The 53,654-nt window shown below is 56.6% G+C and carries 43 protein-coding genes and 1 tRNA gene; 25 read left to right on the top strand and 19 right to left on the bottom strand.

What is annotated here, in order from left to right; translation table 11 throughout:
- The first annotated feature begins 29 nt into the window (after positions 1 to 29).
- Entirely contained in the window at positions 30 to 2,099 is a 2,070-nt protein-coding gene (locus FHS27_RS22450; protein WP_184307217.1) for a flagellin N-terminal helical domain-containing protein, read from the top strand.
- Positions 2,100 to 2,230: 131 nt separating this feature from the next.
- Positions 2,231 to 3,448, top strand: a complete 1,218-nt coding sequence (gene argJ / locus FHS27_RS22455) for a bifunctional glutamate N-acetyltransferase/amino-acid acetyltransferase ArgJ (protein WP_184307219.1) — start codon at positions 2,231 to 2,233, stop codon at positions 3,446 to 3,448.
- A 192-nt stretch (positions 3,449 to 3,640) separates the two neighbouring features.
- On the opposite strand, the gene tig is transcribed toward argJ, so the two are convergent.
- Positions 3,641 to 5,155 (bottom strand): trigger factor, encoded by a 1,515-nt coding sequence (tig, locus tag FHS27_RS22460; RefSeq protein WP_184307221.1) that lies wholly within the window; start codon positions 5,153 to 5,155, stop codon positions 3,641 to 3,643.
- 334 nt (positions 5,156 to 5,489) lie between these two features.
- On the opposite strand from tig, the gene FHS27_RS22465 reads away from it, so the two are divergent.
- Positions 5,490 to 5,562, top strand: a tRNA-Gly gene (locus tag FHS27_RS22465).
- Positions 5,563 to 5,947: 385 nt separating this feature from the next.
- On the opposite strand, the gene FHS27_RS22470 is transcribed toward FHS27_RS22465, so the two are convergent.
- The gene (locus tag FHS27_RS22470; RefSeq protein ID WP_184307223.1) at positions 5,948 to 6,529 is read right to left on the bottom strand and encodes an anthranilate synthase component II; all 582 of its coding nucleotides are present in this window, start codon (positions 6,527 to 6,529) and stop codon (positions 5,948 to 5,950) included.
- A gap of 284 nt (positions 6,530 to 6,813) precedes the next feature.
- Here FHS27_RS22470 and FHS27_RS22475 point away from each other — a divergent pair, with 284 nt between their 5' ends.
- The 7 genes from FHS27_RS22475 (at position 6,814) to FHS27_RS22505 (ending at position 11,162) form a co-directional block, all read left to right on the top strand.
- Complete coding sequence (locus FHS27_RS22475; protein WP_315854661.1) at positions 6,814 to 7,353, top strand: DUF2617 family protein; 540 nt, start codon at positions 6,814 to 6,816, stop codon at positions 7,351 to 7,353.
- A 6-nt stretch (positions 7,354 to 7,359) separates the two neighbouring features.
- A complete protein-coding gene (locus tag FHS27_RS22480; RefSeq protein ID WP_184307225.1) occupies positions 7,360 to 8,157 on the top strand; it encodes a HisA/HisF-related TIM barrel protein in 798 nt (265 codons plus the stop codon).
- 233 nt (positions 8,158 to 8,390) lie between these two features.
- Positions 8,391 to 8,720: a prepilin-type N-terminal cleavage/methylation domain-containing protein gene (locus FHS27_RS22485; RefSeq protein WP_184307227.1), complete on the top strand. Its 330-nt coding sequence runs from the start codon at positions 8,391 to 8,393 to the stop codon at positions 8,718 to 8,720.
- Between the two features lie 255 nt (positions 8,721 to 8,975).
- Complete coding sequence (locus FHS27_RS22490; protein ID WP_184307229.1) at positions 8,976 to 9,509, top strand: pilus assembly FimT family protein; 534 nt, start codon at positions 8,976 to 8,978, stop codon at positions 9,507 to 9,509.
- Positions 9,506 to 9,988, top strand: a complete 483-nt coding sequence (locus FHS27_RS22495; protein WP_315854662.1) for a hypothetical protein — start codon at positions 9,506 to 9,508, stop codon at positions 9,986 to 9,988. The genes FHS27_RS22490 and FHS27_RS22495 overlap by 4 nt, the downstream gene beginning before the upstream one ends.
- A complete protein-coding gene (locus FHS27_RS22500; RefSeq protein ID WP_246420602.1) occupies positions 9,985 to 10,674 on the top strand; it encodes a hypothetical protein in 690 nt (229 codons plus the stop codon). The genes FHS27_RS22495 and FHS27_RS22500 overlap by 4 nt, the downstream gene beginning before the upstream one ends.
- The gene (locus FHS27_RS22505; RefSeq protein ID WP_184307231.1) at positions 10,671 to 11,162 is read left to right on the top strand and encodes a hypothetical protein; all 492 of its coding nucleotides are present in this window, start codon (positions 10,671 to 10,673) and stop codon (positions 11,160 to 11,162) included. Before FHS27_RS22500 ends, FHS27_RS22505 begins: the two co-directional genes overlap by 4 nt.
- An 18-nt stretch (positions 11,163 to 11,180) precedes the next feature.
- On the opposite strand, the gene FHS27_RS22510 is transcribed toward FHS27_RS22505, so the two are convergent.
- Positions 11,181 to 11,876 carry an FHA domain-containing protein gene (locus FHS27_RS22510; protein WP_184307233.1) on the bottom strand — a complete coding sequence of 232 codons (696 nt, stop codon included), beginning with the start codon at positions 11,874 to 11,876 and terminating at the stop codon, positions 11,181 to 11,183.
- Positions 11,877 to 12,221: 345 nt separating this feature from the next.
- Between FHS27_RS22510 and FHS27_RS22515 the strand changes: the two genes are divergently transcribed.
- Positions 12,222 to 12,509 (top strand): hypothetical protein, encoded by a 288-nt coding sequence (locus FHS27_RS22515; protein WP_184307235.1) that lies wholly within the window; start codon positions 12,222 to 12,224, stop codon positions 12,507 to 12,509.
- 125 nt (positions 12,510 to 12,634) lie between these two features.
- On the opposite strand, the gene mgtE is transcribed toward FHS27_RS22515, so the two are convergent.
- Positions 12,635 to 14,038, bottom strand: a complete 1,404-nt coding sequence (mgtE, locus tag FHS27_RS22520) for a magnesium transporter (RefSeq protein WP_184307237.1) — start codon at positions 14,036 to 14,038, stop codon at positions 12,635 to 12,637.
- A 417-nt stretch (positions 14,039 to 14,455) separates the two neighbouring features.
- On the opposite strand from mgtE, the gene FHS27_RS22525 reads away from it, so the two are divergent.
- Entirely contained in the window at positions 14,456 to 14,731 is a 276-nt protein-coding gene (locus FHS27_RS22525; RefSeq protein WP_184307239.1) for an acylphosphatase, read from the top strand.
- Positions 14,732 to 14,887: 156 nt separating this feature from the next.
- Here the strand turns inward: FHS27_RS22525 and FHS27_RS22530 are convergent, their stop codons facing one another.
- The 4 genes from FHS27_RS22530 to FHS27_RS22545 form a co-directional block, all read right to left on the bottom strand.
- Positions 14,888 to 18,646 (bottom strand): glycoside hydrolase family 2 TIM barrel-domain containing protein, encoded by a 3,759-nt coding sequence (locus FHS27_RS22530; protein WP_184307241.1) that lies wholly within the window; start codon positions 18,644 to 18,646, stop codon positions 14,888 to 14,890.
- Positions 18,647 to 18,921: 275 nt separating this feature from the next.
- Positions 18,922 to 20,778, bottom strand: a complete 1,857-nt coding sequence (locus FHS27_RS22535) for an alkaline phosphatase D family protein (RefSeq protein ID WP_184307243.1) — start codon at positions 20,776 to 20,778, stop codon at positions 18,922 to 18,924.
- 236 nt (positions 20,779 to 21,014) lie between these two features.
- Positions 21,015 to 22,769, bottom strand: coding sequence for a LamG domain-containing protein (locus FHS27_RS22540; protein WP_184307245.1), 1,755 nt, complete (start codon positions 22,767 to 22,769; stop codon positions 21,015 to 21,017).
- A gap of 24 nt (positions 22,770 to 22,793) precedes the next feature.
- Positions 22,794 to 23,339: a sigma-70 family RNA polymerase sigma factor gene (locus FHS27_RS22545; RefSeq protein WP_184307247.1), complete on the bottom strand. Its 546-nt coding sequence runs from the start codon at positions 23,337 to 23,339 to the stop codon at positions 22,794 to 22,796.
- Between the two features lie 102 nt (positions 23,340 to 23,441).
- Between FHS27_RS22545 and FHS27_RS22550 the strand changes: the two genes are divergently transcribed.
- Positions 23,442 to 23,600, top strand: a complete 159-nt coding sequence (locus FHS27_RS22550) for a hypothetical protein (RefSeq protein ID WP_184307249.1) — start codon at positions 23,442 to 23,444, stop codon at positions 23,598 to 23,600.
- A gap of 66 nt (positions 23,601 to 23,666) precedes the next feature.
- On the opposite strand, the gene FHS27_RS22555 is transcribed toward FHS27_RS22550, so the two are convergent.
- The 4 genes from FHS27_RS22555 to FHS27_RS22570 form a co-directional block, all read right to left on the bottom strand.
- Positions 23,667 to 24,920 carry a DUF1559 domain-containing protein gene (locus FHS27_RS22555; RefSeq protein WP_184307251.1) on the bottom strand — a complete coding sequence of 418 codons (1,254 nt, stop codon included), beginning with the start codon at positions 24,918 to 24,920 and terminating at the stop codon, positions 23,667 to 23,669.
- Positions 24,921 to 25,089: 169 nt separating this feature from the next.
- On the bottom strand, positions 25,090 to 25,293 hold the full coding sequence (locus FHS27_RS22560; RefSeq protein ID WP_184307253.1) for a hypothetical protein: 204 nt from the start codon (positions 25,291 to 25,293) through the stop codon (positions 25,090 to 25,092).
- Positions 25,294 to 25,606: 313 nt separating this feature from the next.
- Complete coding sequence (locus FHS27_RS22565) at positions 25,607 to 25,786, bottom strand: hypothetical protein (RefSeq protein WP_184307255.1); 180 nt, start codon at positions 25,784 to 25,786, stop codon at positions 25,607 to 25,609.
- A 187-nt stretch (positions 25,787 to 25,973) separates the two neighbouring features.
- Complete coding sequence (locus tag FHS27_RS22570; RefSeq protein ID WP_184307257.1) at positions 25,974 to 27,224, bottom strand: DUF1559 domain-containing protein; 1,251 nt, start codon at positions 27,222 to 27,224, stop codon at positions 25,974 to 25,976.
- Positions 27,225 to 28,035: 811 nt separating this feature from the next.
- Here FHS27_RS22570 and FHS27_RS22575 point away from each other — a divergent pair.
- Together FHS27_RS22575 and FHS27_RS22580 are read left to right on the top strand one after the other, a co-directional pair.
- Positions 28,036 to 30,930, top strand: coding sequence for a DUF1553 domain-containing protein (locus FHS27_RS22575; RefSeq protein WP_184307259.1), 2,895 nt, complete (start codon positions 28,036 to 28,038; stop codon positions 30,928 to 30,930).
- 60 nt (positions 30,931 to 30,990) lie between these two features.
- The gene (locus tag FHS27_RS22580; protein WP_184307261.1) at positions 30,991 to 32,451 is read left to right on the top strand and encodes a DUF1501 domain-containing protein; all 1,461 of its coding nucleotides are present in this window, start codon (positions 30,991 to 30,993) and stop codon (positions 32,449 to 32,451) included.
- A gap of 206 nt (positions 32,452 to 32,657) precedes the next feature.
- On the opposite strand, the gene FHS27_RS22585 is transcribed toward FHS27_RS22580, so the two are convergent.
- Positions 32,658 to 33,350 carry a carbonic anhydrase gene (locus FHS27_RS22585; protein WP_184307263.1) on the bottom strand — a complete coding sequence of 231 codons (693 nt, stop codon included), beginning with the start codon at positions 33,348 to 33,350 and terminating at the stop codon, positions 32,658 to 32,660.
- Between the two features lie 412 nt (positions 33,351 to 33,762).
- Positions 33,763 to 34,242 (bottom strand): hypothetical protein, encoded by a 480-nt coding sequence (locus FHS27_RS22590; protein ID WP_184307265.1) that lies wholly within the window; start codon positions 34,240 to 34,242, stop codon positions 33,763 to 33,765.
- Between the two features lie 1,084 nt (positions 34,243 to 35,326).
- Here FHS27_RS22590 and FHS27_RS22595 point away from each other — a divergent pair.
- Positions 35,327 to 36,754, top strand: a complete 1,428-nt coding sequence (locus FHS27_RS22595) for a PAS domain S-box protein (RefSeq protein ID WP_184307267.1) — start codon at positions 35,327 to 35,329, stop codon at positions 36,752 to 36,754.
- A gap of 821 nt (positions 36,755 to 37,575) precedes the next feature.
- Here FHS27_RS22595 and FHS27_RS22600 read toward each other — a convergent pair.
- The 3 genes from FHS27_RS22600 to FHS27_RS22610 form a co-directional block, all read right to left on the bottom strand.
- Positions 37,576 to 38,430, bottom strand: a complete 855-nt coding sequence (locus FHS27_RS22600) for a hypothetical protein (protein ID WP_184307270.1) — start codon at positions 38,428 to 38,430, stop codon at positions 37,576 to 37,578.
- Positions 38,431 to 38,710: 280 nt separating this feature from the next.
- A complete protein-coding gene (locus FHS27_RS22605) occupies positions 38,711 to 40,414 on the bottom strand; it encodes a FecR domain-containing protein (protein WP_184307272.1) in 1,704 nt (567 codons plus the stop codon).
- Between the two features lies 1 nt (position 40,415).
- On the bottom strand, positions 40,416 to 41,021 hold the full coding sequence (locus FHS27_RS22610) for a sigma-70 family RNA polymerase sigma factor (protein ID WP_184307274.1): 606 nt from the start codon (positions 41,019 to 41,021) through the stop codon (positions 40,416 to 40,418).
- Positions 41,022 to 41,236: 215 nt separating this feature from the next.
- Here FHS27_RS22610 and FHS27_RS22615 point away from each other — a divergent pair, with 215 nt between their 5' ends.
- A complete protein-coding gene (locus FHS27_RS22615; RefSeq protein WP_184307276.1) occupies positions 41,237 to 42,544 on the top strand; it encodes a DUF1559 domain-containing protein in 1,308 nt (435 codons plus the stop codon).
- A 166-nt stretch (positions 42,545 to 42,710) separates the two neighbouring features.
- Positions 42,711 to 42,902: a hypothetical protein gene (locus FHS27_RS22620; protein WP_184307278.1), complete on the top strand. Its 192-nt coding sequence runs from the start codon at positions 42,711 to 42,713 to the stop codon at positions 42,900 to 42,902.
- 218 nt (positions 42,903 to 43,120) lie between these two features.
- On the opposite strand, the gene carB is transcribed toward FHS27_RS22620, so the two are convergent.
- Positions 43,121 to 46,372, bottom strand: coding sequence for a carbamoyl-phosphate synthase large subunit (gene carB, locus FHS27_RS22625; RefSeq protein WP_184307280.1), 3,252 nt, complete (start codon positions 46,370 to 46,372; stop codon positions 43,121 to 43,123).
- Between the two features lie 396 nt (positions 46,373 to 46,768).
- Here carB and FHS27_RS22630 point away from each other — a divergent pair, with 396 nt between their 5' ends.
- From FHS27_RS22630 to FHS27_RS22660, 7 genes are all read left to right on the top strand, one after another.
- On the top strand, positions 46,769 to 47,062 hold the full coding sequence (locus FHS27_RS22630; RefSeq protein ID WP_184307282.1) for a hypothetical protein: 294 nt from the start codon (positions 46,769 to 46,771) through the stop codon (positions 47,060 to 47,062).
- 334 nt (positions 47,063 to 47,396) lie between these two features.
- Complete coding sequence (locus FHS27_RS22635; protein WP_184307284.1) at positions 47,397 to 48,791, top strand: c-type cytochrome; 1,395 nt, start codon at positions 47,397 to 47,399, stop codon at positions 48,789 to 48,791.
- A gap of 127 nt (positions 48,792 to 48,918) precedes the next feature.
- A complete protein-coding gene (locus tag FHS27_RS22640) occupies positions 48,919 to 49,089 on the top strand; it encodes a hypothetical protein (protein ID WP_184307286.1) in 171 nt (56 codons plus the stop codon).
- A 2-nt stretch (positions 49,090 to 49,091) separates the two neighbouring features.
- A complete protein-coding gene (locus FHS27_RS22645) occupies positions 49,092 to 50,171 on the top strand; it encodes a COX15/CtaA family protein (protein WP_184307288.1) in 1,080 nt (359 codons plus the stop codon).
- Positions 50,172 to 50,263: 92 nt separating this feature from the next.
- Positions 50,264 to 51,325, top strand: a complete 1,062-nt coding sequence (locus FHS27_RS22650) for a protoheme IX farnesyltransferase (RefSeq protein WP_184307290.1) — start codon at positions 50,264 to 50,266, stop codon at positions 51,323 to 51,325.
- Entirely contained in the window at positions 51,325 to 52,323 is a 999-nt protein-coding gene (locus FHS27_RS22655) for an ABC transporter ATP-binding protein (RefSeq protein ID WP_184307292.1), read from the top strand. The genes FHS27_RS22650 and FHS27_RS22655 overlap by 1 nt, the downstream gene beginning before the upstream one ends.
- A gap of 413 nt (positions 52,324 to 52,736) precedes the next feature.
- On the top strand, positions 52,737 to 53,267 hold the full coding sequence (locus FHS27_RS22660) for a hypothetical protein (protein WP_009098165.1): 531 nt from the start codon (positions 52,737 to 52,739) through the stop codon (positions 53,265 to 53,267).
- Between the two features lie 21 nt (positions 53,268 to 53,288).
- Here the strand turns inward: FHS27_RS22660 and FHS27_RS22665 are convergent.
- A partial coding sequence (locus tag FHS27_RS22665; RefSeq protein WP_246420604.1) for a hypothetical protein occupies positions 53,289 to 53,654 on the bottom strand: 366 nt, incomplete at its 5' end.

Raw genomic sequence — 53,654 nt, forward strand, 5'->3', positions numbered from 1 at the left:
ACCACACGCCCCAGTGGTCGTCGTTCAACATGACACGCATCAACACCAATGTTTCGTCTCTCGTCGCGCAAAACCGCCTTCAGAGCAGTAACGTCGACCTGCAGAAATCGCTCACGCGGTTGTCGACTGGCCTACGTATCAACTCCGGCAGCGATGATCCCGCCGGTCTGCTCGCGAGTGTAAGCCTGCGTAGTGAGATCACCGGCCTAACCAAAGCGATTAGCAATACGAATCGCACGAGCCAGATTATCAGCACTGCGGACAGCGCGCTCGGTCGGGTCAACAATTTGCTCAATGACATCCGCGGTCTCGTCAACGAAGCGGGAAGTACCGGCGGGTTGAGCGATGAGGAAGTCGCCGCGAACCAGTTACAGATCGATTCGTCACTCGAAGCGATTAATCGGATTGCGCAAACGACGACGTTCCAAGGTCGAAAACTGCTCGACGGTTCTCAAGATTTTGTCACCGACATCAGCGCCGTCGACAGCGTGACAGATGTTTCGATCAGTCAGGCAAAGCTCGGTCGTGCGGAGAAGCTCGATGTCAGCGTGGACATCGAATCGGCGGCCGAACAGGCGAGCGTGACGATCGATGATGCGGCGTTTTCAGAGGCTACGTCGGTGGGGCCAACAAACGCCACAAGCGTTTCAACAAAAAACCAACAGATTATCGAGTTTGCCGATGGCAACCGCATTCAGGTGTATGGGGATTTTACCTCCATCGAGGTCGTCGATGATACGGGCCTGAATGGCCCCACCACGGCGAGTTTATCGGGTGGCAAGCTGACCATTCGATACGATAGCGAAGAATCGCTTTTCTCTCGGGATGCGACTTCAGTCTATCTAGCGCTCGATGCGATCCCAGGACTAGTGCCGTTTGGCTATTCCGTAGACGCGCCGTTCTATGATGGCGCGTTGCCAGCATCGCCAATTGCAGAAACATCCGCGGGCAATACCGAGGTCGACTTCGGAGTCAAGGTTACGCGGGCGGACGGGAAAGGACTGACGATTAATTACAGCGTTGGTACGGACGCGGATGTTTTGGCGACTTATGATGCAGAGGCGGAAACTCTTAACGTCGCGTTGGGGACGGACGTTGCCAACAACACGCTTCCCAATATTGCCGCAAAAATTGCTGCGCACGATGGGCTTTCCGCGTCTGTGGTGGACAGTGAGGGGGAGGACACCACGTGGTATGACGATTTGACGATTGATACTTCTGATTTGCCTGCAGAAGCAAGCGTCGCGGAAAGCGTGGATGCACCTGCCGCCCTGAAAGACGATTTGGTTTTTCAGCTCAATGGAGCCACCGGTTCCGAAACGTTTAACTTTGGTGCCGGTACAACGCCTGAGCAGATTGCAGCGGCGGTGAATTTGGTAAGTGATGCGACGGGAGTAGTCGCCAGTACCGAAGGCGGACTCCAATTCACGAGTTCCGATTATGGCAGTGACGCACTCATCAACATCGAGGTAATCGATGAGGGGGATGACGGCAGTTTTGCGTCGAACCTTTCGGCGACCCGTGTGACGGGCAAAGATATTCAAGCGAGGGTGAACGGGGTTCAAGCGAACGGCAGAGGGAATGAATTCTCGATCAGTACGTCCAGCGTGAGTTTGAGCCTTGCGGTGGATGCGGGCAGTACGACCGATTTTGAGTTTTCGATCTCGGGAGGCGGGGCGTCGTTTCAACTCGGGCCGGGCGTTAACAGCCAACAGCAAGCACGGTTGGGGATCGGCAGTGTCTCCACCGGGAAACTCGGAGGCGTTTCTGGACGACTGTACGAACTCGGTAGTGGCCAAGCGAAAAGTCTGAGTGCGGATATTTCTGGAGCGGCCAAGATCATTGACGAGGTGATCGGAAAGGTTTCGGACGCACGCGGACGGTTAGGATCGTTTCAATCAACAACGCTGGCGAGCAATTTGGTTTCGCTCAATGAAACGAAGGCCAATTTGCAGGAGGCGGAAAGCTCGGTTCGTGACGCCGATTTTGCACAGGAATCCGCGAACCTGACACGTGCCCAGATCCTCGTTCAGTCGGGCACGAATGTTTTGTCGCTCGCCAATCAAAATCCGCAGAACGTTCTGTCACTTTTGCGATAACCAGTTTCGGAAATTGAATCGTAGCCAACCGTGTTTGATGGCAGGCTGTCGCGGAATTAGAAATTGGTATCATTTCCGCGGTGTCCCATGCCGGGGCATTCATCCGATTGTGACCTTTGCTGGAATCCAAAATGAGCCAACCCGAACAGACGCCCGCCGAATCTTCCCATGAATTGCCCGGCGGGTTTCGGTACGCCGGCGCCACCGGCGGGATCAAGGCGAGTGGCAAACCGGATGTGTCGTTGATCGTCAGTGATCAACCTTGTGTGGCGGCGGCGGTGACGACGACGAATCAAGTTTTCGCCGCGCCGGTGCAAGTTTGTCGCGATCGTTCACCGCGGTCGACCTGCCGAGCGGTGATCACTAACAGTGGCAATGCGAACGCATGCACGGGCCAGGAAGGATACGACGACGCGGTTACCATGTGCGAACGCGTGGCGGCGATGGTCGGCTGCGATGCCGAAGACGTTCTCGTGATGAGCACGGGCGTGATCGGGCATCGGTTGCCGATGGCCAAGGTGGAAAAGGGGATCTCGCTCGCCGGCGAGGCGTTGGGCGATAGCGAACGGCATTTTCTCGCCGCAGCGGATGCGATCTGTACCACGGATCAATTTCGAAAAAACGCCTCCGCGAGTTTTCAGGCGGGCGGCAAAACCTACCGCATCGCCGCGATGTGCAAGGGTGCGGGAATGATCGCGCCGAATATGGCGACGATGCTGGGGGTAATCGTTACTGATTTTCCACTGACCGAACAATCGGCTCAAACTTCGTTACGGCGAATCGTCGAACGGACGTTCAACCGCGTGAGCGTTGACGGGCATACGAGCACGAACGATACCGTCGTCTTACTGAGCAGCGGCCAGGCGTCTGACGTCGGGTCGGATGCGGACAACGCGACATTTATTGAAACGGCAACGGACGTCAGTTTGAAATTAGCGAAGTTGTTGGTCGCGGATGGTGAAGGCGCGGTTCGCTTCTTCGAAGTCGCCGTTGACGGTGCGGCCAGTGATGTCGACGCGTTCGAGATTGCCAAATGTGTCGCGGCGAGTCCGCTAGTGAAAACCGCAATCCAAGGCGGTGACCCGAACTGGGGACGGATCGTTTCGGCGGCCGGGTATGCGGGGCCAAAGATCGAAGTCGAAAAGACGGCTCTTTCCATCGAGGGAAGCAGCGTTTTCCGCGACGGACGACCGCTCCCATTCGACGCCGCCGAGCTCAGCGGCCTGATGAAAGCGGCTTCGGAAGTGAAGTTGCAGCTCGTCGTCGGATCGGGTTCCGGATCGGCGAAGTACTGGTCGAGCGATTTGACCGAAGATTACGTCCGGTTCAATTCGTTGTACACGACCTAAGCGTTTTCGATTGGCGAGAGCGTTTGAGCTTTCGTTGCTACCGTTGCCAGACGGTGGACCATGTTCTGGCGAACGTCGTTTTGCCTTTTGAGAAAGCGGTCTGGTGTGGGGAGCGATGGGGGCAATTGTTCTACAAAAAAACGCGGCGAGGGTTGCTCGCCGCGTTTCGTGGTTTTTTGAGAGGGACGACGATCAGTCGTTGTCTTTCTCTTTTTCCATTTCGGCTTCGGCGCCCTTCGGAGTGTTGTCGTCGTACTTGGCTTCTGGGATCGCGTCGAGATCGCGAACCGGGAAGACTTCGTGGTAGACGGCGAATTCTTCGTCGGCGTTCTCGGCTTCCTTGGTCACAGCTTCTTCGGTGACTTCGGCTGCGCCGGAGATCATTTCGATGACTTTGCGTTCGACGATTTGGTTGCGGAGGGCATCCATTTGTCCCGATTTTTCGTAACGGGCACGAATCTTACGCGGTGACGAATCGCTTTGCTCGGCGATCAGTTCGATTTCTGCTTCGAACTCTTCTGGCAAGGCGTCGATGTTTTCGTTCTCAGCGATTTGCTCGAGAATGAAGTGCTCACGCAGCGATGCTTCGGTGCCAGCCTGCATGTTTTGGCGGTTGGCGTTGACGAAGCGACGGATCATGTCTTCGTCGAAACCGCTGCGACGGAACTCGAGAACCTTGCGGTCGAGTTCTCGTTTCATTTGGCGACGAACGAGAGTCGGTGGCAATTCGAATTCCGAGGACTCGAGGAGTTTCGCAATGATTTCATTTCGCATTGCTTGCTCGGTGCGGAAATTCGCTTGACGTTCGAGCGAGGTGCGAACGAAGTCGCGCAGTTCGGACTCCGATTCGAATTCGCCGAGTTCGTCGAGGAATTCTGCGGTGAGTTGCGGAAGTTCGAGTTTGAGGACTTCGATGATGTTGAATTCAGCATCGACTTCTTTGCCCTTCATATCTTCGTCGGCGTGTCCGTCGCTCAGTTTGACTTTGCCGGTGATGACATCGCCTTCTTTCGCACCGGTGATCATTTCGCCGAACGATTCGCAGATACCGTCGGAGAGGCTCAAGCGGCCTGCGACGGTGACGCGTTCTTCATCCATTTCGGACAGTTTCTTGTCGCCGTCTTTGAACACGGCCGAGACGAGAACTTTGTCGCCGAGTTCGGCAGGCTCGTCGCTGGCTTCGAGCGAAGCGTAGCGTGCCAGGACTCGTTTGAGCGCTTGGTCGACTTCTTCGTCGGTGACTTCTTCGACCGGTTTCTTAAGGGCGAGGCCTTTCCATTCCGGTGTTTCGAATTCAGGACGGACTTCGATCTTGAACTGGAATTTGAACGGGCCTTCTTCAGGCAGTTCGATCGACTCGTATTCGAAGTCAGGTTCACCGATGGCGGAAAATTCGGCTTGCTCGGTGACTTGGCTGAGGCTGTCCATCAGCAACGAGCCTTTGACTCGTTCTTCGATTTTGTCCCGGAATTGCTTCTCGACCAATTTTCGAGGAGCTCGGCCGGCACGGAACCCTGGTACTTGGGCTTCGGGGACGAGTTCGTCGTAGGCGTCTTTGAGGTAACGCTCAACTTCGCCGCGCGGGATGGAAACGACCACTTCACGCAAACAAGCGTGCGGTTTTTCCACGGTGACTTCCAGTTGCAATGGAGCCTTGTCGGGCGACTCGTCGGTCGCGATGGTGTCAGTGTCGACGGACGTGGACATCCTGTATTCTTACTTATGCCAGAGGAGGGCGTCCCAAAATCGGAGGGGCCGCCGCGGGACGGGGAATCTTTTTGGGGGCGTTCGGAGGACGTCTTTCACGACGTTGGCACCGAAGCAATCCGGCAAGTGTAATGCCCGATCAGCCGAGAAGGCAAGCCGACAGGTGAAAACTTCCTCGTCCGATCGAGGTCCAAAATGGGGCCGTCAAAAAATTTACCGCAGTTGAAAAAAAAGACGCCACACGGTCTTGTCACCTCGGGAAGCGAACTTATACTCTAGCCCACACACGACGGGAGCGAGTCACACAGGTGAACGACGCACCCGGTTGTTCTACGCGGCTGTAGCTCAGTTGGCAGAGCATCACGTTGCCAACGTGATTGTCGTCGGTTCGAATCCGATCAGCCGCTCTTCGATCCCTTCAGGGTCGAATGAAAAAAAGCCACCAATCAATTTTGATCGGTGGCTTTTTTTGTGCGCGGTGGTCACTTGAGCAAATCTCGCTCGCGGCGCGGTGAAATGTCTTGTTCGCTCTGCGGCCCTTCTTGCAATCGGCGAAGTGACCCGAGTGACCCGCAGTGAGGCGGTTTTATTTTCGGGTAGCTATCGTCGTCAGGCCGTGGTTCACATTCGAGCGAATGTCGCTGCGGATCCGAAAATCACGTCGATTACAGAAGTGTTAGTAGCGCCACCGAGTGAGGATCCGCGACGCGGCGATGGATCGCGAGGGCTCCTGGCTGCGTATCTCTTATCGGCCGCTTGTCATTTCGACATGTCGTATCGAAACGGCCGGTTTCACGACCATTTCAGGAAACGCGTCAGCAATTCGATTCCCGGTTCGGTCAAGAAACTCTCGGGGTGAAACTGCCATCCCTCCATGGGAAACTCGCGATGGCGGACGCCCATGATTTGGCGTTCGCCGCCGGTGTCGGTCCAGGCACTGACGATGAGTTCGTCGGGCAGCGTTGGCGGATCGATGACGAGCGAGTGATATCGCGTGGCGGTGAAGGGATTGATCAGTCCCGCAAAAAGCCCTTGATCGTCGTGAACAATGCCGTCGGTCTTGCCGTGCATCAGTTGCGGGGCGCGGACGATCGAGGCCCCATAGGCTTGCCCAATGGACTGGTGCCCGAGGCAGACGCCGAGGATCGGAATTTTTCCGGCAAAATGTCGAACGCACTCGACACTCACGCCCGCTTCGTTGGGCGTGCATGGTCCCGGCGAGACCAGCAACCGTTCGGGGCCGAGTTCTTCGATCTCTTCAATCGAGAGGTCATCGTTGCGAATGACCCGGACGTCGACGCTGTGGTCAATCTCGCCGAGGCGTTGCACCAGGTTGTAGGTGAATGAGTCGTAGTTATCGATGACCAGCATCATGGTGGTTTTCCGGCGAACGGGATTTCAATTGTCAAGATGAATTCGGCGAAGAATAGCGGAAAGGATATTCTTCCCGAGTCAAGACGTAAACGCTCTTTAGACTTCAGTTGCACTCAGCCTATAATTGGGACGAGCAGCGTGTTCGATTCGTTTGCTGTAAAACGAATCTTCTGTTATCTCCGTATATGTTAACTCACCCGCCGGATTCGGTTCGGTGGGATGGTACGATTGTGCCAGCCGATTTTCGGACAAAACGTTTTCCTCTGCATCATGGACTCTTCGACGTGATTTCGGTTCGCCCCAAAGTCGCTGAACTCGCCTTTCGTTTGTTCAGTCGACCGATCCATCCCGAGTTGATCGTCGTGCATCAGTCGCGCAGGATCCAACGCGGTCATTACGACGCTAAAGTTGACATCACCAATTGTGGCCATGTGGTCACGTTCAACGGTGCCAAGTCAACGCTGTGCGAAGTCGCCACGAGCTCGGGGCAACCGTTGCCGACCCGCCGCTGTTTAATCCAGCAGGCACTCAAGGGCAGCCGCACCGAAGAGGCGACGTGTCAGAGCGGATTGGAATATCGCACCCACTTCCAACTCGAAACGGTTGGTGCGGAGATGTTTTGGATGGTTGGGCAACAATTGGGCAAAGGTCAAACGGAGGGGCTGCTGCATCGTTTCGGTTCGAGCGGCCGGATGGCGCTTGGTGCGATCAGTTACGTGAATATTGAAACACGCCAACATTCGTTGTTGATCCAAGCGATTCACACTTTTCCCGACGATTACGCGATCGTCAAAGTTGAGTCGTTGTTTAGTCTGCCCGAGTAAACGTGATTGATTGATCGTAACGATTGGTCTCGATATGCCGGACAACTGGTCGGTGTGATCGATCTCAAAGCCGGCGTCGCCGTTCACGCGATTGCCGGGGACCGCGAACGATATCAACCGGTGAGCCCGCTCTTTGATGCGGAGCAAACCGAACGAGCCGCATCGGTTCCGCGGCGAGTTGCTGATGGCGATCCTGCCGCACTGGTGCGATGGTACCAACGGTTTGGCGTTGGGCGTTTCTACATCGCTGACCTAGATTCTTTGACCGGCGGCGATATTCAGCGAGACATGATCGCGTCGCTTCTGTCGCTCGATGGTTCGGCAAATCGGTGGATGATCGACGTCGGTTTGCGTGACGCGAAGATCGACCAACAGTTGGACTGGCTCGATTCGTCAATCGAGCCGAGTCCGCACGTTGACTGGATCATTGCCAGTGAGTCGGCGAGCTCGGTGGAAATAATCGAGTACGCAGCGTCGCGGTGTGACGCCTCGTCACTGATTGTCGGTGTGGACTTTCGCGACGGGCGATTCGTAGGCCCGGATAACGATGTCGGGCGTTGGATGAGCACCGCCGAACGCTGCGGGTTGAATCGCGCGTTGGTGCTCGATGTTTCTGTTGTTGGGACCGGACGCGTTTCCGGTGCGGTGGATTTGTGCCGCGACATGTCCGGCCGATTTGACGGTTGGCAATGGATTTCGGGCGGAGGATGTCGCCAGCCTGATGATGTAGGTGAGTTGCTTGATGCGGGGTGTGATGCGTGCCTGATCGCATCGGCTCTGTTGCCCCGCGCCGCGAATCGATGATTGCAAGTTTTTGTTGCCCAGGGGCGTTGATGATGCCGGTAGCGAGGCGAAAAAAGTTTTAATTCTGGCACACACTGAACATTTCTGACCTAGGTTTCAGTAAGCAAGCGGTTCATTCGAGCTTTTGCCTGCAGTACTGCCGGTTCCTCGTCGATTGATCGAGGAGTTTTCGGTCCGCCCATCTATTCAGTGCCCTTGTGCCCCTTAAAACCTTTCGCTGAGAAGTTCACACCATGAAATGCAACAAACGAAACGCATTTTCGCTTTTGGAAGTTATCGCTGCCGTTGTCATCCTCGCAGTTGTCGCTGCGGCTACCGTTGCAACGGTTGCCCCGATGCGCCAGAAGAGCGAAGACAAACTCGCGGTCCAAGATGTGGCCTCGCTGAATGCGATGGCACAAACCTACTACTTGGAAAAAGGATACTTCCCACCGAGCATTGCGTATTTGGTGCGTGAAAAATACATCGCCAATACAACCGCTTCGGAAAAGACTCGTTACTCCAAGTTGGCCAAGTACACCTACGACAAGGCTACGGGCACGTTCTCGATTCCGACGCCGTAGTCGTCGTTGACAGAATGCAACTTTCGTAGTGCAGGCTGAGCGTCCGGGATATTGCCGAGATGCCGATTCTACGAATCCAACATTGATAACCGGTCGCTGCATCAACGCATCGCAGGCCGGTTGACGGACAAAGGAGGTCTTCGGGCCTCCTTTTTTTATGATCAAACTCAACCAACCTCCGCGAAATGGTTTCGTGGATCCTCATTTAGACCGAGACGTGTCGCATCCCATTCACCATTCTTCCCGAGTAACAGCATGAGACGAAACGGCGTTACGCTGCTCGAAGTGTTGATGGTGATCTTTATCTCGACGGCGGCGTTGTCGATTGCGAGTTTGTCGTTGACCTCGGTCAATCGCACATTCCTTGCACGCCCCGGCGTGATGGACGATGCCGACGAAGTGCTGCGTTGTTTGCGATTAGCACGCGAGACGGCGGTGATGAGTCAGTGCGAAGTCAGCGTGCGGCATGTCACGTTAACCCATCCGGCGACGAAGTTGCGCCGCGTCGCGATCGAGATGACGGGCAAACCGAGTCCCTACCGTCCGGACGTCGACAGCAATGGCGTTGGGCATTTCGGTGCTGCCGCAAAAGTCGGATCGAACTGGATGGTTGATCCTATTTGGTTAGAGGAGCGGGCGGTAGTGAAAAGCAGCGCATCGACGATTGTCTTTCGGCCCGATGGTACGCCGAGTCGCGATACCAAGTGGCAGGTGTCGATCAACGGGACCACGGCCACCGTGGTCGTGTATTCGTTGTCCGGTGAAATTGAATTGGTGGTGTCACCGTGAGTCAAAGAAAGAACTACCTCGACGGCATCCATACTTGTCGTGTCAAATCACGATGGGGGAACCGTGATCGTCGGTTGCCGCCACGCTTGGGAGCCTCGTTGATTGATGTGGCCGTGGGCGCCGCTGTGCTGTCGATCTTGTTGATCCCCGCGATGAAGATGATGGGAGCGTCGGCGACACGGATTGCGTATATCGGGTTGCAGGACGCGTTGTTGTTTGAAGCCGAACGGGCGCTCGAAACGACCAAGATCGGGTTGTGTGACGTTACCGCGTTCGACAGTGTAGGTGCTTCGGTCGAGGCTGCCGTGTCGGACAACCCGGTGGCGAACGCACGAACGCGAGTGGAGTTTACTGTTGATCCGACAATCCCTGATTTGTTGACGATTGTCGCGACCGCATACCAGGACACCAATGGGAATCGCAGATTGGACTCCGGCGAGCCTCAGGAAAGTCTGCAAACGCAGTGGTGCCGACCATGAGTATTCGACTAGCAACGAGCCGCGACCACAGAAGACTAAGATCGTTCGCGAATAGTCGTGTGGTGTTGCACGCGAATTCGACAAGCGGGATCGTGATGAACGTTGAGGCGGCTGCCACGTTAGCAAACCACGAGCGGCCGCACTCATCGCATCGCGGTTTTGCGAGACGCGTCCGCCGTGGTGTATCGCTCGTCGAAACGGTCGCCTGCGTCATGATCGTGGTTGCGATGGCAACGTCGATTATTGGTGTGATGCAAGGGTCGATTCGGGTTGCCACTGCCTCACGAGGCGTGGTTGGTGCACCGGCGGAGGCACGGCAAACGCTGCGGTTCCTCTCAGACCGGTTCCGATCGTTTCACGATAGTGAAGGGATCGTCAAAATGGATTCGTCATCAATTGCATGCACTAGCCGAACGTACAAGTTTGACAAACGCAAATCTTCGTCCGGTGTCGGTACCGATCTGTTTCTTGTCGATGATTCCGGAAATGAAACACTTTGCGTGAGCGGTTCGCTCGGTGACTTTGAGTATGAACCCATCTCCTTGGCGGGTATTGTGGTGGGCGTTGAACTACGGTTGCATCTGCAAAAGGTAGGTGAGGAATCGGCGACGTTGAGGCCAATGGATCGCGAGGCCAAGATGACGACTCAGGTTTGCTTTGCACCTCAATTTATGGTGACGCCATGAATCGAATGAACGTCAGACGTCGGTCACGACGTGGATCCGCGATCTTGTTGTGCTTTCTCGCGATGGCGGTCATTTCGGTCGCGTCAATCGCAATCGCACGCTCGCACCGACGGCTCAACATCCGTCGATCGGTCCTGCTCAGTAGTGTGCAGGGAAAACTGATTGCGGATGCGTTAACGCATCGCCAGATCGCGTATCAACGAATCAATCCGGCACCCGTTTTGGCACCAATCGATAAGACGCTCGCGTTGGTCACCGGGTTTGAAAACGCGACGGCGAAAGTCGTATCCGTTGACCCATCGGAGCAAACACTCGAGATGGACATATCGCTGTATCCCGGTTCGCCAGTGATCCGCCGGCAAAAAATTCGCTACGGCAGTGGGCCGGTCCCGGTCAGTGGTGCGACGCCGGTCAAGACACCATCGCCGGTCACAGCGACGCCGATTACCAAGACTCCCACCGTGATCCGCGTTCGGGATGCGTTTTAGCGGATACGCGTTCGTCGATTATCCACCGAACAATTTGCGGAGTGTTTGGTCAGCGGCGGTGCGAGGGTCCGACGGGCCTTGAAGGCGTGCGCTGTCAGGCAGGCCGATCGGTGCACGTTTGATTTTCGGATCGATCGGAGGGCGTTTGGGTTCGGGGTCGTCGGGTTTGTCCGTTTTCGATTTCGAGCCGGTCGGCTTGGGGGCTGATGTTTTGGGGTCACGCACCGCCGATTTGTTGTCCGTGATTTCGTCGCTAGAGATGTCCAAGGCTTCCGCGATTGCATCGAGTTCGTTGAGGACGTTCTTGGGTGATTGCGATTGGACAATGTCGGTGTTTTTCGCAGTGTCGTTTTTCGCGGTGTTGTTTTCCGCACGAATGCTTTCGCCTGACAACGCGTCTTTGATCAGGAAGCGAAACTTCCAGCGGCCGACCTGCAGTTTGTCGCGGTGCCGGAGCTCGACGGCCTTCTTGCGTTCGATTGCTTGGCGGTTCACTTTCGTTCCGTTGCGGCTTTCGAGGTCATAAACGAAGAGCTGGGTTTTCGTCCGTACCAGCACACAGTGCTGGCGGCTGATGTCGGGGGTGGGGAGGTGGATTTGGCACTTGCTACTCCGGCCCAGCAGCGTTTTTCCTTCCTCGATGTGAATCACTTCGCCTCGTTGGTCACCGTTGCGATAGACCAATTGGTAATCAAACACGTCGAGAAAACTCATGCGACACAGTTCCGTTTTGGATGAGTGGTGGACGGGTTCATGATACAGGTGCAGGTCTTACCAATCGGTTTGGAAGGATTCAGGAATCGTTAGACTTGTGTTAAGTAACCGCTTCACCACTAGAGGGGTGGGTGATTGAATGCCGTATTTTTGGGGCTTTTCGGTGATGCGGAAAATGGATTCCATCGGCTAGAATTCCGCTCGTTCGGAATTTGTGGCGTCCTGCCGCGATGGATGGCGTGAGCCGGTACCGTCGCAGAGTCGTCCGGCCGATCCATTTCATTCGAGTTTCTCGACCCCCGAAACAATCAGAAGTCCCCACGCGATGGGGCAAGGAATTCCGTCGTGATAGAGAAGGAACTGCCGATTAAGGTCACCTTTGGCGGTAGCAAGAAACCTAAGCGGTACAATCAACACATCAAACGCGTTCGTGTTTACGGGCATCCGGATGAGTTTCCCGAGCAGCTCGAACTCGATGCGGCGGAGATCTTCGACGGCGGCGTCTTGACTATCGACGATCTTCCTCTGCCGGAGGACTTCGAAGTGGTCGACCGCCGAGATCGCGACCCGATCATCACGGTCGAAAAACAGAAGAAAGAGAAGCGTGGCTCACGCGATCACTACGACGACTAGAGCAGTTCAAGTTTTGTCGTAGCCACCGTCGCCAGACGGTGGACCACGTTCTGATTGCGTTTGGTCAGCGGTTTAAAACGACGGGGGCGGGCCAGTGAGATCCGGCCTTGGATGGCCGCGTGCTCTTACAGCAATCGATTTAGCATCGCGGTGGCGAGGCCGAGCACGAGGAAGAACCCGCACATGTCGGTGACGGTCGTCAACAACGGACCACTGGCGACGGCGGGGTCAAACCCGAACCGTTTCAACAGCAGCGGAACCGTTCCGCCGATCGATACCGCGATGAGTGTGTTGAAGAATAATGCGACACCGACGACCAATCCGAGGTAGGGATTGCCGTTCCAGACGATGGCAACGATTGCGACCAACAGACCGAGCGCAGCGCCGTTGATCAGACCGACGGAAACTTCCTTCAACCACACACGGACCATTTCGGTCGGACGGACGAGGCCGAGCGACAGTTCACGCATGCTGACTGCGACGGCTTGGTTGCCGCTGCAGCCGCTCATGTCACTGATGATGGGAAGGAAAACGGCGAGGGCGATGACCTTTTCGAGCGTGTCCTGATAAATTGCGATCACGGCAGCGGCACCAATATTGAGCAAAATGTTAATGCTCAGCCAACTCAGCCGCCGGCGTGCGCGCAGGAACAGTGGCATGGTCCGTAGTTCTTCACCGCCGATGATCCCTTGGCTTTTGAGGAAGTCATTTTCGGCGGCACGGGTTGCTTCGTAGTCGACGGCGTTTCGGTGCACGACACCCAGCAGTTTGCCTTCCGCGTCGACAACGGGGACACCCAAGAAATGATGAGTGTCGAAGAAGTCAATCAGGTCATCGAGTGGCGTGATGTCTCGCAGCGATAGCGGTTCGGCGATCATGATGTCGGCGACCGGATCGTTGCGTCGTGCGAAGAGCAGGTTGCGCATCGGCAGCACTCCGACGAGGCGGTTGTTCTCGTCGGTGAGGTACGCGTATTGGACATCGTAGTCGCGGAATTCGTCGGCGTTCTCCGACAGCGTGTTAATGACGTCGGCGACTTTTGTCGATCGATCGAATCGCAGGATTTCGCGGACCAGCAAACCGCCGGCTACGTCATCACTGTACGCGGTCAGTTCCCGCACCGCCTCGGCTTCGGCGTTGGGCAACGCTTGCAGAATCGCGCTGACTTGGTCCGCATCCAAGTCGCCCAACAAGTCCGCCTGCTCGTCGCTGGGCATCTCTTGGACGATCGCCGCCGCATCCTCGGCTGGCAACGAATCCACGAGATCAGCCGCTTGACTCTCGCTGAGGTGACGCAGCAACTCGGCGGCGTCTTCCACGGAAAGCGTCGTCAGGACGGTTTGATGGTGAGCCTCGTCGGTGCGGCTTAATGCGAGCGCTTGATCGCCCACCGAAAGACTATCCAAATAGGCGGACAGCGCTTCGGCATCCCCCGCGTCGGCGAGTTCCTCTAGACGCTCCCAGGGGCGATCGTTGGGCTCGATCGATTCGGCGTCGGAGATTTCGGTAACGGGGGAAGATTCGTTCATCGTGTTTCACTAATTCATGGAAGTCGACGTGTCGCAGAGCGATGCGGAAAATCGGTCGATCGAGGTCAGGCGATCGCAAGGCATGTGCCCGCGCGAGAGGATTTCGCCAAAATTTCGAACAGGATCACCCCTAGGGACATCTATCCGTCACTCATCACCCGTCCGCCCCGAGGCCACGTCGGCAAACTTGGTGCCAGGCGGGGTCGAAAGTGCCAGGGCCGATCATGCGGCATGTGATGACTTCAGGCTGTTGGTCCAGGCAAGCGTACGCTTGCATTTCGTTGCTACTCGCTCGCGTAGAATATCGGAACGGGAAGCTCGTTCGCTGCAGCGGATCGGTTAACTTCTGTCCTTCGAGTAAAGATGGTATCGTGCAATCGGACTAAGGCGGAGGGGAAAAGTCGAGTGGAGATAGCGATGGCCATCCAGCGAAAGATATTTCGATACCGAGGCGATGTGCAAGGCGTCGGGTTCCGAGTCAACGCGATCGAACAAGCGAGGGGTTTGAAGATCGCCGGTTATGTGCGAAACGAACCCAATGGCGACGTGACAATGGATGTCCAAGGCACCGCTGAAGACGTGCGTGAATTGGAGAAACGGGTCGCCTCGTCGATGGAATATAGAATTAACGAATTGCTTGTCGATGTCCGAGACCCGTTGTCGGATCGAAAGGGATTTCGGATCCGCTACTGATTGCACGCGTTTCCAATCTACCCGTAACGCGTCAGAGAGTGGAACGCGTTCTGGCAACACCGAGCTACGTTGCCGGTCCCGCTTGTTCCCTCCGCCGAGAACGCGTCCGGCAAAGAGCTGGACGCTGAGATTAATCTGACTGAGTCTCCAGCCGGTTTAGGGGCTGAGCACCGAAATCGTGAAATCGACGTGATAGGGTTGGTTCCCAGGCAGTGTGTATTCACGGTGCGTTCGGGCACCCCAACTGTTGTCGCCACCGACGCCGTGCACTTTCGTGTCGACGAAGACTGTGTTGAAATCACGCGGAGTGAGTTCGTGTGGGTGACGTGCCGATTCGACTTCGGCGAGCGTGTTGGCCCAAACGTTCATGCTCAGCGGAGTGTCGCCGGTCAGTTTCAACCCGTGTCCGGACGAATCCGCGATCGTCATCCAGCGTACGTCACACCGATTGCCGGAATCTTGCGTCCGCGGATACGGGTAGAACATGTCCTCGACGGTCGACTGATAGATGCCGATCTCGCCACCGGTTTTGCGGTCGCAATAGGTTTCATGCGGCCCACGTCCGTACCACGCGACTTGCTCGAAGCGGTCGGGAACCGCAAACGTGACTCCGAACCGAGGCAGGAGCGGCAGATTGCCCTTGCCCGGAACGTAGTTCGCTCGCACGCGGACGTCGCCATTGCCTGACACGGTGTAGCGGATCTCGCATTTTGATCCGCCGACGGGCAGTTTACCTTTGACGATGACGTCGATACCGCCGGTGACCGTCTCGGTTTTCAACTCCGTGACTTTCATTTGGTCGCCCGCGTGACGCCACGCACCGAGGCGATTGAGGTAGCCGTTGCCACGTTGGTTGTCGTTGGGTGTTTTCCAAAAGTTCAGAGCTAACGGTTGGTCGAGCATTTCGGTGCTGCCAACGTTCAGCGAGGTCATCAAACCGGTCTGTGAATCGAAACGGACTTGCAGATCGCCCGCGGTCGCGGTGACTGATTTCTCGTCTTCGGTTAACGTCACGTCTGTGTTTGCGGCTTCAACCGTCGCAGGCTCGGTCGGTGACAATTCGAATTGATCCCATGCGACCCGGTGCCCGACGGGAGCCCAGGTGGTTTCGGTCGACGTTTCGAACAGCACGGTCAGCATGCATTCACCCTTCATTGCGTCAGTCAGCATCGTCGGAATCACGATCGTTTGTTCGCTCATCGGTTCGATATCGAACGGTTTCAACGTCGCTCGCGAGACCAGTTTTCCGTCGCAACGAAGTTCAACTTTGGGTGTGAACTCGTTCGTGTTGGTGAACACGAATTTGTTTTGCACTCGGAACTGTCCGGCGCCGAGATCGTCGACGTGAACTTTGATGTTTTGGTGAACCTTTTTGACTTCCCATAAATGCGGGTTCGGTTTGCGATCCGGTGAGATCAAACCGTTCATGCAGAAGTTCGCGTCGTTGGGTTGGTCACCGAAATCGCCCCCGTAGGCGAAGAACGTTTCCGGTTCCGATTGAGTCGTTTCCTGCATGTTTGCGTTGCGAAGATCGAGGTCGAGCACCAATCCTTCAACACTGCGATCCGCGGGCGATGCGACTTCGGCGGGCGTGAGGGCCCGGTTGTAGATGCGTGCGGTCTGGATCGGCAGCGGCGACGTCCGGTTGGTGACTTCCGAGTTGCGACCGATGTTGACCGGGAAAACGCTCGAGGAGAGTTCGCCGGACAACGCCGACTGTGCGGCGAGTTTTCCGTTGACGTAGACTCGCATCTCGGTGCCATCGTACGTCGCGGTGATGCGGTTGGCACCGTCGGTGAGGTTCGCGTCTTTGTAGCTGACCTTGAGGCTCTTCCAATTGTCCGTGAACAAGGTCAGGTTGATGCCCGCGTTGTCCATTCGTAACAGGTACTGATGATCGCCTTTGCTGATCAACGGGCAATAGGTGCTGGCATGATTGCCGTGAACGATAGCTTCGAGGGTCAGTGTCGACGTCAGTTGCAACGAATCGTCGTCAGGCACCGCAACTGCACCGGTGACACCTTTTTCAGCATCGGGGCTGCCGATAGCCGTTGAGATTGATTTCGGGTTTTGCGTGTCGGCGACGTGCCAAACCGGGGGCACGACTTTGCGTAGGCCTTGATCGACCCAGTCCCAAATGAATCCACCTTGAAGAGCCTCGTGGGATTCGATCGCGTCCCAGTATTCTTGGAAATTGCCAACGCTGTTGCCCATCGCGTGGGCGTACTCGCAAAGTGCGAGAGGGCGGTCAGGGTTGTTTTCGGCGTATTTGACGATCCGGTCGATCGTTGCGTACATCGGGCAGCGAATGTCGGTGTTGCGATCGCCAAAACCGGCTTGCTCGTACTGAACCGGTCGCGACGGATCGCGGGCTTTTACCCAGTCGTAGTTGGCGAAGAAGTTGACCCCGTTGCCCGCTTCGTTGCCGAGCGACCAGATGATGATCGACGGATGGTTCTTGTCTCGTTCGACCATGCGTTGAAGGCGATCCAGGTGAGCCTTGCCCCAGTTCGGATCTTTGGCGAGCGATTCTTTGCCGTAGCCCATGCCGTGGGATTCGATGTTCGTTTCGTCGATCACGTACAAACCGTATTCGTCACACAACGCGTACCACATCGGGACGTTCGGATAGTGGCACGTCCGAACGGCGTTGATGTTGAATTGCTTCATCAATTTGATGTCGGCAATCATCGATTCGCGGCTGACGGTGTGACCGGTATCCGGGTGATGTTCGTGACGGTTGACGCCCTTGAGGTAAATGGGCTTGCCGTTGACGTGGACCTTGAGATCCTTGATCTCGACTTCACGGAATCCGACACGGCTCGTGGTAACCTCAATCGTTTTGCCGCTGGTGTCTTTGAGCGTTAACAGCAGTCGGTAGAGATTCGGTGTTTCGGCCGTCCAAAGCTTCGGTGCCGTGACGTCTTGTTTGAGTGTCACGGATGCCGTTTCGCCGGCTTCGACGGAGGCCGATTCTTCGGTGTTGCCGATGACGACGCCTGCGTCATCGAGTAGTTCAGCCGAAAGGAGGAAACCAGTGCTGGTTGGCAATTGGTTGGCGATCTCAACATCCACCGAAAGTGTTGCGTCGCGGTAGCTGTCGTCCAAATCGGTGTGTACGAAGTAGTCGTGAATCTGCAATTGGTCGGCCGACCACAGGTAAACGTCGCGGAAGATCCCGCTCAATCGCCAGAAGTCTTGATCCTCGAGATAGCTGCCGTCGCTGTAGCGATAGACTTCGGCCGCGATCGTGTTCGATCCCGGTTTAACATGGTCTGTCAGATCGAACATCGCCGGCGTGCGGCTGCCTTGGCTGTAACCGATCTTCTCACCGTTGACCCACAAGTAGAACGCGGAGTCGACGCCGTCAAATTGCACGACGATTTTGCGGCCGTCCCACGATTCGGGAATGGTGAATTCACGGCGATATGAACCGACCGGGTTTCGTTGCGACGCGTTGGTGAAGTGGGCGGGCGGTTCTCCTATCACACGCGGTGGATCGACGTGAAACGGGTATTTCATGTTGGTGTACAGAGGCACGCCGTAACCTTGCAATTGCCAATTGCTGGGTACGGGAATGTCGTCCCAATCCGCGACGTCGTAGTCGGATCGGTAAAAGTCAGCGGGACGTTCGCTCGGATTTTTCGACCAGTGAAACTTCCACGCCCCGTTGAGCGATTGGAAATACGGCGTCGCGTCGGGAGTCGCCTTCAATGCCGCGTCGCGATTCGGGTAAGGCAGCGAGGTGGCCCGGGGCGGCAATTTGTTGATTCCGATGACCTGTTCATTTTCCCAGTCATGTGTCTCAGCCTGTGTTGTCGTGCAACAGCAGAGGCCGAAAAAGAGAACGGAAAAGACGGCGTTCGATTTCAAACAATGTGAAGTGCCGAGACGCGTTGCAGCAAGCGATTTCATGGTCGTTTGGGGGATGGAACGTGGCGGGAAGGTGGAGGTCCCCTGTTTCGGCCCCGTTCGGGCTCGAAATTTCGCTCGGCGGGCCTGCCAATGCGGTTTCAACCGAGCAGCATTTTTTAGGGTGCGAGTAGGGCGAGCGGGGGACGCAGAGGGAACCGGCAATGTACCTGCCCATGGCGCCGCAAACCACATCCCCTCTATTGATTTCCTAAGGCATATTGTCGCGCTACCTAGCGGTCGAGCCGGTGCCGGACGCACGCATGGGTACATGCCGGCTACTCGTGGTCGACCGAGATCGATTCGGCGTAGGCGAGTTCGCCTGTTCGTCCGTCGAAGTATTGAAAAATCACTTGCGGATGAGGGAACGCGACCAGTCGTTTTTCGCCGAGCTTTTTCGGCATGTTGAATACGTTATTCACCTGGACGACGCAGTAATGCGGGTACAACCGTTCCAGGCGAGGAACGTCGGGCAGGATGTAGCTGCTCCAACGGATGTCCATCTCACGCGGTCCGAATGTCCATTTCCCGGTTGCCGGTCGATCGCTCTCGTCGTTCTTGGGAACGTGGTTGACGCTGTTGTGCGGTCCACAGCAGAATTCCCAAACGTGGTCGGTGATTTTGATCGCAAAACTGTTGTGGAGATCGCCGGTCATGACGAACACCTTTTTGCCAATCTTGTCCCACGCGTCGATCAGCATTTCACGTTCGTCAAAGAAGCCCGTCCATGCTTCCTCTTTGTTCGCCGCGTCGGCTTCGAATCCTCCGGCGCCGCTGTGCGGGATCATGAAAGGTACCGACGAGATGACGAAAAAGAAATCCGCGTCGCTGGACTGCATCGATTCAAGTAACCACTGCACTTGGGGCTTTCCGAGCATCGAGACCCCGGGTTTGTCTCTCTCGGAAACGTCGTGCATGTCCCGGTCGCCTCGGGTGTCGATGATGAAGAACTCGCAGTTCGCAACTCGCATCTTCCCGTAACTGCGCCGACCGATCGAATAGCTGACCGCGTCATCGTCCACCTTTGCGGGCATGTGCAACCGCAGGTGATGTTTGTCGACGACTTCGACAATGTCGTAGACGTAGGAGTTCTTGTTCCCGTCGTCGTTGTCGAAACGCATGTCATTCACCCCGGCCTCTTTCGTGCCCCAGTGAACGTGTAGGTTAAGCATGTTCTCGATCGGCAGGTCGGTGAAGTCGGCATCGGGATCGAAGAGCAAATCGCTGCCCGCGGTCATTTTTGCCTTGCCGAAATGGATCGGGTCGGAATGTTCCATCGGGTTCGCCCATCCGAGATAGTCGTACCAGGCCTGCGTGCCGATGTCGCGAAAGACGGTGCGACGATGCCGTTTGCCTGATTCGCCGGAGCCCCAGATGTCGTTGACGAGTTCGTGATCGTCGAACGTGAACATGCTCGGCACGTTGCGATGCCATTGCGCCAGTGCGACGCCACGTTCGAGATAGAGTTTGTAGTTCTCCCAAACGCCCACGATTGTTGGCGCGATGTCGACGACCGTGGGTAACGTTTCAACACCCTGGATCAGACGCCAGGCCTCGGCCGGGTAGGTTCGCAATTCCTCGTACAACCAATCCCCGTTCATGATGTGGAAGTGGACCTTGTCGGCCCAATCTTCATTGAGGTGTTCGTACGTTGTGGTGCGGTGGCCGGCGCCGTGCAGCGGGTTTTGATTCGCACACGATCCGATCTGGAATCGGAAGTTGAACAGACCTTCGGGGTTGTGTTCGGCGTTTCGTGATTCGGATTCGCTGGGCAGGGTGCGAAAGGTACCCGGCAATCCGTGCGGCCGACCGTTGACGTGGACTTGGTAGTGGTAACGCGTGTCGGGGCTGAGTTGATCGAGCGTCAGCACGCCGGTGTTGTCGTGTTCGATGTGAGTCACGCCCGTGTCGCTGGTTTGGTTCATTGACTCCGGTGCGACCCCGTATTGGATTTCAAAACCACCCGGGTCGGATGTCCGCACCCAAACCCGAACCGATTCGGCGGTGGGCATTCCAAGCATCGGACCATGAGTCAACCGAATCGGATCACGCTCGGCGAGTTGTGCGGATGTGGATGAGCAGAACAAGCAAGACGTCAGCGCAGCGGCAACGCCGGCTAGGATAAATCGGTGCATGAGAAGCTTCGACGTGGGGAAACGGGCGTCATCGGCAGATCACACAACCAAGCGTGACGCGATGCCGGATCGACGCGTCATTCTACGCGAAACAAACACGCTCAATGGGCGTGATTGAACACCGAGATTTCGCGGCCAATCAATCGCGGACGCTCTCGATTTTCAGCCCGTCGATGTGGATCGCTTAAGAGTAAAGCAACAACGCCAAACCGTTTCCCTGAACCTGGGCTGCCCGGCTAGTTGCGGCTTTGGTTGAACAGTTCTCGGATTTCGAAATCCGAGAGCGTGCGACTGAACATGGCGAACTCGTCGATGCGTCCGTTGAGGTTTCGGACGGGCGAATCGTCGTAAAGCCGAACCGGACTCCAGTTGCCCAGTTCCGTGTTGCCGAAGCGGATCTTCTCCACCGGGGGTCCCGGTTCGTTCGGTTCGCTGCCGACGCGAAGGTCAAAGTGGTCGACCCGATTGCCGTCGAGATAATGGGTCAGTGTTTGTGATTTGACATCGACGACAACCGCCAAATGCATCCAACGTCCCAGGTCTTCGTACCCGAGTGCTGGTTTGGTCACGTAGATACGGCGTTTCAGGTTCAGCAGTTTCAAACCCGCGTCGATCTCGCCGGACGATTTGATCTGCCAGTGCAAATTACCGTCTTCGTATCGGTCGGTCAGGAAGATCGAATTGAAGAAGCGATCGAAACCGTCGAGCCTCAGCCACGTCGTCATCGTGATGTCGCCGAACTCGCCCGGGATGTTCAGCCGGACTCGGTCGCTCGGCTTTTTGAACTCGAGCGATGGTTTCGCTTCCCATCGACCCGGACTGGCTTCGCAGCCGATAATCGATCCGTCAATCGCGTTCTTGCTGAGGTCTTTGAGCACCTGTGGGTTATCCACCTGGGAATCAAAATCGTAGAAGACGATCAGACTCGGGTCCTGTTTGATTCTTTCGCGGTACGCAAGCCACGCCTGATAGCTTTCCTTTTCTTGGGTCGTTTTTCGTCGACTCAGGTCGATCGTGTTGGTGAACTGGCTGGGGTTGGATTCGATCTTCTCCCAGTCTCTGCCGTTTTTTTGAAGAAGGCCTTCGCCCGATAAGACGGTTTGCGAAGACGCGTTGCCATTGAGCGAATCGACACGCACTTCACCGTCAAAGACGTGCAATTCTTGCTTGCCGTCGGGTTTGATCTCGACGCCAAATTCGGTACCGAGGTCCAGGTATTTCGTGTTGAGGGTTTCGATCGAAAACCCGACCGCGGCGGGCGGCACGTAACAGCGGACTTTCCCGTTATGCAAGAACGCCTTGTCGACCGACACGAGGTCCAGTTTCGCGGGACCTTCGACCACAATCATCGCACCGGACAGGAAGACGATTTCGAGAATTCCTGAATCGAATTTTACCGAGTGACTCGGAACGACTTCACCGACACGCAGCGGTGTCGACGATGCGCCCCAATTCACGTCGACAGCGCTCTTGATCAACGCGATCGAACGGTTGCTGACCAAACGAGTTGGCGGTAGCAGCGAATTGGCGGCAGGCACGACCGGTTGGGTGCGGACGGCGATGGATTTCGCGGCCGGACTGTTGATCGGGCTATCGAGCTCTGAGTCGTCAAAACGAAGCGAGAACAGAGCAAGGACCAGGGACGCGGCGCAGGCGAGACCAACGGCGATCCAAATCGATTTTCCGGGACCGAGGATTTTACCTTTCGGTGTCACCGGAGTGGCATCGTCCGTGTCCGGCGCGTCCTGACGCATGACGGGGGCGAGCGAAACGCCGTGTAGGTCGGTGCCGCTCTGGTCAATTTCGTAAATGTCGGCGATCTCATTAAGAGCCGCGTGCGTCGCCATGGTGTCACGGAATTGTCGGCGTCGCTCGCTGCTCTCTCGCAACGTCGACTCCAGTTTATTGAACGACTCCTGATCGAGCAGGCCGGCACAATACCGGTCCACTAGGTCGTTGAATTCGGCGAGAGTAGAAGCGGAACTAGACATAGATGTTCAATATGGGGAGCGGTGTCAGTTTGGCATCAACTTCATTTCGACACATTCTTTTAGTCGCCGGCGTAACCGTCCCAGCAATTTGTAGAGACGGTTCACGGGGAGACTATGTTTTTCGGCAACCCTGTTGATCGGCGTGCCACTGGCATAGGCGGCGATCAGCAGGTGTCGGTCGTTGCCTTCTAGTCGGGTCAAACAATCGCTCAGGTATCGGATCCGCTCTTCGATATCGAGAGATTCGTTGTCGCCGGTGTATTCTTCTGCAAGGGTCGTGATCAAATCTTCGTCGAGGACGAATCGATCGCGTGCTAAACGTCGTCGGTACGCCAACACCTCGAAGCGGGCAATCACATAAGCCCATTTCAAGAAGCCGGTCGGGTCTTCCAGTTCGTTGAATTTTTTCCAGAGCACCGTGCTGACGTTCTGCATCACCTCGTCGACCGAGTCCCGGTCGCCGAGCAACGTGAACAGAAACGCCCGGATGCGGCGTTCGTTCGTGGTGAAAAGTTGGACGAAATTTGCGACTTCGGCATCGTTGCCGGATCGGTCTCCTCGTTCGTTCATCGCCGATCCTGTGGAATTCGCACTATAGAGTTACTGCCGGTCGAAATGAGATCGGCCAAACGAATTCCATTTTATACCGCTTTTTCTTTTAAGGATGTCTCGTTGACGTTGCTGGCCCTTTATGTGGGATTCTGGGGCGATCGAGAATGGCCGGTGATGCAATTTCGCAGTTTTCTATTGCGTTTTCGCAAGCAGGCTCGCTGCCTTTGGCGGGCCAACGAGATGCGATATTTGAAGGTGTTTATCTCGCTCGTTACATGAGTCGAGCCCTGAAAGCGATAGTGCATTGCAGGGCTCGATTTGTTTAAAGGCGGGGCTAGCGAAAGGCTAGAATTCTTCGCTGATCACTTCGCTCGATGCTCGTGTGCCGAGCGATCCCCAGAGTCCGTATGGGCTTTGAGAACCTGCCGGTGAGAACTTCGACATGTCGGTGTCAACCGAACGTCCAACGGTGTTCCCGTCTGGGTCGCCCGTGTCGATGCTGTCGGTGATGAATTTGACTGCACCGTCTGCCATCAGCACATGACAGCCGCCCTGGTGATAGCTGCCTGCCGAGAAGATCCCGTTAGAGTTGTTGCCGGAGTTTGGCCATGGGTTCCCACGAGGGTTCCCGCGGGCACCGCTGCAGCTAGCACTGTTTGGCGGAGCGATCGTCTGGAACGCACTGCACCCGATGGCACCACTGCCCCAGTTGTTTCCGCGGCGGAAGAGATACTTCAAGGCGTCGCTGCCGTCCCAGTAGTTTTGCCCGAGGTAGTATCCAGGTCGATCTGGGTCGATCACGGTGCCAACGGCATTGAAACAAGTCGAACCTGGGTTGGCCCACATGCTGCCCGCGTCGATTTGGGCGCGAATGGCACCCTGGACTCGGCGGTCATCCAGGCTCGTTGCGATTTCACCGCCGGCAATGGTGTTGGACAAACCGTCGAGGATGTCGCGGAAGGCGAGACCCAGGAACGGTTTGAACACGCCGCGATGAGCGGTGCGATGGATACCGTCGGGGTAGGCCCAGTTAGGGATGATTGAGCTGTCGCCGATGCAGGCGGCGTAATTGATGCGTCCGAAGCCGGTTCCGCTCTTTCCGGAATCCGATGGGCAGCGAAGCGTCGGGACGGACGTTCGGTATGCGGGGTAGGCGGTGCTTCGCTCAGGCGAAGGCCCCATCGCGGGCCAGCTCGAACCGCCAACGGTCAACGGATTTGAGATGGTTTCCCAGAGAGCTTGTTGCTCGAAGAATGGCAGCAGGCCGACGACGTATCCGAGCATTGCACGGTTGTTCTTGTCGTCGCCACCGATTGGCTTTGAGTCAGGCTCCGCGGGAGTGGAATCGTGACGAGTCACTCCGGACCAACCATTGGTACCGCCAGTTGACGCTGGCAACTTGTTGTAGGCGGAGTGGTAGTTGTGCATGGCTAGGCCGAGCTGCTTGAAATTGTTGCCACACGACATGCGGCGAGCGGCTTCACGAGCAGATTGAACGGCCGGCAACAGCAAGCCGACCAGCACGCCGATAATAGCGATGACCACCAATAGCTCCACGAGCGTGAAGCCCCTGCGGTCGTTTTCTCTTTTGAAAAGCATCGAACGTCTTCCTCATCGGGACATGGGATAAAGATACAACTAACGTCAATTAAGACGCGCCGGGAGTTGGCGGTCTGCAAGAAAATCGGTGTGAGGTGACGGGGGGAGTCACCAATGCCGATCTCATTTCGGTGTCATGAATGGATGGAGGAAATCGCACCCGGGCAAACTAGTTGTAGAGTGCCGCGTCTTCTTTGCTCATTCCTTCGGGAACGAAGTTGATGACTTCGTCGGATTCGATCAGACGTGGATCGTTTTCATCGAGGTTTGGTTGGACGTCCGCGGGATTGTCTCCGCATCCGATGAAGCACGTGAGTGTCAGACTAAGTGCGAGAACGCCAACGGCAGATGATTTGAAGTTTTGAGTTGGCATGAGATGTCTGCTTTCGTTTGTTTGGTGGAGGGGCTATTGGGGTGGGAGTCGCACGCGTCAATGGTTTACTGCCGGCTGCGACAATTTTTACCCTTGAAAAACAGAAAAAGTTTTGCTGGGCGGGTGCCTGTAATCAGTGAGCTCCGCGAATCGGTTTTTGTGCCATCGTTAAGGGGTGAGCGAACCGATAGTGATGAGAGTTCGGTGCAGAGGTTGGTACTCATGGGAGTCTCGCTGTGCATGACGGCCTTGTTCATCGGGCGCGATGTGTGGGCAAGGCAGATCGACGTTGCGGGCAAATTTCGGAAGCGGTTTAACGGTCTTCTTTCATTGCGGCTTCGCTCATTGATTCAGCTCGAGATCCGGCTTCGTCGTAAAGCGATTTGGCTTCGTCGGTGACTTCAATGACTTCGTTTTGCGATCCGCATCCGGTGAATGAGAAGATCGCTGGGGCAACGAGTAGCAATAGCAAGAATTGGCGGGTCGTTTTCATGGTGAATGTGGTGGTAGGAGTGTGGGCGGCGGAGCGGTTAGGTGAGTCCAGACGCTCGTGACCGCCTGAGAAGGTCAGGCGACCGAACGAGCATTCTTAGTCGTGCTGGACGGGCGCATTGGTGTCGCAAAGAGGCATCGCGGAGCAGCGTTGCAAGGAACGCTGCGTCGTGGTCTTCACGCGACGATTAGAATTCGCCGTCGATCACTTCGTTGGACGCACGGGTTCCGAGAGCTCCCCATAATCCGTACGGGCTTTCTGATCCGGTGTCCGGGCCACCTGAGCTGCCGACGGGGATCGCGTTTTGGTTTCCGGCTTCGATCGAATCGGTGATGAATTTGACCGCACCATCGCCCATCAAGACGTGGCAACCGCCTTGGTGGCGACTGCTCGCGGAAAAGTTGCCTTCGTCTTCGATGATCAGGCGAATGCAGTTTGCCGAGTTCGGTGGCACGTTGCAGGTGACCATGGTGTACTTCGGTGAACTTGATGACCACCGGAATCCGCGACGTTCGACTGCGGTCGCAACGAACAGATCTTCGCCGTCACCTTCGGCAATGGTTGTCTTCCAGAATTGCGGGCGTTCTGGATCGAGGTGTTTGTCGCAGGCGTGAATGTTGTCATACATCGCGGTGACACGTACGAAGTCGGTCGTGCGGTGGCGATCGCCGAGGTCGGTGTTAATTTCTGCCATCGCGATCGTATTGGACAAACCGTCTTTAACGTCGGTAAATTCCGATCGCATGTGAGGGACTAGGAATCCACGGCAAATCGGAACCTGTTCACGCTCGACTCGTAACGCGTTATCACGCGACATGCCGACACCGCTATCGACGTCGGTGACGCACCAGCGTGCAAAGGGGCCACGCGCCAATTGGCGAGGTGTGTCGCCGCCGTTGAGTGCGTAGTTGGTGCGTGCCATCGCAGGAAGGCCGACGCCCGGATCGCTGGGGCAGCGATACATCGGGATCTCAGTGACGAATGGTTCGTAGTTGAGTGTGTCGCTGCTGCTGCCCGTTGGGTTGGGGCCCATCGCCGGGAAGCTGGTGCCGTTGTAAGTGCCGGGATTGGAAATCTGTTCCCAAAGTGCTTGCTGCTCACAGAACGGCAGCAGACCTACCAAAATGCTTAGTTGAGCGCGGTTGGATCGTATCGAGGCACCTGCAGTGGAGCCGCTGCCGCAGTCGCCCCATCGTTGAGTCGCGACGGAGGCAGGGACTTCCCATGTGCCGTCACCTTGCTTGGGCAATTGGTTGTAGGCGGAATGGTAATTGTGGATTGCCAGTCCAATCTGTTTGAAGTTGTTGCTGCACGACATGCGTCGTGCGGCTTCTCGTGCGGCCTGAACGGCGGGCAAGAGCAGCCCCACTAAAACTCCGATGATGGCGATTACTACGAGTAACTCCACAAGGGTGAACCCGCTTTTGCGATTCTTCATTTCGGCAATACTCCAAAGGTTAAAAAGACTGATCGAACAGACCCCGGGGCGACGGGTTTGAGCTGCAAGCATTTCCGTATTGGGGCGTTTGCAAACGGAAGCGAGGCGGGTCAACGTCAGAGGCGTTCGACTCGTTTACTGCCGCCTCGCGACAATTTGTCCTCGAAATTCATGTTGAAATTTCAAATAATGCGTTATTAATTCGTGTCGCTAATCTATGGAGGGCGGCCTCTTTTCCTGTATGTCGCTGTTGCGGCGGTTTTCTCGGGTTATGCTGATTCGACGCGTGAGTTTTTGTTTTTCGCCGCAACCCTGGGCTTGTCGCGGGATGGGCTTCTGTTTGTGAGCCTTTCGGGACTGTGGATGTGGGTCCGCAGTGGGTTCGACACCCGACCACCCGTAGTCTATGGATTGTCCCCTTTCGTTATGTTCCACGTTGTACGGGGTGTTGGTGTTGTGCGATGACGATCCACGAGCACGCAGCGAAAGCGAATGAGACCGCGTTGGAATTCACGAAAAAATCAAGAGTTCGGTAGGCCGAAATCCCCGTGCCCGGCAGTAGACATCTCAGGGTGTTCCCTCTCTTGGTCGGCATCGGTCGGTAATCAATGGCAGTTGGGGCAGGCAGGGAACGTTAGGTCCCGCTCCGTTCACCATTGAATGCACCGGAAAAGGTCGTGTTGTTCGGTTGGATGAGGCGTTCGCGACGTGCCGTTTGAAACGCTAGATCGAAGATTCGCGAGAATCGGATCGGGACCCCATTCGCAACACATAGCACCAACGATTGAAAGAATTGGCAGGCTAAATTTTGATGATCACCCATCGTATGTCGGCGATCTTCGTTGCTCTCGTTCTGGGGGCGATCGCTCAATGTGTTGGTGCGAACGAACGCGTCATTGATCACGCACCGTCGACCGCGCAGACGATCGATTTTGATCAGCAGATTCGTCCGATTTTCACGACGCACTGCACGTCTTGTCATGGCGGTGTGAAGCAGGCGGCGGATCTGTCGTTTGTCTATGCGGACTCCGCGATGTATTCAGTGGAACCCGGTGACCCAGAAAACTCTGAGTTGTTGGTGCGGGTGCTCGAACCGGAAGATGAGGATCGCATGCCGCCGCCCGATCATGGGCCACGATTGAATGACGAAGAAATTGATTTGTTGACGCGTTGGGTGAAACAGGGCGCTCAGTGGGGCAGTCATTGGGCGTACCGAATTCCCGAACGTCACAGGGTTCCAGATGTATCGCGGCCGGATTGGGCTCGCGAGCCGATTGATGCGTTTGTTTTGGAACAACTCGATCGACGCGGCATCACGCCCGCCGGGGATGAGATTCCTCACCGTTGGCTCCGCCGTGTTTCGTTGGACCTGATCGGATTGCCGCCAACGATTGCCGAGCGGGACGCATTTTGGGATGACCTGCAAAACAATGGGCCGTCGGCTTATGCGGCGGTCGTTGACCGATTATTGCAATCGCCCCACTTCGGTGAGCGATGGGCGAGCGTCTGGTTCGACTTGGTTCGGTACGCCGATTCGCGTGGGCAGGGCGAAGATTCACCGCGTGTCATTTGGAAGTATCGCGATTGGGTTATCGACGCGTTCAACCAAGACCTGCCGTATGATCAGTTCACGATCAAGCAGCTCGCGGGCGATTTGTTGCCCGACCGGACGATCGAAGATGAAATTGCGACGGCCGTTCATCGTTTGACGAATACCAATGAAGAGGGCGGCACAGACGACGAAGAATTTCGCATCGCCGCGGTGCTCGACCGTGTCAGTACCACGTGGCAGACCTGGCAGGGTACGACCTATGGGTGTGCTCAGTGTCATGACCACCCGTACGACCCGTTCACGCAAGACGAGTTTTATCAGTTCGTCGGCTACTTTAATAACACCGTCGATTGCGATTTGAATGACGATTGGCCCCGTCTTTCTGTTCCGCTCTCGAAGGAAGATTACTCGAACGCCTCACGCCTGCAACGTGATATCGACCGGCGGACGCGTGAGTTGTGGCAACGGGAATGGGATGTCGCCGCGGATCCGAAAAAGTGGACACACTTGCGTATCTCGCATGGGAAGACGAACAAGGCTTCGAAGTTGGAAATCGAAGCTCATGAAGAATGGGACGAGTATTTCACGACCGGCACCGTCTCGAGCGGCACGCTCGTCACGGTCGAAATGCCGATTCCCGATTCGGTGAACTCATTGACCGGGATTCAGATCACGGCGATGCCGCACGATCCCGACCAAGCTCTGATTGATTCGGAGTGGGGATTTGTGATGTCCAACATCAAAGCGGAACTGTTTCTCGTTGGCGATGACGGTTCAAAGGAGAAACCCGAGACGAAATCATTGAAGCTCGCGAAGGTTTACGGTGACGAACCGTATCCGTATCACAATCCCAACGCGAGTCTTAACAACGAGCGAGACGGTTTCTCTGCATACTCCCGCATTCATCATCCGCGTCAGGCCGTGATCGTGCTCGACGATGCGGTTGATGTTCCGGCGGGAGCGAAGTTGCGGTTGACGATTTTGCACCGCGTGACAGAGTTGGCGGCGTTCCCATTGGTGACACGCCGTGCGCACTTTGCGGTTTCATCGGACGAGGAGTTGACGGCTCTACCTCACGGTGCCGATTTCGTCGCAGCGAAGGAGGAACTGCATTCGGTGAAAGATGAGCTCGCGGCGATCAAGAGTACGGAGGTTCCGGTACTGCGGGAACGTGAGCCCTCTTTGACGCGGCCGACTCATGTGTTCGGCGGTGGGTTGTTTCTGACCAAAGAGAAACAGGTCTATCCCGACGTGCCCCGATCCTTGCGTGACGACGATCAACCTTTGTCGAATCGCCTCGAGATGGCAAAGTGGTTGGTCAGTGACGCCAATCCGTTGACGGCGCGTGTCGCGGTCAATCGTTTTTGGGCTCGGATGTTCGGTGTGGGATTGGTCGCGACGGAGGAGGACTTTGGTTCGACCGGGGACCGTCCCTCGCATCCGGAGCTGCTCGACGATTTGGCGGTGCGTTTTCGCGATGACTACCAATGGAGCGTCAAGCGACTGCTGCGTGAGATCGCTCTGTCGCGAACCTATCGGCAGAGTTCAGAGATTCGCCCGGAGCTGATGGAAGCGGACGCGAGCAATCGATTTCTCGCCCGTGGTCCGCGTCACGGATTGCCGGCGGAAACGGTTCGTGACCAGATGCTCGCGATCAGTGGGTTGTTGTCCGAAAAAATGTTCGGCGAACCCGCCTACCCACCGTTGCCGCCGGGCGTTTGGCGGGCACGTCGGGGGTCGTGGAAGACGCCGAAACCGGGCGAAGAAGATCGGTACCGGCGGAGCGTTTATACGTACGTCAAACGGAGCGTGCCGTTTCCGATCTCGGCAACGTTCGACGCACCCTCGCGTGAGTTTTGTGTACCGAAGCGGTTGCGATCCAACACGCCGCTGCAACCATTGATGCTGATGAACGATGCGGGATTCGTTGAATGCTCGCAGGCTCTTGCCGCGAAGATGGGCGGACACTGCGAAGATTTGGCCGGGCAGATCGAACACGGTTTTTCGCTGGCCACGTGTCGGTCGGCGAAACCGGATGAAGTGCAACGGTTGGTCGATCTTCACCGCACGGTTGAGCAGGCGAGTGACGCCTCCAACGCGATGCAGTCGGTCGCCGCCGTACTGATGAACCTCGACGAAGTTATCACCAAGTAACGCCGAGCTTCCTTGGCGGCATCATCTATCCATTGTTGTTTTTCTTTCCGCGATGAAATCATGAAACGTTTAACGATTGAACAAGAGCTCGTTCGGGCCCGGATCGAACAGGACACGCGGCGTCAGTTCTTGCAGCGTTGCACGACGGGTTTGGGCGGCATGTGGTTGGCGTCGCAGGCCGGCGGTGCGGCGGCGTCATCGGCGGAGAGTCATTCGGCGATGCCACATTTTCCCGCGAAAGCGAAACGAGTCATCTTTCTGCACATGATCGGTGGGCCGAGCCAGTTGGAACTGTTTGACTACAAGCCGGAATTGGCAAAGTACGACGGTCGCGACGCACCGCAGGAGTATCTCGACGGCCAACGGTTTGCGTTCATCCAAGGGACGCCGCAAATGTTGGGGCCGCAGTTTTCGTTCAAACAATACGGCGAGAGCGGTGCGTGGGTGTCGGAGTTGTTCCCGCATGTGGCCGGACACGTCGACAAGATGTGCTTTATCAAAACGATGCAGACCGACCAATTCAATCACGGGCCGGCCCAGTTGTTGGTGCACACGGGCAACGCACGTATCGGCTATCCGTCCGAAGGCGCTTGGGTGACATGGGGATTGGGCACCGAGAACGAAGACCTGCCCGGATTCATGGTGCTGTTGTCCGGTGGTGTGCCTCGCAACGGGAAGGCGTTGTGGTCCAACGGCTATTTGCCATCGGTCTATCAAGGCGTGCAATGTCGTTCGCAGGGGGATCCGATTCTGAATATCTCTAATCCTGCGAACGTCACCCGTGATATCCGCCGGCATATGCTCGACGCATTGGGGGATCTGAACCGCAAGAGCCACGAACAATTCCATGATCCCGAAACGTTGACTCGGATCGCCCAGTACGAGATGTCGTTCCGGATGCAGATGGCGGTTCCCGACGTTGCCGACATTAGCAACGAACCGCAACAGATTCTCGACATGTATGGTGCGAAGAAGGGAGAAGTCTCCTTCGCCAACAACTGTTTGCTCGCACGGCGGTTCGCCGAGGCGGGCGTCCGTTTTATCCAACTGTACGATGGCGGGTGGGATTCGCACGGCACGGAAGCAAAGACAGCGATCAACGACGGGTTTGCGAAGAAGTGTAAAGAGGTCGACCAACCGATCGCCGCGTTGCTGGCCGACCTCGATCAACGAGGTTTGTTGGAAGACACATTGGTCGTTTGGGGCGGCGAATTCGGCCGCACTCCGATGCGAGAGAATCGCGGTGGGAACAAGATGGCGTTGATCGGTCGCGACCACGCCCCGGCGGCGTTCACGTTCTTCATGGCGGGCGGCGGTGCCAAGCCCGGTTTCACCTACGGCGAGACGGACGAGTTTGGATACCTACCCGCGTCCAATCCCGTCCAGGTGCGAGACTTCCACGCCACGATGTTGCATCTGCTCGGTATCGAATCCGATCGCATGAGCTACTACTTCCAGGGGCTCAATCAAAAACTGACTGGAGTCAAACCCGCACGTGTGATTCACGACGTGATCGCTTAGAAAGCGTGATCGGCTCGAAAGCGTGTAATAGTGATCATGATGTGGCGTTGCGGGTGTCCCGGTTTCGTGACCGCGGGACGCACGCCTCCGTGTATGACCGCAACTCACTCAAGTGTCCCGAAGGGGCAAAGACACTCGCCGTAGGTCGAGTCGGCCACCTGCGGCGTGCAACGTCGTCGACGCCGGTTTGACGTCGAGACGATTCGTCAGTCGTCGAAGCTCACGACTCCGGTGTGCATGTCGTACATGGCACCGATAATCTTGACGCTCCTTTGCTCCAAGGCCCGTTCCAGATCACCGACCTCTTTCAGCCGCGACACCGATAGCTCGACATTATTGCTGACCGAACGTTTGATCGTCTCTTCGCGGTTCTCGCCATCGATGAACGCGACGGCCGGTTGAATCCGATGAACCAGTGAGGTGATTTCAGCGGGTTCATGAGCTTCGTGCAGTTCGCTGTCCACGGCCGCGGTGACGGCGCCGCAGTGAGTGTGTCCCATCACGACGACGAGTTTGGTGTCGAGATAGTCGACCGCGTACTCGATGCTCGCGATGACATCGGTGTCGACGATATTGCCTGCAACACGAATCACGAACAAGTCACCGAATCCTTGGTCGAAGATCAATTCGGGTGGGACACGGGAGTCACTGCAACTTAGTAGGACTGCCCAGGGATGTTGTTCGTTCTCAAGGTTCGATCGCCACGCGAAGGCTTCGTGGGGGTGGATCGATTCGCCTTCGACGAACCGTGCGTTGCCTTCGGCCAATCGTTTGATCGCGGAATCCGAGTCAACCGCTTCCCAGGAACGTTCGGTAGGGATCGACGAGATGGTGGTGAAGCAAAGGGTGGACAGGATTCCACAGACAGCGAGACACTTCACGAGGGTGGTTAGATTCATGGCGGTCGAAGAGCAGGAGAAGAAATGAACTAGCTCTGCGACTATAAAATCCGATTTCTGATCGTGCCATTGCAAATAGACGTCCGCCGACGTGACGTCATGGATCACGCGGAGAAGATCGAAGTCTAGCCGACCCACCCCGGTATTGATGTTTGGCAATGTTTTCCCGACGCAAAACGCACGCGGAGTGGAGTGTTCAGGGCGGGCATTCGAGTCTGCGTCGACCCTCTGACGCGTCGATTTGCCGCAAAACAAACGGGCGGTCGTTCGCTCAACGAGCTCGAGCCACGTGACGTGTTGCAGAGAAGAGCATTTCAGTGCGGATCGCCTCCCCGGAGGATAATCTCATTCGGCGGAAACGAGGATCGCCGTTTGCCGCGTCGTCGCGCAAGGCTTGCGTCGGCGTTTGGCGTTACTCGTCGTTGGTCAGCCGTCGGTAGTGTTTCCACGCGATGTGTGTTTGCGCTTCGTCCTTGCCCCGGGTGATGATGAGCGTCGTCGATGAGCGGGACGTGTTGACCAAGACCGTGTGCATTGCAAACGGTCGGTCTGCGGAGTCGTCACTCACTACGACTGATCGACCCGCCGTTGCGAAGGGAAACGTATCGGTGGTTTCGTCTTTCGTTGGTTTCAATTTCAGAGCGTAGTAATTGAGCACCTCGTCGACAGTGGCATCGGTCACCATTGTCGTTTTACATGTGATTGATTGGCAGGTGCGTTGTCCGTCCGGACTCATCGTTGCGCCGTCCGACATCGACGCCCCACGTGATGTGCTGTCGGGATACTGCCACGGGAGAATCATTGTCATCAGTGATGGCGATTCCGCTGATGCATCCGAGATTGAGATCGAAACTAACAGGATGGCAATGAGCCAGAAAATTCGATAACGCATGAGAGTCTGTCGAGGTTGGTGGATATTGATGACACGACAGCCGACGTGTTCGCGAGAAGAGTGTTGCCGTTTGTCGGTTGCGTCGGGAGTGAATGAGTCAGTTCACATTTGAAGGGCGTTGTTGTTTGAAAAGTAATACTACGCAGTCAGTGTCGGTCAATCGTCGGCAATTTGAGTTGTCGCTAGGTGGGGCGGTGCTGACGTTCAGACCGGTTTGCTGGGTGTGGCTGCCCCCAATGGTAGCGTTGCGGCTGATCGCAATGAACGTTCGTAAATCGTGTGCTCGCAATCGTGTGCTCGCAATGCGGCCAGGCCTTAAGTAATACAGCATGGTTGTTCCGATGGCTCGTCCAACGCGTCTTGCGATCGACAGTGAAAAAAAATAACAAAACGCCCTGTCAGGTATTCGGTGGGACGCATGACAACAATGCATTCGCCAACTGGCCATCGGTGTTCTGCTCCGCAATTCGATGCCGAGCAGGCGATTCTTGCTTGATACGAATGCAACTCCCCTTCGTGAGAGAGTAACGCCATCCCGGTTCGGTAATCGCATGGCTTAGCGAATCGTGGTGGGGGATCAGATTTCGCGTACGGGGGCGACCGTGAAGGGACGCGTGGCATGTCAGTCAGAGAGTTCGTCTCAATAGCGGCACGATGGTTGCATCGTAGGGTGTTGGGGCGGCTAGCGTGACTACTGTGAAGCTGTGGTGGACAAAGGTGACTGGTGTTCAAGTTGCCCCGGCGCATTTTGAAGCCGTGGACGCCATTGCACGGGGGTGTAGGGTAGTTTAAATGACATTGGGCTTGCTTGTATTGACATGCTCAGTCGTTTGGATTTCGCCGAAATCGCTTTGTATGACACGGTTTTGCGTGTAGCTCAGCGACCAGAGATCCTCGACGCCGCCTTTCTATCTCGTTCGCGAGAAAACAGTTGGGCTGCGTCACTTTCCGTTTTGACTCACCGATGATGACGCGACACGCGAACGCATGGCTAGCGATTCACGTGCTCCATTCAGTTCTTTTTCGTGTTAGTAGGTAACGTAACGCGGAGTTAGCCATTCGGGCATTGCTCGGGGAAACTTTTATGACAAACGATTCAAATGATTACACGATGCATCGCATGCAAAATTCGATCGAGGAGAATCGTGTTACCGCTTTAGAGAATTTCATCGAACAATTAGAACGGTTTGGTATTGGGTGTTTTGGTGTCGATCCGAAACGTTTATCGATCTTGAAAACCAATGCGGTGTTCAACGCGTTTGTTGGAATCGATGGCGATGAATTGGTCGGTATGCCTCTGAAGCAGTTGTTGCCCGAGATGGAGGTTTCTGGCATTGCGGATGCGATTGAATCGTTGAGTGATGGTCGCGAATCGAAATTCGTCCGTACTCTTTATGTGCAGAGGAATGGTAAACACCAGCGATGGGGACGGGTCACATTTGTGCGTTGGGGCGAACGCGACAATGACGACGAGATTGTGGTCGCAACCGCCGTGGATGTCACTGATAGCGTTCGGGCGGAACAGGAGCGTGAGCAAACTCTTCAGCGGATGGAAATGGCGCAGAGGCACTCACAAGTCGGTTGTTGGGAATTGGTTAAAGGCGAAACGACCGGTTGGTGGTCGCGCCAGTTGTTCGAGATGTTTGGGTTGTCGCCTGATCAATCGCCCCCGTCATTTGATCAGTTCCTGGAATTGATTCATCCGGAGGATCGTGAAAAGGTGATCAATGCACATCAATCGGAACTCTTCCTCCACAACTCGATGGAAATCGAGTTTCGTCGCAATCCTGAAATCGGTGAGATGCGCTGGTTCCGTGCGAAAGTGAAGTGCATTGACCGCGGTGGTGAAGTGATTTGGTTCGGCACCACTCAGGACATCAGCGAGCGACAGCAGATCGAATCCGCCCTCATCAGTAGCGAGAAACTGTATCGCGAGATCGTCGAGTCGGCGGCAGAAGGCATTTCTGTCGTTGATGTGGACGGCAACATCGTGAAGACGAATCAGGTGGCGGCAAATATGTTCGGGTATGAACCCGAGGAGTTGGTTGGGGTTGGGATCTTCGAGTTAATCGGTGAATCTTCCAAACAATCGTTGGCGTCAAATTTCAAGAAACGCGCCGACGGCGTGTCGGAAGCGACAGAGTACCGGGTCAAGCACCGCGACGGTCACGAAGTGTGGGTGCTCGTCTCGTCCCGTCCGCTCTATGACGACCTTGGTGATTTCTGCGGGACTCGAAACACCGTCATTAACATCACCCACCGAAAATTCGCCGAAGAACTGACTCGAAAGGCGGAGATCGCCAAAGCAAAGCTCGACATGCTCTCGGATCGGGAACGCAGCGTTTTTTCGTTGGTCGCAGCAGGCCAAATGAACAAAGTCATCGCGAAACGTCTCGACGTGAGCGAGAAAACCGTCGAACGATATCGTTCCAGCGTGATGAAAAAACTAGGCGTGAAAGGCATCGCCGAACTGGTTCGGATCGCGTTGGAGGCAGAGTCCGTTCAGCGGTAAAACCTTACAGGAACGTGCTTCGGTGACGCCGCCGAAAATGCGGTGATTTTGGGCGTGCGGGGTGGTTAGTGGCGTTATCGGCTTCGCTATGGCCTGACAACGGGACGTACAGTGGTGTAAAAATGTTAAGTCGTACCGTATGAGGGATTTCCCGCATTTGTAAACAATCGACGAGCACGCTCAAAATTTAGACCGATACTATTACAACGACCTTGAAGTATGGCTCAGCCGGCCTAGAGGAATCATCGCTTGGGGCAAAGAGTTGGTCCTTTGAATCCGGCTGAGCCTACTTCAATTTTTTCCACACGAGTGTTGGACTGTTCGGCTCGGTATCTTGTCCGAGTTTCGGAGGCCCGGTCACTAACCTGTCGAGCTTGCTACTGCTCCTGGTAACGCGTGCGTCGGGTGGTCTCGAGCATTTCCTCAGCAGATGTTGGTGATGTCGCCAGACTTCCTGAGATCTGACTCCTTGAGCAACCCGCTACTATGGGCGAGCACGCGAGCATCTGAAATGCTCTTTCGTTCGCAACATTTGATTGAACTCTAATGTCGGCGTAGCGGTCGTCAATCTGTGGTCGATGACGACCTCGCCGTCACAAGTTGCACGACTGGCTTAATCGGCTTATCGGGCTCGGCGGCACCGGCACGTTGTCTCTCGGTCGTTCCTCACTCACGTGGACACTCGCCTACCTCGGGCGGATCAAAGCGGCCCGCACAGAGGCGTGCGGTGTGTCCAAAAAAAATCATGAGTCCCGTCGCCGGAACTCATGACAAGACGCCTCGGATTGAAGGCACGAGCGAAGGTTTGTTCGTGGTCTTCGCTACTCGGTGTCGATCCCGAGTTCGGTCGCCAGTTTGACGCGACGCTCGTCGATTGACATGAAGAGGCGTGTGAGGAGCACACGGATTTCAAACGTCAACTCTTGGGCGGAATCGAAAGTGGATTCTGCGGTTAGCGGAGTTCGCGTGAAGTCACGATTAAGAAGTTTGGCATCGACCTCGATGTCTCCCGTCTTCGCTGCGGCTTCCAGATAATCTTGGCTGACGAAAACATGGCGTCGGAGTTGTTCGGTGTCATAGACGTACTTCGCAGCAGCGGCCTCACGTCGGGCTTCCGTGATTTCCCGTTCGGCTTCCCTCAGTTCGGGCGTCGAGGGCTGTTTGCTGCGGGGCGTGGCGTCGGGTGTGGGAGCAGATTGTTCGGCATCTTCGGCTCGAATCAAGTGGGACTTTGCCATGCAGAGAAGTGAAAGTGTCATCAGCTTTTGGATTCGCTCGGGCGCGACGGTGACCTTATTGTCGCGAATCCTGTCCGCCACGCGAACGCACTCTTCGGCAACATCGACGACGCCGGCTTCCCCGCGTGTCATCGCGGCAGAGGCGGCCAGGTTTAACCACGCACCGCATTTTTCGATTGCATCGGCGAGTGGTTCTTTGTCATCCGACCCAGCCAACGAGCGGACGACTTCGATTTGATCGAGCGCCTCGTAGCAGAGCGGCCAGAAAGCGGACTTGTCGATCACGACCCAGCCGGTCGCTTCTTCGGGACGGGGATCGTGGATTCTGGCTCGGGGCGGAGTGTGCGGCTTGTCTTCGGCTCCAAGCGGGAGGCTGGCAGCCAGCACTGCGGTTAGTAGAACAGCAAACCGAGCGGTACCGACCAAAAGATGGGTCATTGAGTGATTTTCCTTTGCGAAAACCAAGGGTGCGAGTGATAGATGAATATCTAATCCACTTCGAATCACCGAGTTCTGCAGCAATTTAAAATAATTCAATAATCTCGCAGGCGATGCGACCGGCCTGGGCGATTGCGGCTCGGCAACACATTTTTCAGCTCAGCCGCCGGGTTCGAATCAGGGATCGGTATCGAGAACCGAGACGCCACGGTCGAAGACAGTCTGTTGTCCGACGTTGTGGCGGGGAAGAGCGGTGCCGCGTACGACACGGGGCGAGTGTCTACTCGTCGTTCGATTTCAGCTTGAGGACAGGGTCAATCAACACGACGTGATCGAACCCGTCGAACTCACCCGCGTCGGTTGAAACCACCGTCAGGAACCGATCTTGGTCGCTGATCGTTACCGAGATTGGCAGTTCACCGTCCTCACGAGTGAAGTCCAGTTGGCTGGCGCGAAGTTGCCCGTCGATGAAGACGCGCACGTCGGCACTGAATCGTCGCGAGGCACGCCACTCGCTATCCGACGTGATTCGCTCCTTGGAGTTATCCAGGTTGCTAGTCGTGGCGGAAAACTCCGACGGTGTCTGGCCACGTCGGCGGACCTCATCGAGGTCGAACGTCAGCCCGACATTGGCGTGGATACCGATCATGCCGGTGACACATTGATTGAGTCGTTGCATGACGTGTTCGAGCGTCATCGTTCCCCAGTAGTCTTCGACGGATCCGGCCCATTGGGATTCATCGGACCGCCGTCGCGACCAGACGGGCCCCCAAGTGCGTCCGGTCGTTGGCGGGAGGTTGACGCAGGTGCCGGAGGAGTCGATCTGAACGTTGAGTCCATAACTCGATGGGATGAACACGCCATCGAGATACGGGTTTTGTTCGGTCGAGCAGAAACCGTTAGATAGGCGGTGGCCTGGTCCGTCCAGGTTGAGCCACGGTCCACGGTCGGACGCACCCGTGTTGGGCGCGATGACGCCCGTCAACGCAAACTTGCCTCGCGAGTCGGCGCTGAACAGATCGACGAGGCTCAGTTCGTTCGCGATTGCGGTTGTTTGTTGCGGCAGGTCGCGACTGAATTGGTGCTGGTCGATCTCGTGCTTCCGATCGATTTGGCCTCTTCGATTGACGCGTGCGGACATTCCGTTGGTCAGTGATACAGGCGAAACGGAGGCATCGAGATCGAAGTTTGACTGCACTCGGACCTCGCCGTCGAACACATGGATGTCGGTGTCCGAGGTCTCGTTAAGAGAAACGCCGAATTCGGTTCCCATGTCCAGCACGTTCGCCGAAGGAGTCAGGATTCGGAAGTTGCCGCCGTCGACTTTGCCGGTGACGCGGCCGCTCTCGAGTCGTCCCGATTGACCCCCCGTGGTGACAAACCGGCACGGGCTGTGAAGGATAATTGAGGCACCTGTGAAGTATTCGAGTTCGACCATTCCTTCTTCGATTTCGATACGATCGCCCTGACGCGTGCGAAGCAGGAAATCAGGCTTTGCCGAGTTGCTGCCCCATCGGACGCCCGACGTCATGCGGACCAAGCGGGCGACATACATCGATCCGTTGGGCGGCGATTGGTTGGTTTTGACATCGACATCGACATCGAGTGCATTGGCACGAGGAGCGTTCGCGTTTCGCTGTGTGGCGAACGCGTCGTTGTCGCGTGGCGGGGCCCAACGTGTCATCGAAAAACCGAAACCCAGCCCGATCAAAAGGGTGGCGGCGAAGGCCAGGATCCAACGTAGGTGAGACGGTTGCGCTGCGACGCGTTCCGCAATCGGTGGTATTGTTTTCGAATCGAGTTCGAGTGCTTTCTCGCGGAGGATGCCGTCGACTTGGAATGCGAAGACGTATTCGTCCAACGCCTCTTCGCTGTTCTCGATCGCGTCCTGCAACCGATCGAAATCTTCGTCCGAGATCGTTCGGTTGATCGCTTGATCGATGAGGTCTCGCGTCTGTTCGCTAACGTTCGGTTTTTTCGACATCTCAGCATCCCTCCGCGATTCGATAGCGGATGCAGTCCAGCAGTGACTTACGCAGTCCCCGAATCCTCCGGTAGAGACGACCGACCGCTTGGCCGGTTTCCTGAGAGATTCCGACCACCGATTTGCCGGGGCTGTAGATGCTCAAGAGGAGTTGGCGGTTTTCTTGGTCCATTGATTTGAGGCAACGTTCCATCGCATTCAATTTGGTTGTCTTTTGGTCGGAATCTTCGATTGCCCGGTCAGCGATCGTCCGCAGGATGCTTTCTCGAAACACGAGGCGGTCGCGGGAATGGTCTCGCACCCAGCTCAGTACTTTGAAGTGCGCGATCACGCATGCCCAACGGATGAAGCTGGCTTCGTCGCCCTGGTCATCAAAGTCTGCAAATTTCCGCCAACACTCCAACGCGGTTTCCTGGCAGACGTCGTCGATGCCCTGACCGCCGGGAAGCAACGTGTGAACGTAGCTCCGGATCGAGGGTTCGTACCGACTGAGCAAGCCGACAAACCGTTCGTACCTTTCGTCTTGGGAACTGTCGTTCATGCGGTGCGTGTTGGAGAAATGATGGGATGCGTCGCCGCGGACGATGTGGACATGGGAACACGACATGAGAACACATTGATTGGTGGTCTTCTAATAGGTAATTCCGATGTCACCGTGTTCTGTCAAAACAATCGCGTAAGAAAGAAAAAAATCCTCGTATTTCGGCGACAGATTGAAATTTGAGCGGAATTACGAGACATGAGAGACGCTGTGCGGGGATTTTACGATCCCGTAGACGGCTTCTCGGTTTCCATATCTTTCTATAGAGAGGGTGAGTTTTGATGAATAGAAATTATTCATGGCGTCGTGGTTTTACGCTCGTTGAGCTGCTCGTGGTGATCGCGATCATCGGCGTGTTGGTGGGGTTGTTGTTGCCGGCGGTCCAAGCCGCTCGCGAGGCAGCCCGACGGATGAGTTGCAGCAACAACTTCAAGCAAATCGGTTTGTCGTTGCACAACTATCACAGCGCGTACAACCAATTGCCGAAACTGTACGGCGGAACGACTTTGCAGGTCGGCAACATTGCCAATACGGGCAACCGAACCGATTGCAATGCGGGACGGTTGAGCATCTTTGTTGGTCTGTTACCGTTCTTCGAACAGCAAGCGTTGTGGGAACAAATCACCAACCCGCGTGACGGCAACGGCGACGGCACGGTCGCGATCTTGAACACGAATCAATGGAACGGCGACGCACCCGCGATGGGGCCGTATCCCGGTTGGACGCCCTACGATCCATGGATGACCGAGATCCCGGCGCTGCGTTGTCCGAGTGATCCGGGCGTGGGTTTGCCAGCGATGGGCCGGACGAATTATGCATCGTGTGCCGGCGACAGTCCTCACATGATGAACGGTGGCAAGTACAACAACGACACGATGACAGTCGGCGGTGCCGGTGGTACGCGAATGGTCGAACGTGCTCGTGCGTCCTGCCGCGGCGTGTTCGTCCCACGTGAGAATTCGAGGTTCCGTGACATCCTCGACGGATTGGCCAACACCATCATCGCGGGTGAAATCACGACGGACTTGGGTGACCACGACGTTCGCACCGACGCCAACCGCACCGTTGCGATTCACGATGGCACATGGACACCGTCGGCGCCCGTCGGCACGCCTGTGGAGTGTTCGCAGCATGCGGGCATCGACAGCGATCGGCCGCAGTTTTGGAACATCGGCGCGACCGACACGATCACCGAAGCCGACGTGTGGACGGGACGTGGATACCGATGGGCGGACGCGGCGACGGTGTTTTCACAGTTCAACACGATCCTGCCACCGAACTCGCCCGTGTGCGTGGGTGAAGGTGGGCCGCAGTTCAACTGGCAGAACTGGGCCCGCTACGGTAATCCCGGCTTCTTGCCGCCGAGCAGTCGTCACCAAGGCGGTTGTCACATCCTGATGTCCGATGGTGCGGTGAAGTTCATTACCGACTCGATCGAAGCAGGCAACGGAAATCAGGAACCGGTTGCTTTGTTGGGTGCCAACACGACTCCGCCGAACGCCAACACGCCTGGAGCGTCGAGCCCCTACGGATTGTGGGGTGCGTTGGGAACACGCGCCGCGAAAGAAGTGATCAGCGAAGAGCTGTAGTTCGTTCGTTCGAGAACCAATTTCGACTTGGTCGACTTTGATTACTTGCCGCACGCGGGGCCGGGTTTGACCGCCCGCGTGTCGGCGACGCTGAATTGCGGCCGGCGCGAGTCAGCCGTGTCTGCATTTGCAATTATTGTATCGGTATGACTTTTAGGAGAATGAGATGACACGTTGGATGTTGCTGGTTTTGTTTGTAGGGACGCTCGCGATTGGGCCCGGATGCGACGGGCACAAAGGTGGGCTGTCGTCGGATTCCGGACGCATGTCCAAAGAAGAGTTTGACAAGATGATGCGAGAAGCGGCGAATCAGTCGGATGAACTGTCGAGCGAAACCAACGCTCGTCCGAAGGAATAGTTGTCGGCAGGATTCATCGGCTCGCGTCCATCTGACGTCGTCACCGTCGCTCGGCCGTGAATCTGGAAAGCCGCCGTCCTATGAACGCCTACGGCTTTGCATGAACGCTCCCGTACGTTCAGCGAGCACTGCTGGGCCGCGTGATCTGTGCAAACGAAAAATGCCGGTGGTTTGACCCACCGGCATTTTTTATTTTCTATCGGAAGCGAACGCTCGGACTACACGTTGGCGGCGTAGCGGTGTTGCAGCGATTCGACTTCCATATCGTTTTCTCGGACTGCCTTCATCGCTCGCACCGCGGCTTCGGCAGCCGACAGTGTCGTGATGCATGGCACGCCGTGTTGGACACCGGCGGCGCGAATCTTGCCTTCGTCGGTTCGGGCACCCTTGCCGCTCGGCGTGTTGAGAATCAACTGCACGTCGTCGTTCTTGAGGTAGTCGATCAGGTTCGGGTGACCTTCGGCAATCTTCTTAACCTGCGTGACCGCGATACCCGCTTCGGTGAGTCGCAGTGCGGTGCCTTCGGTGGCGAGGAGTTCAAAGCCGAGATCGATCAACGACCGACCGAGTTCGACGACGTCGTCTTTATGCCGAGCCGACAGCGAGATGAAGATCTTGCCGGAATCGGGCAGCACCGTGCCGGCGGCGAGTTGGCTCTTGGCGAACGCCATCGAGAACACTTCGCTGATTCCCATGACTTCGCCCGTGCTCCGCATTTCGGGGCCGAGCACGATGTCGACGCCCGCGAATTTGCGGAAAGGGAACACGCTTTCTTTGATCGAAACGTGACGCGGGATCGGTTCTTGGTTGACGCCGAGTTCCGCCAGCGTTTTGCCGGCCATGACCTTGGTGGCGATGCCCGCGACAGGCACACCGGTCGCTTTGGCAACGAACGGCACCGTGCGGCTGGCCCGTGGGTTGACCTCGAGGATGTAGACCTGCGGTCCGTCGGATTCAATTTTGACGGCGAACTGGATGTTCATCAGACCGATCACGTTGAGGCGTGCGGCGAGCTTGCGCGTCGCATCACGAATCTCCGCGAGCACTGGTTGGGTCAGGCTGAACGGTGGGATGCAACACGCCGAGTCACCGGAGTGAACGCCAGCCTCTTCGATGTGTTCCATGATGCCCATGATGACGCAATCTTTGCCATCGGAGATCGCGTCCACGTCGACTTCGGTGGCGTCTTCGAGGAAGCGGTCGATGAGGACCGGTTGTCCGTCGGCGACGATGAACGCTTCGGCGACATACCGTTCGAATTGGGCCCGGTCGTAGCAGATTTCCATCGCCCGTCCGCCGAGCACGAAGCTGGGCCGAACGAGTGCGGGGTAGCCGATCCGTTTGGCTTCCACGCGTGCTTCTTCCATGTTGCGTGCAATGCCCGACGGTGGTTGTCGCAGGCCGAGTTCATTGATCAGGCTTTGGAACAGTTCGCGATCTTCGGCGGTGTCGATCGTGTCGACGCTCGTTCCGATGATCGGCACGCCGGCTTGTTCGAGTCCGCGGGCGAGGTTCAGAGGCGTTTGGCCGCCGAACTGGACGATCACGCCGTCAGGTTTGATTTCGTCGCAGATGTTCAGCACGTCTTCGATCGTCAACGGTTCGAAGAACAGCATGTCGGACGTGTCGTAGTCGGTCGAAACCGTCTCCGGGTTACTGTTGACCATCACCGATTCGATGCCGAGTTCTTGCAGGGCGAACGATGCGTGGCAGCAGCAATAGTCGAACTCGATTCCCTGGCCGATCCGGTTCGGGCCGCCACCGAGAATCATGATGCGTTTGCAGTCGGACTTTGCGGGGACTTCCGATTCCGTTTCGTAAGTGCTGTAGAAGTATGGCGTGAAGGCTTCGAATTCGGCCGCACAGGTGTCGACGCTCTTGAAGACCGGACGGATGTCTTGTGCCAATCGATGAGCACGGACTTTCAGTTCAGTCGATCCGGTCATCGCTGCAATGTGTCGGTCTGAGAAACCGCGACGTTTGATGTCGAGCATCCGTTCGGCGTCGATCTTGTCGAGCGAACCGATCGCGAAAATTTCGTTTTCGATTTCGATCAGGTGCATGAGGTGTTCGAGGAACCACTCATCGATGTGCGTCAACGCGTGGATTTCGGCAACCGTCATACCGGACTTCATTGCGTATCGGATGTAGAAGACGCGTTCGCTGCCCGGGATGCTGAGTTTGGCTCGGATCTCGTCGCGATCGGGTTGTTCGTCGGTGCCCCATTTGTCCTTCGGATCGCTGCCGAAACCGAACGCGCCGACTTCGAGTCCGCGGAGTGCTTTTTGGAACGATTCTTGGAACGTCCGTCCGATCGCCATCGTCTCGCCGACGCTCTTCATTTGCGTCGTCAGGGTCGCATCGGCTTCGGGGAATTTCTCGAACGCGAAACGCGGCATTTTGGTGACGACGTAATCGATCGTCGGTTCGAAACAGGCTTTCGTTTTTTGCGTGATGTCGTTGGGCAGTTCCCACAACCGGTAACCGACGGCGAGTTTCGCGGCAATCTTAGCGATCGGGAATCCGGTCGCTTTACTGGCCAACGCACTACTGCGGCTGACCCGCGGGTTCATTTCAATCACGATCATCCGCCCGGTATCGGGCTCAATCGCGAATTGGATGTTACTGCCGCCGGTCTCGACACCGATTTCGCGGATGACGGCCATCGAGGCGTCGCGCATCCGTTGATATTCTTTATCGGAGAGCGTTTGAGCGGGCGCGACGGTGATCGAGTCGCCCGTGTGCACGCCCATCGCGTCGAAGTTCTCGATGCTGCAGATGATCACGACGTTGTCGTCGCGGTCCCGCATGACTTCCATCTCGTATTCTTTCCACCCGATGATGGATTCTTCGATCAAGACTTCCGTGACGGGCGATTGGTCGAGACCGTTTTGGACGAGTGCGTCGAAGTCGTCTTTGTTGTAGGCGATCGCCGAACCCGATCCGCCCATCGTGAAGCTCGGACGGACGACGGCGGGCAGGCCGACTTCGGCGAGCGCCTTACGGGCTTCTTCCAGGGTGCCAATCGTATAGCCTTTGCAGACGTCGAGGCCGATTTTTTCCATCGCCTCTTTGAATTGGTCACGTTCTTCGGCTTTGGCGATCACTTTCGCATTGGCGGCGATCATTTCGACGCCGTATTTTTCGAGCACGCCGTTGGCGTCGAGGTCCATGGCGACGTTCAGTGCGGTTTGTCCACCGAGGGTGGGCAGCAAAGCGTCCGGGCGTTCTTTCGCGATGACTTTCTCAACAACCTGCCACGTCAGCGGTTCGATGTAGGTCGAGTCCGCGGTCGCCGGATCGGTCATGATCGTCGCAGGATTGCTGTTAACCAAAACGACTTCATAACCCTCCTCGCGGAGTGCCTTGCAGGCTTGGGTTCCTGAGTAGTCGAATTCACAGGCTTGCCCGATCACGATGGGGCCACTGCCAATAAGCAGGATTTTTTTGATGTCTTCGCGGCGAGGCACGATCTTGGGTTCCAGTAAGCGAGGAGGCGAGACGGCGTCAAATTTCGGGAAGGATAGCAGGTTTTTGCTTTGGCGCAGAGGACGCTGACCAGAGTTAACCTGGGTAAGAATTGTGGTTTGTCTGCCGCTATGACGATTTTGGGGGATCGATCCCGGGAGGTCGCGACAACCTTAGATTCTCGACCAGAAGATGCTCGACTCTCTCCGACCGGGTGGGTAGATTGAGGGAAGGAAATGAGAGGATTGCGAGAAGCAGTTAATTTGAAATGGCAGATCTTGCATCAAATTACCGTGTTTTCTCTCAAAACAACGCATCTTTGAGATGTTCGCTGCGATCCGTAGCGGTGTCTCTCTCTTGCGACACAGCCACAAGAGGGGGCCTGGAAAGGAAAAGCCATGAGAACATTTGGATTCCGAATCGTCCTGTCCGGACTCACGCAAGCAAGCGAAGGTCTGGCACACGCACTTTATGAAGCGGGATGCACCGACACGTCGCTTCGGTCGTGCAAAGGTGTCGTTTCGGTGCGCTTCCGCCGAGAGTCGGATTCGTTAGACACCGCGATGTTGGACGCCCGCGACCAAGTCGAAACGGCGGGTTACCGCGTCGAGAGGATTGAACTCGACGGCAGCCAACTCGACGCCCTGGCATCCGACTGCGGTGCGACCATGTCGATCCAGCACTGGCGGTAGTCGGTGGAGCGTTTGGGTGACGTTTGGGGGCAGGTCGGACCCCAGCAAACCGGTCCATTGCGGGCGCGGCAGACGACATAGTGGCGTGTTTCAGAGTTTGTCGCTTGTTTTGAAGGTGACTGTTTCCGCAAGTTCCGGCATCGATCGCGTCCTTGATCCGGCCTACGTCGTTTGCGAGCGATCCCAAGGACCTTCTCATCACGCCTGTCGCCCGGGCGCATAGACAGAAATGCTCCAACCCTCACGAAGGCAACACCATCACAACCTGTAACGGTGTTGTCGGCAGGGCGGGGTTGACCGCGACGATTCGTCGCGGCGGCGGAATTTCTCGCCGTTGGGCGGTTTTCAGGAATGGACGCGTAGGGACAATACGTTGTCTATCTCATTCCCACGCTCGTTTCGATATCTCATGTTGTTTTCGTCGATGTTTCGCGCCGGCCCTGGCTTGCCGACGTGCGTGCGCTCCCCGGGCCTGAGGCTCGACCGACGTTGCCTGTCCGCCGCACCGGTCTCTCTGTCGGCACTCGTTTGCCTGACGCTCGCCGCGGTCGCCGGGTGCCGAGAAGCACCTCCCGAATTTGAATCCAACCTCGTCCGTGCGATGTCGTTGGAAATCTCCCGCGATGTGCCGACTCAGGCCGCGTTGGAAGACGTCGCACCGGTAATTGAAGAACTCTTCGGAACGCCGCAGTCACCGCGTTGGCCGACGAGTTGGATGGCGAACGATCAGCAACGCGATCTCGTTTCGATCGATCGATTGAGAATCGCCGCCGGTGGAGTGACCAGCGATCAAGAAAACGTTCACACAGGGCTGTACCAAGAACACTGCGTGATTTGTCATGGCGTGTCGGGCAGCGGTGCGGGGCCCGCGTCACGTTACCAGGTGCCCTACCCTCGTGATTTTCGAGCGGGCGTGTTCAAGTGGAAGTCGACCGCGAGATCGGAGAAACCGACGCGTGACGACCTGATGAAATTGCTGGTCAACGGGATTCCAGGGACACCGATGCCCAGTTTCTCGCTGTTGCCGCCGTCGGATCGCGAGGCGATTGTCGACTACGTCATCTATCTGTCCGTTCGCGGTGAAGTCGAACGTGAATTGTTGTCGTTCGCGGTCGACATGTTGGACTACGACACAACGCCGCCGGAAGATGACCTGCGATTGATGTTGGTGTCGACGCAGAACGACTCGACGCAGCGTGAGCCGATCATGCCGGACGAGTTGACCGAAGGCGGTGAAGCGATCGCGGAAGTGATTGACGACGTTTTGGGGCGGTGGGTCAGCGCAGAGTCGTCGTCGGTGCCGCCGCGAACGGAGTTGAAGGGTGACGAGTTGGCGGCATCGATTGCCCGTGGGAAAGAGATCTTTCACGGCCAAATCGCGAACTGCGCGGGGTGTCACGGCACCAACGGCGCAGGCGGTTTGCCGACGCTCGATTACGACGATTGGACCAAAGATTTTACGACCCGGATTGGGATCTCGCCGGATGACAAAGAAGAGGTGAAGCCGTTCCGAAAAGCGGGCGCGTTGCCTCCACGCCAGATCGATCCTCGGGTTCTGACCGGTGGAGTGTTCCACGGCGGCAGCGATCCCGAAACACTGTACCGCCGAATCCAACACGGCATCGCGGGAACCCCGATGCCGAGCGTCGACATCAGCGAAGAAGCCGCCGGCAAAACAGGCTTGTCCCCCGACGAAGCCTGGGATTTAGTGAATTATTTGAAGCGGTGACAGGTTGCAGGTTTGCCGCGTGTCAGTTCGTGCATCCCCCCTTCTCCCATACTCCTGCTTGCCCATCCTCCTGCTTGCCCGTCCTCCTATTTTCCCTGCCACCTTCCTCCCCCCTTCCCCGATCAAAATGCGTGATACCTTTCGAACTGTCGGTGCTCTCACGGGGCTATGCGTTGGACTTTCCCTGATGTGGTTGATGGGGATGGGCGGGTTGATTCCTGCGGCGATCTTTGGCGCCGGTGGTGCGGTCATTGGTGGTTTGACTGGTGAACGCGTTCACGATCGAGGAGAACGATAAACGTGGCTGCCTCAACAACACACGATAAGACGACCGCCGGTGCGTACGAAGCACCGGAAACGGAACTCGCCTCATCGAACGCTATGACGAAGACATCGCCTTGGCCGCGGCGTCTCGCCGTCGTGCTGGTCGTCTTGGTGTGGCCGCTGATTTGGGTCGGCGGATTGGTAACGACCTACGATGCGGGCATGTCCGTGCCTGATTGGCCGGGAACGTACGGATACAACTTGTTCCTGTATCCGTTGTCGACTTGGTTGCTCGGGCCGTTCGATTTGTTCATCGAGCACGGCCACCGACTTCTCGGGGCGCTCGTCGGCTTCGTCGCGATCGGGTTTCTGGTCGCATCCTGGCGAGGCGATTCGCGGAAGTGGTTGACTGTTCTGGCCGCGGGCATTCTGGTCGCGGTGATCGGGCAAGGGGTTCTGGGGGGATTGCGTGTGACGATGAGTGCACGCGTTTTGGCCATGGTCCATGGATGTACGGGGCCTGCCTTTTTCGCGATGTGCGTGGTGGCCGCGTGCGTGACCGGACAGCGATGGCATCGCAAATCCGTACTGGCGTCCGCGGGTGTGGGGCAATCCGAAGAAGGCGCGAGTGTGTCGCCTCGGATGATTTTGCCGGTTTTGTTGATTGCGATCTCTTACCTGCAGATCGTCTTTGGGGCTCAATTGCGACACGCTCTTCCGTCGACGAGCCCCGGGATGTTCGCCCACACGGCGATGACGCACGCCGCGATCGCGTTGCTGTTCTGGTTACTCGCGGGGATCACGTGGTGGCGAATGCGGGGGTGCGGCGATTTGACGCTCTCGCGTCCTGCGGCAGGATTGATATGCTTAGTGGCCGTGCAAATTCTGCTCGGGGTTGGGACGTGGATTGTCAATTACGGTTATCCGCCGATCCTGGAGTCGTTGCCTGGCAGTGGCTCTTACCGGTTGGAGTCTAAAAACCTCCTTGATGCCTGGATTGTGACGGGGCATGTCGCCACAGGCTCGTTGATCCTAGCGTTCGCGACGTTGTTGACGGTACGTTTGGCGCGCCGACGCTCGGTGTTGTCGACGTGGGCCCATGAACGTGACGCCTGACCCTGAAGCCCGATCTCAGCGGTGATTTCAAAATCATTTCCGAAACACCGACCTCCGCACTTTTCTCATCTCTTACTATCACGGGGCCGCTCATGGCGACCGACTACCGCGAATCGTCGACTGCACTCTTGGATGAACCGCCCGTGATGGACGAGGAGAATGACGGAGCACTGGATCGCGTGATTCCGCCGGCAGAAGACGATTTTGACGGTGCCCTCGACGCAACCGAGAGCAAACGAGCGTCGCGTCGCCGGGAGCCGACCCTGACCCGCGATCTGATCGAGCTGACCAAGCCTCGGATCGTGATGATGATTTTAGTCACGACCGTCGCGTCGGCCTGGATTGCGATGGCGAGCCCAGCCGGCGTGAGTTTGTCGTTGCTCGCTTGGGCTGTTTTGTTGTTGGGGACCGGATTGGTCGCCGGCAGCGCGGGAGCGGCGAACCAAGTTTGGGAGCGTGTGATCGACACGTTGATGCCTCGCACCGCGTCACGCCCATTGGCCTCACGCCGCATGTCGCTGACTCTCGGTGTGACGATGACCGCGATTGCCGGATTGGTCGGAACCGGATTGCTCGCGTGGCAGTTCGGTGTTCTTCCGGCCGCCGTCGGTGTGGCGACGTGGGCGTTGTACGTGCTCGTTTACACTCCGATGAAAACACGCACCGCCTGGAACACGACCGTCGGTGCGATCGCCGGTGCCTTGCCGGTCTTCATGGGATACACCGCCGCCGGAGGCCAATTGACGGATTTGTCCGGATGGATGTTGTTCGGCGTGCTCGCGTGTTGGCAGTACCCGCACTTCATGGCGATCGCGTGGTTGTATCGCCGGCAATACGCCGAAGCGGGTTTCCACATGACCACGACTGTTGAGCCGACCGGACGCAGTGCGGCATGGCAAAGCATCATTGGGACGGTCACGTTGGCGTCGTGCGGTGTGATCGCGTGTCTGGCTCCGGCGGGGCAATTGATTTTGTCACCGGCCAGTTTCCTGACGTCGGTTTTGGTGATCGCGGCGTGTTGGCCGCTGCTCAAAGCATCCCTGCGGTTCCAGCAGAACCCCGAGGACACGCGTGCTCGCAAGATGTTGCGTTGGTCGCTGGTCGTTTTGCCCGCGGTTCTGTTAGTGATGACGCTGCGGATGATCGGGCTGTGATGATCGACGATACGGCGACGCACGATACGTTGACCCGCGACGACAACACGACGAATCCCGATAAGGGCACGCCACTGGTTGAGGTCACCGGGTTGAGCCATCGGTATGGCGACACGCTCGCGGTGGACAATCTCGATCTAAACGTCCGTGGCGGCGAGATCGTTGCGGTGTTGGGCAAGAACGGAAGCGGCAAGACAACACTGTTTCGTGTCTTGAGCACTTTGTTGCCGGTGCAGTCCGGGCACGCCGTGATCGCGGGGGCTGACCTCGCGAAGCAAACGATGACCGCGCGAGGGCGGTTGGGGATCATCTTCCAATCACCGAGTTTGGATATCAAACTCACCGTGCTGGAGAACATGCGATGCCAGGGTGCGTTGTACGGTTTGACCGGCGATCGATTGATCAACCGTTGCGACGAATTACTGAAACAATTTTCGCTCGAGGATCGACGCGACGATTTCTGCCAGACTTTGTCCGGTGGACTCAAACGACGTGTCGAGTTGGCCAAAGGCTTGCTGCATCGTCCGCCGGTGATGTTGCTCGACGAACCCAGCACGGGGCTCGATCCATCAGCACGCCTTGCATTGTGGGATGCGTTGGAAACACTCGCCTCCGAAGGCGTCGCGGTGATGTTGACCACTCACTTGATGGACGAAGCCGCCAAGGCGACGCGGGTCGTGTTGCTCGACGCGGGCAAAAAAATCGCTGACGCCTCGCCGTCCGAATTGCAACGGCAAGTTGGTGATCGCGTACTGACGCTCGTCGCCGATGATGTTGCGTTAGCCGAGTCGGTGTTGCGAGACGAATTCAACCTGCACCCGCTGCGAGTCGGCAACACACTTCGTTTGACCAGCGAACAATCCGGCGACGTGGATTTGGCCTCGTTGGTCGATCCGATTGCGAGTCGACTCGGTGACAACGTCCAGTCGATCGCGTTCGGCCGCGCCAGTCTCGAGGACGTGTTCGTTGCCAAGACCGGAACGGCGTTCCTCGATTGATCATGCGGGCGAGTTAACCAATTCCCACGCTCTGCTTTAAACGCGTTTTCGACAAGTAGCTACCGTCACCAGACGGTGGGCCACGTTCAGCCCAACGTTTCTACTTGCCAAAAAACTGCATCATTCGCACCAGCGCCGCGAACGTATTCGTTCCGAATAGGGCACGAAATCGCCTGAAAAATCAACTTTCGAACTGGCGTTGGAAAACGTTTTGAACGGATTTCGCACGCTGCCCGTATAGGATTGTTAACGGCGAGTCCCCGGGCCTAAGCATATTGACGTGAAAAATTCGACTTGACGCGGCTATCAGGGGTAACTAATTCTGAATTTCAGGTTTTTTGACTCGCTCGGTTTCTCTGGTGTTTTCCAACTCCGTCGGCGAATCGACCCTTCGTCTACGAAGGAGCATTGTTATGCCTGATCACTCTCTTCCAAAGCGATCGACTCTCGATCGATTTCTCAGCGGTTTGTCTGAGTACATCTTCCAAACCAAACTCGGCGTTGCCGACGTTCAGTTGGTCGAGTACGTCAGTGAACTGATGTTGCGGTTCACGCGAGTCGACGCGATCCAACGCGTGCGTCGTGATGACGGTCGCCCCGCGACGGAAGTCTTTCAGTTGATGTGTGAAGCGGAGCGGCGGATCGGGACGGCTCGTCGGGAAGTGCACCGGCACATCGGCGACGTGACTCTGTTCCGATCGGGGATGTTTCCCGAAAGCGTTCGCGGCAATGGCAAAGGTTCGCCCGACGAATTGCTCGACTATTTCCATCACGGCAAACGTTCGTACAAAATCGCGTCAACGATCGAAGCGGACGAGAGTCGACCACCGTGCGATCTGTTGGATCGATTGAGCGACCAATTCGAATTGTGTGCGTACGGTCTGCGTGAGATCCGACGTGCGTGGGAAGAATCCGATCCCGCGGATCAACTTCTCATCGAATGATGGTTGATCCCATTGGGCGGTTCATTCGTTGATCGAGTAAAGGCCTCCACCTTCGCGGCGGAGTTTTCCTTGCTCGGCGAGTTTTAACCAGACCGCTTTGGGGTACGAATCAGGTGGACGGATCGCGGCCACTCCGGATTTACCGCCCGAGGACATCGGGCCATATCCGAGTCGCGATTCATCGTCGAGGCGAGTCAGTTTGAGGCGTTTGCGAAACGCCTTCATCGCCAAACGCAATTCTTCTTTGGGAATCTCGGGCGTGGCAGGTTCCGCCGGTGTTGGCTCATCACTCGGGGATGTCCCATTCGTTGTTGAAACTCGTGATGGTCTCTCTAGTAAAAACGTAAGTGATCGGGTTTGAGTGGGCAACAAGCCCCACCTCCTGGA

This window comes from Aporhodopirellula rubra (assembly GCF_014192335.1).
Taxonomy (GTDB): Bacteria; Planctomycetota; Planctomycetia; order Pirellulales; family Pirellulaceae; genus Rhodopirellula; species Rhodopirellula rubra.

Coding starts and splice junctions, on each gene's coding strand:
- FHS27_RS22485 (WP_184307227.1), top strand. CDS start 8,391: ATGAAATGCAACAAACGAAACGCATTTTCGCTTTTGGAAGTTATCGCT.
- FHS27_RS22525 (WP_184307239.1), top strand. CDS start 14,456: ATGGCCATCCAGCGAAAGATATTTCGATACCGAGGCGATGTGCAAGGC.
- FHS27_RS22540 (WP_184307245.1), bottom strand. CDS start 22,769: ATGTCTAGTTCCGCTTCTACTCTCGCCGAATTCAACGACCTAGTGGAC.
- FHS27_RS22655 (WP_184307292.1), top strand. CDS start 51,325: ATGATCGACGATACGGCGACGCACGATACGTTGACCCGCGACGACAAC.
- FHS27_RS22605 (WP_184307272.1), bottom strand. CDS start 40,414: ATGTCGAAAAAACCGAACGTTAGCGAACAGACGCGAGACCTCATCGAT.
- FHS27_RS22500 (WP_246420602.1), top strand. CDS start 9,985: ATGAGTATTCGACTAGCAACGAGCCGCGACCACAGAAGACTAAGATCG.
- FHS27_RS22660 (WP_009098165.1), top strand. CDS start 52,737: ATGCCTGATCACTCTCTTCCAAAGCGATCGACTCTCGATCGATTTCTC.
- FHS27_RS22620 (WP_184307278.1), top strand. CDS start 42,711: ATGACACGTTGGATGTTGCTGGTTTTGTTTGTAGGGACGCTCGCGATT.
- FHS27_RS22585 (WP_184307263.1), bottom strand. CDS start 33,350: ATGAATCTAACCACCCTCGTGAAGTGTCTCGCTGTCTGTGGAATCCTG.
- FHS27_RS22570 (WP_184307257.1), bottom strand. CDS start 27,224: ATGAAGAATCGCAAAAGCGGGTTCACCCTTGTGGAGTTACTCGTAGTA.
- tig (WP_184307221.1), bottom strand. CDS start 5,155: ATGTCCACGTCCGTCGACACTGACACCATCGCGACCGACGAGTCGCCC.
- FHS27_RS22450 (WP_184307217.1), top strand. CDS start 30: ATGACACGCATCAACACCAATGTTTCGTCTCTCGTCGCGCAAAACCGC.
- FHS27_RS22565 (WP_184307255.1), bottom strand. CDS start 25,786: ATGAAAACGACCCGCCAATTCTTGCTATTGCTACTCGTTGCCCCAGCG.
- FHS27_RS22490 (WP_184307229.1), top strand. CDS start 8,976: ATGAGACGAAACGGCGTTACGCTGCTCGAAGTGTTGATGGTGATCTTT.
- FHS27_RS22615 (WP_184307276.1), top strand. CDS start 41,237: ATGAATAGAAATTATTCATGGCGTCGTGGTTTTACGCTCGTTGAGCTG.
- FHS27_RS22595 (WP_184307267.1), top strand. CDS start 35,327: ATGACAAACGATTCAAATGATTACACGATGCATCGCATGCAAAATTCG.
- FHS27_RS22590 (WP_184307265.1), bottom strand. CDS start 34,242: ATGCGTTATCGAATTTTCTGGCTCATTGCCATCCTGTTAGTTTCGATC.
- FHS27_RS22650 (WP_184307290.1), top strand. CDS start 50,264: ATGGCGACCGACTACCGCGAATCGTCGACTGCACTCTTGGATGAACCG.
- FHS27_RS22560 (WP_184307253.1), bottom strand. CDS start 25,293: ATGCCAACTCAAAACTTCAAATCATCTGCCGTTGGCGTTCTCGCACTT.
- FHS27_RS22505 (WP_184307231.1), top strand. CDS start 10,671: ATGAATCGAATGAACGTCAGACGTCGGTCACGACGTGGATCCGCGATC.
- mgtE (WP_184307237.1), bottom strand. CDS start 14,038: ATGAACGAATCTTCCCCCGTTACCGAAATCTCCGACGCCGAATCGATC.
- FHS27_RS22535 (WP_184307243.1), bottom strand. CDS start 20,778: ATGCACCGATTTATCCTAGCCGGCGTTGCCGCTGCGCTGACGTCTTGC.
- FHS27_RS22555 (WP_184307251.1), bottom strand. CDS start 24,920: ATGCTTTTCAAAAGAGAAAACGACCGCAGGGGCTTCACGCTCGTGGAG.
- FHS27_RS22580 (WP_184307261.1), top strand. CDS start 30,991: ATGAAACGTTTAACGATTGAACAAGAGCTCGTTCGGGCCCGGATCGAA.
- FHS27_RS22530 (WP_184307241.1), bottom strand. CDS start 18,646: ATGAAATCGCTTGCTGCAACGCGTCTCGGCACTTCACATTGTTTGAAA.
- FHS27_RS22640 (WP_184307286.1), top strand. CDS start 48,919: ATGCGTGATACCTTTCGAACTGTCGGTGCTCTCACGGGGCTATGCGTT.
- FHS27_RS22610 (WP_184307274.1), bottom strand. CDS start 41,021: ATGTCGTGTTCCCATGTCCACATCGTCCGCGGCGACGCATCCCATCAT.
- FHS27_RS22575 (WP_184307259.1), top strand. CDS start 28,036: ATGATCACCCATCGTATGTCGGCGATCTTCGTTGCTCTCGTTCTGGGG.
- FHS27_RS22470 (WP_184307223.1), bottom strand. CDS start 6,529: ATGATGCTGGTCATCGATAACTACGACTCATTCACCTACAACCTGGTG.
- FHS27_RS22545 (WP_184307247.1), bottom strand. CDS start 23,339: ATGAACGAACGAGGAGACCGATCCGGCAACGATGCCGAAGTCGCAAAT.
- FHS27_RS22600 (WP_184307270.1), bottom strand. CDS start 38,430: ATGACCCATCTTTTGGTCGGTACCGCTCGGTTTGCTGTTCTACTAACC.
- argJ (WP_184307219.1), top strand. CDS start 2,231: ATGAGCCAACCCGAACAGACGCCCGCCGAATCTTCCCATGAATTGCCC.
- FHS27_RS22630 (WP_184307282.1), top strand. CDS start 46,769: ATGAGAACATTTGGATTCCGAATCGTCCTGTCCGGACTCACGCAAGCA.
- FHS27_RS22510 (WP_184307233.1), bottom strand. CDS start 11,876: ATGAGTTTTCTCGACGTGTTTGATTACCAATTGGTCTATCGCAACGGT.